53 protein-coding genes (1 of these 53 cut by a window edge) are annotated in these 57671 nt (G+C 39.7%); 26 read left to right on the forward strand and 27 right to left on the reverse strand.

The features are described from left to right. From infB to V6C71_14155, 6 genes are all read right to left on the reverse strand, one after another. On the reverse strand, positions 1-580 hold the 5' portion of the coding sequence (gene infB, locus V6C71_14130; protein ID HEY9769612.1) for a translation initiation factor IF-2. Its footprint begins 2378 nt before the window's first position; 580 of the gene's 2958 nt are visible here — the first part of the coding sequence; the start codon lies at positions 578-580; its stop codon lies beyond the left edge, outside the window. Positions 581-848: 268 nt separating this feature from the next. Further along, complete coding sequence (locus V6C71_14135; protein HEY9769613.1) at positions 849-1097, reverse strand: YlxR family protein; 249 nt, start codon at positions 1095-1097, stop codon at positions 849-851. Positions 1098-1304: 207 nt separating this feature from the next. Further along, a complete protein-coding gene (gene nusA / locus V6C71_14140; protein HEY9769614.1) occupies positions 1305-2639 on the reverse strand; it encodes a transcription termination factor NusA in 1335 nt (444 codons plus the stop codon). A gap of 83 nt (positions 2640-2722) precedes the next feature. After that, positions 2723-3181 (reverse strand): ribosome maturation factor RimP, encoded by a 459-nt coding sequence (gene rimP, locus V6C71_14145; GenBank protein ID HEY9769615.1) that lies wholly within the window; start codon positions 3179-3181, stop codon positions 2723-2725. A gap of 329 nt (positions 3182-3510) precedes the next feature. After that, a complete protein-coding gene (gene petD, locus V6C71_14150) occupies positions 3511-3993 on the reverse strand; it encodes a cytochrome b6-f complex subunit IV (GenBank protein ID HEY9769616.1) in 483 nt (160 codons plus the stop codon). Between the two features lie 265 nt (positions 3994-4258). Next, positions 4259-4927: a cytochrome b6 gene (locus V6C71_14155; GenBank protein HEY9769617.1), complete on the reverse strand. Its 669-nt coding sequence runs from the start codon at positions 4925-4927 to the stop codon at positions 4259-4261. Positions 4928-5394: 467 nt separating this feature from the next. On the opposite strand from V6C71_14155, the gene ctpA reads away from it, so the two are divergent. The 4 genes from ctpA to ureC all read left to right on the forward strand — a co-directional run bounded on the left by ctpA (position 5395) and on the right by ureC (position 9931). Further along, entirely contained in the window at positions 5395-6633 is a 1239-nt protein-coding gene (ctpA, locus tag V6C71_14160) for a carboxyl-terminal processing protease CtpA (GenBank protein HEY9769618.1), read from the forward strand. 106 nt (positions 6634-6739) lie between these two features. Next, complete coding sequence (locus V6C71_14165) at positions 6740-7117, forward strand: DUF1499 domain-containing protein (GenBank protein ID HEY9769619.1); 378 nt, start codon at positions 6740-6742, stop codon at positions 7115-7117. 121 nt (positions 7118-7238) lie between these two features. Next, a complete protein-coding gene (locus V6C71_14170) occupies positions 7239-8069 on the forward strand; it encodes a pentapeptide repeat-containing protein (GenBank protein HEY9769620.1) in 831 nt (276 codons plus the stop codon). A gap of 149 nt (positions 8070-8218) precedes the next feature. Then, complete coding sequence (gene ureC / locus V6C71_14175) at positions 8219-9931, forward strand: urease subunit alpha (protein HEY9769621.1); 1713 nt, start codon at positions 8219-8221, stop codon at positions 9929-9931. A 147-nt stretch (positions 9932-10078) separates the two neighbouring features. On the opposite strand, the gene V6C71_14180 is transcribed toward ureC, so the two are convergent. Next, positions 10079-10282 (reverse strand): hypothetical protein, encoded by a 204-nt coding sequence (locus V6C71_14180; protein HEY9769622.1) that lies wholly within the window; start codon positions 10280-10282, stop codon positions 10079-10081. Positions 10283-10615: 333 nt separating this feature from the next. Between V6C71_14180 and V6C71_14185 the strand changes: the two genes are divergently transcribed. Continuing rightward, a complete protein-coding gene (locus V6C71_14185) occupies positions 10616-10771 on the forward strand; it encodes a hypothetical protein (protein HEY9769623.1) in 156 nt (51 codons plus the stop codon). A gap of 304 nt (positions 10772-11075) precedes the next feature. Here the strand turns inward: V6C71_14185 and V6C71_14190 are convergent, their stop codons facing one another. The 3 genes from V6C71_14190 to V6C71_14200 all read right to left on the reverse strand — a co-directional run bounded on the left by V6C71_14190 (position 11076) and on the right by V6C71_14200 (position 15564). Then, positions 11076-13604 carry a sigma 54-interacting transcriptional regulator gene (locus V6C71_14190; protein HEY9769624.1) on the reverse strand — a complete coding sequence of 843 codons (2529 nt, stop codon included), beginning with the start codon at positions 13602-13604 and terminating at the stop codon, positions 11076-11078. A gap of 145 nt (positions 13605-13749) precedes the next feature. Beyond that, the gene (gene ychF, locus V6C71_14195; protein ID HEY9769625.1) at positions 13750-14841 is read right to left on the reverse strand and encodes a redox-regulated ATPase YchF; all 1092 of its coding nucleotides are present in this window, start codon (positions 14839-14841) and stop codon (positions 13750-13752) included. A 24-nt stretch (positions 14842-14865) separates the two neighbouring features. Continuing rightward, complete coding sequence (locus V6C71_14200; GenBank protein ID HEY9769626.1) at positions 14866-15564, reverse strand: response regulator transcription factor; 699 nt, start codon at positions 15562-15564, stop codon at positions 14866-14868. A 556-nt stretch (positions 15565-16120) separates the two neighbouring features. Here V6C71_14200 and V6C71_14205 point away from each other — a divergent pair. The 3 genes from V6C71_14205 (at position 16121) to V6C71_14215 (ending at position 19318) form a co-directional block, all read left to right on the forward strand. After that, the gene (locus V6C71_14205) at positions 16121-17581 is read left to right on the forward strand and encodes an aminotransferase class I/II-fold pyridoxal phosphate-dependent enzyme (protein ID HEY9769627.1); all 1461 of its coding nucleotides are present in this window, start codon (positions 16121-16123) and stop codon (positions 17579-17581) included. A 139-nt stretch (positions 17582-17720) separates the two neighbouring features. Further along, the gene (gene cbiT / locus V6C71_14210; protein HEY9769628.1) at positions 17721-18311 is read left to right on the forward strand and encodes a precorrin-6Y C5,15-methyltransferase subunit CbiT; all 591 of its coding nucleotides are present in this window, start codon (positions 17721-17723) and stop codon (positions 18309-18311) included. Positions 18312-18442: 131 nt separating this feature from the next. Next, positions 18443-19318 (forward strand): phosphatidate cytidylyltransferase, encoded by an 876-nt coding sequence (locus V6C71_14215; GenBank protein HEY9769629.1) that lies wholly within the window; start codon positions 18443-18445, stop codon positions 19316-19318. Positions 19319-19768: 450 nt separating this feature from the next. Here V6C71_14215 and psaJ read toward each other — a convergent pair whose 3' ends face one another. Beyond that, positions 19769-19897: a photosystem I reaction center subunit IX gene (gene psaJ / locus V6C71_14220; GenBank protein ID HEY9769630.1), complete on the reverse strand. Its 129-nt coding sequence runs from the start codon at positions 19895-19897 to the stop codon at positions 19769-19771. 36 nt (positions 19898-19933) lie between these two features. Beyond that, positions 19934-20434, reverse strand: coding sequence for a Photosystem I reaction center subunit III (locus V6C71_14225; protein HEY9769631.1), 501 nt, complete (start codon positions 20432-20434; stop codon positions 19934-19936). Between the two features lie 200 nt (positions 20435-20634). Between V6C71_14225 and tsaD the strand changes: the two genes are divergently transcribed. Beyond that, positions 20635-21672 (forward strand): tRNA (adenosine(37)-N6)-threonylcarbamoyltransferase complex transferase subunit TsaD, encoded by a 1038-nt coding sequence (tsaD, locus tag V6C71_14230; protein HEY9769632.1) that lies wholly within the window; start codon positions 20635-20637, stop codon positions 21670-21672. Between the two features lie 63 nt (positions 21673-21735). Then, entirely contained in the window at positions 21736-22374 is a 639-nt protein-coding gene (locus tag V6C71_14235) for a Vat family streptogramin A O-acetyltransferase (protein ID HEY9769633.1), read from the forward strand. Positions 22375-22421: 47 nt separating this feature from the next. Here the strand turns inward: V6C71_14235 and V6C71_14240 are convergent, their stop codons facing one another. Next, positions 22422-22718 (reverse strand): Mo-dependent nitrogenase C-terminal domain-containing protein, encoded by a 297-nt coding sequence (locus tag V6C71_14240; GenBank protein ID HEY9769634.1) that lies wholly within the window; start codon positions 22716-22718, stop codon positions 22422-22424. A gap of 292 nt (positions 22719-23010) precedes the next feature. On the opposite strand from V6C71_14240, the gene V6C71_14245 reads away from it, so the two are divergent. Both V6C71_14245 and devC read left to right on the forward strand, forming a co-directional pair. Continuing rightward, positions 23011-24204, forward strand: coding sequence for an HlyD family efflux transporter periplasmic adaptor subunit (locus tag V6C71_14245; protein ID HEY9769635.1), 1194 nt, complete (start codon positions 23011-23013; stop codon positions 24202-24204). A gap of 31 nt (positions 24205-24235) precedes the next feature. Further along, on the forward strand, positions 24236-25465 hold the full coding sequence (gene devC, locus V6C71_14250; protein ID HEY9769636.1) for an ABC transporter permease DevC: 1230 nt from the start codon (positions 24236-24238) through the stop codon (positions 25463-25465). 64 nt (positions 25466-25529) lie between these two features. On the opposite strand, the gene V6C71_14255 is transcribed toward devC, so the two are convergent. From V6C71_14255 to V6C71_14265, 3 genes are all read right to left on the reverse strand, one after another. Beyond that, a complete protein-coding gene (locus V6C71_14255) occupies positions 25530-25790 on the reverse strand; it encodes a hypothetical protein (protein HEY9769637.1) in 261 nt (86 codons plus the stop codon). Between the two features lie 141 nt (positions 25791-25931). After that, positions 25932-26969 (reverse strand): ABC transporter permease, encoded by a 1038-nt coding sequence (locus V6C71_14260; protein HEY9769638.1) that lies wholly within the window; start codon positions 26967-26969, stop codon positions 25932-25934. Between the two features lie 78 nt (positions 26970-27047). Then, a complete protein-coding gene (locus tag V6C71_14265) occupies positions 27048-27293 on the reverse strand; it encodes a hypothetical protein (GenBank protein ID HEY9769639.1) in 246 nt (81 codons plus the stop codon). Positions 27294-27540: 247 nt separating this feature from the next. Here V6C71_14265 and purC point away from each other — a divergent pair, with 247 nt between their 5' ends. From purC to ftsH, 6 genes are all read left to right on the forward strand, one after another. Further along, positions 27541-28272, forward strand: a complete 732-nt coding sequence (gene purC / locus V6C71_14270) for a phosphoribosylaminoimidazolesuccinocarboxamide synthase (protein HEY9769640.1) — start codon at positions 27541-27543, stop codon at positions 28270-28272. Positions 28273-28683: 411 nt separating this feature from the next. Then, positions 28684-30927 carry a BamA/TamA family outer membrane protein gene (locus V6C71_14275; GenBank protein HEY9769641.1) on the forward strand — a complete coding sequence of 748 codons (2244 nt, stop codon included), beginning with the start codon at positions 28684-28686 and terminating at the stop codon, positions 30925-30927. Positions 30928-30960: 33 nt separating this feature from the next. Beyond that, on the forward strand, positions 30961-31791 hold the full coding sequence (lpxC, locus tag V6C71_14280; protein ID HEY9769642.1) for a UDP-3-O-acyl-N-acetylglucosamine deacetylase: 831 nt from the start codon (positions 30961-30963) through the stop codon (positions 31789-31791). A 79-nt stretch (positions 31792-31870) separates the two neighbouring features. Continuing rightward, positions 31871-32356 carry a 3-hydroxyacyl-ACP dehydratase FabZ gene (gene fabZ, locus V6C71_14285; protein HEY9769643.1) on the forward strand — a complete coding sequence of 162 codons (486 nt, stop codon included), beginning with the start codon at positions 31871-31873 and terminating at the stop codon, positions 32354-32356. Positions 32357-32630: 274 nt separating this feature from the next. Further along, the gene (gene lpxA, locus V6C71_14290; protein ID HEY9769644.1) at positions 32631-33422 is read left to right on the forward strand and encodes an acyl-ACP--UDP-N-acetylglucosamine O-acyltransferase; all 792 of its coding nucleotides are present in this window, start codon (positions 32631-32633) and stop codon (positions 33420-33422) included. A gap of 249 nt (positions 33423-33671) precedes the next feature. Next, positions 33672-35621: an ATP-dependent zinc metalloprotease FtsH gene (gene ftsH / locus V6C71_14295; protein ID HEY9769645.1), complete on the forward strand. Its 1950-nt coding sequence runs from the start codon at positions 33672-33674 to the stop codon at positions 35619-35621. A gap of 116 nt (positions 35622-35737) precedes the next feature. Here the strand turns inward: ftsH and V6C71_14300 are convergent, their stop codons facing one another. Beyond that, positions 35738-37045, reverse strand: coding sequence for a DNA cytosine methyltransferase (locus V6C71_14300; GenBank protein HEY9769646.1), 1308 nt, complete (start codon positions 37043-37045; stop codon positions 35738-35740). Positions 37046-37228: 183 nt separating this feature from the next. Between V6C71_14300 and psb28 the strand changes: the two genes are divergently transcribed. From psb28 to V6C71_14320, 4 genes are all read left to right on the forward strand, one after another. Then, positions 37229-37564, forward strand: a complete 336-nt coding sequence (gene psb28, locus V6C71_14305) for a photosystem II reaction center protein Psb28 (GenBank protein ID HEY9769647.1) — start codon at positions 37229-37231, stop codon at positions 37562-37564. Between the two features lie 118 nt (positions 37565-37682). Beyond that, a complete protein-coding gene (locus V6C71_14310) occupies positions 37683-38186 on the forward strand; it encodes a MogA/MoaB family molybdenum cofactor biosynthesis protein (GenBank protein HEY9769648.1) in 504 nt (167 codons plus the stop codon). Positions 38187-38381: 195 nt separating this feature from the next. Then, positions 38382-38684, forward strand: coding sequence for a hypothetical protein (locus V6C71_14315; GenBank protein ID HEY9769649.1), 303 nt, complete (start codon positions 38382-38384; stop codon positions 38682-38684). Further along, on the forward strand, positions 38685-39302 hold the full coding sequence (locus tag V6C71_14320; GenBank protein HEY9769650.1) for a DUF1361 domain-containing protein: 618 nt from the start codon (positions 38685-38687) through the stop codon (positions 39300-39302). 183 nt (positions 39303-39485) lie between these two features. On the opposite strand, the gene V6C71_14325 is transcribed toward V6C71_14320, so the two are convergent. After that, a complete protein-coding gene (locus V6C71_14325) occupies positions 39486-39974 on the reverse strand; it encodes a gluconokinase (GenBank protein ID HEY9769651.1) in 489 nt (162 codons plus the stop codon). A gap of 84 nt (positions 39975-40058) precedes the next feature. Between V6C71_14325 and crtH the strand changes: the two genes are divergently transcribed. Then, positions 40059-41600: a carotenoid isomerase gene (gene crtH, locus V6C71_14330; protein HEY9769652.1), complete on the forward strand. Its 1542-nt coding sequence runs from the start codon at positions 40059-40061 to the stop codon at positions 41598-41600. Between the two features lie 291 nt (positions 41601-41891). After that, a complete protein-coding gene (locus V6C71_14335; GenBank protein HEY9769653.1) occupies positions 41892-43439 on the forward strand; it encodes a HAMP domain-containing sensor histidine kinase in 1548 nt (515 codons plus the stop codon). Between the two features lie 20 nt (positions 43440-43459). Here the strand turns inward: V6C71_14335 and V6C71_14340 are convergent, their stop codons facing one another. The 3 genes from V6C71_14340 to V6C71_14350 all read right to left on the reverse strand — a co-directional run bounded on the left by V6C71_14340 (position 43460) and on the right by V6C71_14350 (position 47053). Further along, positions 43460-44851, reverse strand: coding sequence for an ATP-binding protein (locus V6C71_14340; protein ID HEY9769654.1), 1392 nt, complete (start codon positions 44849-44851; stop codon positions 43460-43462). Between the two features lie 109 nt (positions 44852-44960). Further along, entirely contained in the window at positions 44961-45875 is a 915-nt protein-coding gene (locus V6C71_14345) for a histone deacetylase (protein ID HEY9769655.1), read from the reverse strand. 98 nt (positions 45876-45973) lie between these two features. Continuing rightward, entirely contained in the window at positions 45974-47053 is a 1080-nt protein-coding gene (locus V6C71_14350) for a glycosyltransferase family 1 protein (GenBank protein ID HEY9769656.1), read from the reverse strand. 213 nt (positions 47054-47266) lie between these two features. Here V6C71_14350 and V6C71_14355 point away from each other — a divergent pair, with 213 nt between their 5' ends. After that, positions 47267-49291 (forward strand): FAD-dependent oxidoreductase, encoded by a 2025-nt coding sequence (locus V6C71_14355; protein HEY9769657.1) that lies wholly within the window; start codon positions 47267-47269, stop codon positions 49289-49291. Between the two features lie 55 nt (positions 49292-49346). Here the strand turns inward: V6C71_14355 and V6C71_14360 are convergent, their stop codons facing one another. Beyond that, the gene (locus V6C71_14360) at positions 49347-50732 is read right to left on the reverse strand and encodes a cytochrome P450 (protein HEY9769658.1); all 1386 of its coding nucleotides are present in this window, start codon (positions 50730-50732) and stop codon (positions 49347-49349) included. 321 nt (positions 50733-51053) lie between these two features. Between V6C71_14360 and V6C71_14365 the strand changes: the two genes are divergently transcribed. Beyond that, positions 51054-51725, forward strand: coding sequence for a tetratricopeptide repeat protein (locus tag V6C71_14365; protein HEY9769659.1), 672 nt, complete (start codon positions 51054-51056; stop codon positions 51723-51725). Between the two features lie 64 nt (positions 51726-51789). On the opposite strand, the gene V6C71_14370 is transcribed toward V6C71_14365, so the two are convergent. The 5 genes from V6C71_14370 to V6C71_14390 form a co-directional block, all read right to left on the reverse strand. Then, positions 51790-52134: an amidase family protein gene (locus V6C71_14370; GenBank protein HEY9769660.1), complete on the reverse strand. Its 345-nt coding sequence runs from the start codon at positions 52132-52134 to the stop codon at positions 51790-51792. Between the two features lie 299 nt (positions 52135-52433). After that, positions 52434-52574, reverse strand: coding sequence for a hypothetical protein (locus tag V6C71_14375; GenBank protein ID HEY9769661.1), 141 nt, complete (start codon positions 52572-52574; stop codon positions 52434-52436). 6 nt (positions 52575-52580) lie between these two features. Further along, positions 52581-52808 carry a hypothetical protein gene (locus V6C71_14380; GenBank protein HEY9769662.1) on the reverse strand — a complete coding sequence of 76 codons (228 nt, stop codon included), beginning with the start codon at positions 52806-52808 and terminating at the stop codon, positions 52581-52583. A gap of 80 nt (positions 52809-52888) precedes the next feature. Continuing rightward, entirely contained in the window at positions 52889-56656 is a 3768-nt protein-coding gene (gene bchH / locus V6C71_14385; protein HEY9769663.1) for a magnesium chelatase subunit H, read from the reverse strand. 57 nt (positions 56657-56713) lie between these two features. Continuing rightward, positions 56714-57229 (reverse strand): biopolymer transporter, encoded by a 516-nt coding sequence (locus V6C71_14390; protein HEY9769664.1) that lies wholly within the window; start codon positions 57227-57229, stop codon positions 56714-56716. Between the last annotated feature and the right edge of the window lie 442 nt (positions 57230-57671).

Consider the following 57671-nt stretch of genomic DNA (forward strand, 5'->3'; position numbering starts at 1 on the left):
GAGATTGGATTGAAGAATTTTTAGTCCCTACTTTTTTAGCTTGAGGTCTCGAAGGTGGCCCAGCCAGTCTAGGGGGTTGAGCCAAACTGGGTTTAGCTGAAGATTCTGAAGTCTTATGTGCTGTTGGTTGTGCTACTTCACCATTATTTGAGGAAGGTTGATTAGTTTGAGGCGATTTTGTTGAGGTTAAGGACTCTCCCGCCGATCTTCCCGACGTTGGTGATTTGGGTCTAGAAGGCGGAGAAACCAATCTAGGAGATGTGCCATTGCCATTAGGATTAGCTGCTTGAGAAGTGGAATCTGGATGGTCAGTTCGATGATGAACAGCTAAAATCTGCTGCTTACGCTTAGCTGCTGCTACTTTTGGGGCTTTGGGTTCGTTTCTCTGGCTATTATTTGTTTTCTCTGTGCGAGGGGATTTCATCGCCACGGCTCTAACTCTTTCTGCTTGATCTGCTGTAATTGTACTACTATGACTTTTGACTGCAACATTTAGTTGTTCGCAAATTTCTTTAATGTCTTTGTTGTCCAAATTTAACTCTTTTGATAGTTCGTATATTCTAACTTTGCCGTTGTTCATCCACTATGCCCCTCAGTTGACTGTTTGTGTTTATTTGACCATTTGTTTGTCCATGTAGTCTTTCATGTTTTTTAGTTACTGGTAAAACTGCTATAACTCTATCAGATGTAAGATCTAGATTAAATAATAGAACAAGACGAGCGAGTCTTAAATTGTTACCAACATTAATTTACCCATACCTTTATTTTAAAGAAAAATATCAGATTGTTTGTATAATCTTGAATTCTTAATCCAATAATTTGATTTTTGTCATTGAAGCTTAACACTATCAGCTTAAACGTTCTTGTAAACTTTGATAAATATCATCAGGAACTTTGGTTTTTAAAGAACCTCTTAGACGATTTTTTATTCTAGCTTGAGTTAAACACTTAATATTGGGGCAAAGATATGCAGAACGTCCCATTCCTCGATCTAACTGGATTTTATGGCTTGAGGCTAAACGCACTACGCGCCAGAGTAATTCTTTGGGTGCGACTTGTCGACAGCTTATACAACGACGATAGTTTATTTGGTTCAAACTTTTTATCTTTTTAACGTTTTGCTTAGCTCTAATTAAAGAGACGTAATTGTGGTTGGAATGAGGACTAAATAGATAGAAAAGGCACAGCCACCATGCCAAGAAAAGAAAATGCGTCTTTTTGGCGCAGCCAGGAAAGCTTGATTACGGCGACTGCATCAAAGAGTTTTGGCGCAGCCTTAGTTATGACCGTGCTTAATTTGATTGCTAAGATTCTTGCTCTGGTTCGGCTTCTTCTATAGTTTCAGCTTCAGCAATTGGTTCGGCTTCTTCTATAGTTTCTAACACTTCAGTTTCCTCGGCTTCTTCTGTTTCTACCTCATCAATCGTTTCTTCCGACTCGGTCAGTTCTGTTGCTCTGGCTTGAGCTGCCCATTTTGCCATTTCTGCTGCTTCATCATATTTATTAATATCTTTAAGATCAATTTTCCATCCTGTAAGACGAGCAGCCAAACGAACATTTTGCCCTTCTTTACCAATTGCTAAACTCAACTGATCTTCAGCAACCAAAACCAAAGATTGTTTTTCTTCTGTATTAGCTAAAACTACTTGGTCAACTCTGGCAGGACTAAGAGAATTAGAGATATAGGTTGCAGGATCGGGCGACCATCGAATTACATCGATTTTTTCTCCTCGCAATTCATTTACCACGGCTTGGATTCTTGAACCCCTAGCGCCAATGCAGGCTCCGACGGGATCGACATCTCTTTCTAAAGTATCGACGGCAATTTTAGTGCGCACTCCTACATGGCGAGAAGGAGGATGAGCTTCCCTGGCAACAGCGACGATACGGACAATTTCTTCTTCTATTTCAGGAACTTCGTTACTAAATAATTCTACGACCAATCCTGCTGTGGCTCGAGAAACCATTAGCTGGGGTCCACGATGTGGAGTATCCCTAACTTTTTTCAAATAAACTTTGAAGGTGGTGTTAGAGCGATAGGTGTCGTTGGGTAGTTGTTCACGCTTGGGTAATTCTGCCTCTACTTCTGGCTGTCCCAAACCACTGGTAACTGCCACAATCGCTGATTGCCTTTCAAAACGAACTACTCTCGCCTGTAAAACTGTCCCTTCTAAATCCTGGAACTCTGCTTGTATTAGCTTTCTTTGTTGATCCCTGAGTTTTTGTAACAGCACCTGTTTGGTTTGGATTGCTGCCATTCGTCCAAAATCTTTTTGTTCGGGAGTAACGTCTACTAATACCGAGTCTCCTACCTGAATTTCGGAGTCGTCAACTTGCTCTTGCACTTCGCTCAAAGCAATCTGGTGATCGCGGTCTTCAATTTGGTCTTTACTAATATCCACGATCACTTTGGTAGTAAGAATTTGAAAACCTTCTTCTTCTGTATCCAGTTGAACATTAAAGTTTTCAAAATATTCTTCGCTAAATTCTTCGTTACGGTTTTTAGAACGGCGAAACTTTTCGTAACCTTTGATTAATGCTTCTCTCAAAGCCTCTTCTACAGAGCTACCAGGTAAATTATATCTCTGGCTAATTTCATCGATAGTTGCCTTGAGACCAGGCAAACTGACTAGAGTCATGTCGTACTCCTAATAATGGAATTAATATTTGAATTAGCGATATTGATCAATGTCGATCGCTAAAGTTTTGGCTCTAAGCTTGGTTATCCATCATCAAGCTGTACTTTAGCAATTAATTCGCGCGGGATAGCGATCGCTTTACCCTTATTGTTGATATGAATTGCCGTTTCGTCACGATGTTGCAGTCGCCCTTGCCACTGTTTTTTATTTTTATATGGAGCAAAGGTTTTGATTGTCACGGCAAACCCCTTGAAGGCGATAAATTCTCGATCTGTAGTCAGAGTACGGGAAATACCAGGGCTAGAAATTTCTAAGACATAGGTCCCAGGAATAATTTCTGTTAGATCTAGCTTCTCTTCGAGAACACGACTCATCTGTTCGCAGTTTTCCAGGCTAGTGTCCCCATGAGGATTTCTCACGTCTATCCTCAGAATTGGTGGTGTTTGATTGGTTTGAAACACTGCGTCGACTAACTCTAGCTTGAGATCTTCAGCTAAAGGAGATGCTAGTTTAATAATTTGGGGGACAACCGGATGAGTCATGTTGAGCAAAAAGTTGTGGTGCGCCAACCAAACCAGAAGTAAGTTGGAACTATTATTTAGTTTAATTTAGACAACAAAAAAAGCGGGCTGTTCCCACTTCCATGCTGCTCAATATCGTTGCAGGCATAAAGGCATTTGACTTATTTACCCTGCTTTGTGCGATCTATCATACCAATAATTTCGACATTACCGCAATCTTAGACAGTTACACTGATTTACTAAACTAAAGAGACGTGGCTGAACCATACTTGGCTTCAACTTAAGCTAAAACCAACTACAGAACTACTACGCCTCTTCTGACAGCTAATAAACTGTGCTTTCTCTAGAATTTAGAACAAGCCTAGTGTTAGAGATTCGTCAATGGGGAAAGTTGCCCCAATTCCCAGCCAAATAGTTACCAAAGTACCAAATAAGAATAGTGTGGTGGCTACAGGACGACGGAAAGGATTTTGAAATTTGTTAACATTTTCAATGAAAGGAATCAACATCAGACCCAGAGGTACTGCTGTTTGAGCCGCAATCCCTAACAATTTGCTAGGAACAACCCGGAGAATTTGGAATACAGGATATAAATACCATTCAGGTAAAATCTCTAGAGGAGTAGCAAAAGGGTTAGCAGGTTCGCCTACAATTGCAGGATCGAGTACAGCTAAACTTACAACCAAACCAATAGTTCCTAAGATAACTACGGGGAAAATGTATAGCAAATCATTAGGCCATGCAGGCTCACCATAGTAATTGTGACCCATACCTTGAGCTAACTTAGCGCGTAAAGTGGGATCGCTTAGATCTGGCTTTTTTAAAGTGGACATAATTTTCTCTCCTAAATTTACTGACAATCAGCGGGTTAAATAAGCACAATAATTGCTATTTATGCTGTCTAAGCTTTATTAATATGGCATATGGCACTTTATTTAATAAATAAATTGAGGTATTTTAATCTCTCTCCGTGCCTTCTGGTATCCAAAAAGCAAATTAACTTATATACCTTATATACCTTATATACACTTTAGCTATTATTTTTGGCAAAATCTATCAGGAGCCTTTGTTCAATACCCCTGATAAATTTTTTTCTATTTACAAAGGACCAGAAATACCTTGTTTGCGAATCATCAAAAAGTGCAGCAGCATAAATACTGCAATCAACCAAGGTAGAACAAAAGTGTGCAAGCTATAGAAACGAGTCAAAGTAGCTTGACCAACACTAGCACTACCTCTTAGTAGCTCAACTAGCTGATCGCCAACGACTGGAATTGCTGCTGGAACACCAGATACAATTTTTACCGCCCAATAGCCAATTTGATCCCAAGGTAAAGAGTAACCAGTTACACCAAAGCTTACTGTGATCACTGCCATGATTACTCCAGTAATCCAGGTCAACTCACGGGGGTTTTTAAATCCACCAGTCAGATAAACGCGGAAAGTGTGAAGAATCATCATCAAAACCATCATGCTAGCTGACCAGCGATGGATAGAACGGATTAACCAGCCGAAGCTGACTTCGTTCATGATGTACTCAACGGAAGCAAAAGCTTCAGATACATTGGGCTTATAGTAAAAAGTCATACAAAATCCAGTGGCGAACTGGATTAAGAAGCAAACCAGAGTAATACCGCCTAGGCAATAAAAAATGTTTACGTGGGGTGGTACGTACTTGCTGGTGATGTCATCAGAAATTGATTGAATTTCTAGACGCTCATCAAACCATTGAAAAGTTTTTGAATCAGTTACTTGTTTAGAAAACATGAAGCTTATAAATTAGCGAAAAAAAAATAGTTATGGATGGCTCTACCAAGTCAGTTTTCAGCTTTATAGCAGAGCGAAATTTCAGAGCTTCTCTACTTGAAATAAGCGATGGTGCAGGCAGGACTGCTGTAAAAGTCTTAAGTAGATAAGCGTACCGTATTAAAGTTTATCTGTAATCAAACAGATAACACGCTTGGTGTATATTTGCAGTTTTAAGCCCATAGCGGGTCAAACCATAGAAATTTTAACTTTGCCCTATTAAAAAATGTAACATAGCTTTAAGCTATGATGTCTTTATCTAATGTAGTATTATACGCCATATTTAGCTTGGGATTACCTCATATCACTAAAAAAATTTGTCGCCAGAGCTTTCTAGTTGAACAAAACAATTAATGTTTTTGCGTAACAATTAATTAAGAATCGCTAAATTAAAATAATTGTAAGAATCGCCCTATTTATTATTTCCCATGGTCAAGAAAGTTTGTTCAATTGTTCTGCTGGTATTTTTTTGGTTCGCTTCTTGCTGGTACACACCTAATGCTCAAGCTTTTACTGAAGAACAAAAGCTTTTATTGCAATCGTGGCGCATTGTCAATCAATCTTATTTAGATGAAACTTTCAATCATCAAAATTGGTGGAAGCTAAGAGAGAAGTTTGTCAAAAAACCGCTGCGCGATCGCGAAGAGACTTATACTGCGATCGAAGAAATGCTGGCAAGCCTAGACGATCCTTTTACCAGACTACTTAGACCTGAACAATATCATAGTTTACAGGTAAATACTTCGGGACAACTTTCTGGTGTAGGACTACAAATCAACGTTAATCCCGAAACCAAGCTAATTGAAGTTATTTCGCCCTTGGCTGGCTCTCCTGCCGAAGCAGCAGGAATTGAACCCAAAGACAGTATTTTAGAAATTGATGGAGTTGATACGAAAACTATTACTCTAGACGAAGCAGCAGCCAAAATGCGTGGCAGTATTGGCACAAAAGTTTCTCTGAGGATACAGTCTGGGCAAGACAAAGCCGCCAAACCTCATACCGTCGATCTAGTTCGCGATCGCATTTCACTCAATCCTGTTTATATCGCTTTAGATACTAACACCGATAAGAAAGTGGGTTATGTGCGACTCAGTCAGTTTAGTGCTAACGCAGCCAAAGAAATTGCTCATGGAGTTAGCAAGTTAGAAAAACAGGGAGCAGAAGCTTATATTCTTGATTTACGCAATAATCCTGGGGGTTTATTACAGTCTGGAGTCGAAATTGCGAGAATGTGGGTTGATAACGGCACGATTGTTTATACCGTAAATCGTCAGGGAGCTTTAGGCAGCTTTGATTCCAATAGTGAAATATTAACCGACGATCCCTTAGTCGTTTTGGTCAACCAAGGAACAGCTAGTGCTAGCGAAATTTTGGCAGGAGCATTACAAGACAACGAAAGAGCTTTATTGGTGGGAGAAAAAACCTTTGGCAAAGGGTTGATTCAATCTTTGTTTGAATTACCCGACGGTGCTGGTTTAGCGGTAACGGTGGCTAAATATGAAACTCCCAATCATACAGATATTAATAAGCTGGGAATCGAGCCAGACAATGTTGTGTCCCAAAAGCCGATCACCTATGCTCAAATCGCTACTGAAGCCGACCAACAGTATCAAGAGGCGTTGAAGCTATTGACTGCCAAAGAAAGCGTTTTAGCCGAAGCAGCATAACTTGTCTTACCCCCTACAAAAGACGAGAATTTTTGAGGTAGTTGCTAGCAATGTAAAATAATTTTGTTTAGATTAAAACCAAATTTTAAGAAGAAGTAGCAACAAAATGTTTAATTTAAAAGGAAAAAAACCTAATAATTTAGGTGTCAAAGATGGGAAGTTAACTGCTTGTCCTGATACTCCTAACTGTGTTAGTAGTCAAAGTAATGATGCTCAGTCGCAGATCGAACCGTTGCCAATTGTATCTATGGCTGAGATTAAGAAAGTGCTACAGAACATGGAGAGAGTTACCATCATTGAAGAGACAGATAAGTATCTTTATGCAGAATTTAAAAGCAGGCTAATGGGATATGTGGATGATGTGGAGTTCTATTTAGATTCTGACGTTAATGTGGTTCAGGTTCGCTCTGCTTCTCGCCTTGGCAAATCCGATCTCGGAGTCAACCGTAAGCGAGTTGAAGAAATTAGAAGCAAACTTAAATAAACAAACCAGATATTAGACAATAGATTTAAAGAATTGCCAGGGTTAAGTTAGCTTGACCCTTTTTCTTGTTTGTTAAAGATGGTTATCCATAATTAATTTTTAATTATTCAGCTTTAAAATTATGCCCACCACCGCCTTAAGCAGTAAATCTCCTCTTGCTGCAAATATTATTGCCAAACTCCAGTCAGGACAAAGTTTAGCCCACGCCGACTATAGTAATCAAGATCTATATGCGATCGCACTTAACGAAGCCAATTTAGAGCAGGTTAATTTGGCTCAAAGCATTTTAACTAACGCCGATCTAGTTGGGGTAAATCTCAAAGGAGCAAATCTTTGTCATGCAGATTTAAGAGGAGCAAATTTAACGGGGGCAGATTTAAGAGGAGCAAATTTAACGGGGGCGTATTTGAGTCGTGCTGATTTACGGCGAGCTAACCTCAGTAATGCCAATTTACACAATACTCAGTTTCAGGTAACTATTTACGACAACGAAACTATTTTTCCCGAAGAGTTTAACTGTAAAAGTTCTGGCGCAGTAGGGCCTGGTGCTAATCTTAATGGGGCTTATTTTAATACCGCAAATCTGCGAGGAGTAGATTTGACAGGAGCAAAAATGCTCGGTGCTTACCTAAGTGGGGCGGATCTAACTGGGGCAATTTTAGATAATGTTTCTTTGAGTGGAGCAAATCTGCAAAAAGCCATCATGACAGGGGCGAGCCTGCGCAACGCACGCCTTGCTAACACTGAACTTAAGGGAGTAGATTTTCGAGCTGCTGATTTAACTGGGGCAATTTTAGAAAATCTCCAAAACATTGCAGGAGCAGACTTTAGCCTGGTCAGGGGTTTGAGCGAACAGGCTCGTTCGGCTATCCTGAGCTTTCCTGCACCAGATCTAACCACCTGGAACGCCTATACTCGCTGTAATACAAAAGATAGTCTGGAGAAAAATTAGCTTTTAGCTGATAGCCTCAGACCTTAATTAGCCACGCTCAAATTCTTAATATATTCTGTGTTCTAATCAAGACGGGCTTTAATACCTTTAATCTATAAACTGATTCTAATTATTTAGGCGAAACCACACAGGAATTAGCGGTTAGATATATGAGCTATCACATGGATCGGCGGGCGTATGCGGATACTTATGGTCCCACTGTGGGCGATCGCGTTAGATTAGCGGACACAGAATTGCTAATCGAAGTAGAGCGAGATTTCACTACCTACGGCGATGAGGTTAAATTCGGTGGTGGCAAGGTAATCCGCGATGGCATGGGTCAATCGCCGATCTCCCGCGCAAATGGGGCGGTAGACATGGTAATTACTAACGCTTTAATTCTCGATTGGTGGGGAGTTGTCAAAGCTGATATTGGCATTAAAGATGGCAAGATTCACCAGATAGGTAAGGCAGGCAATCCTCAGATTCAAGATAATGTAGATATCATCATTGGGGCTGCAACCGAAGTTGTGGCTGGTGAAGGACACATAGTTACCGCTGGCGGTATTGATAGCCATATTCACTTTATTTGTCCCCAACAGATTGAAACAGCGATCGCCTCTGGGATTACGACGATGATCGGCGGCGGTACTGGCCCTGCTACGGGTACAAACGCAACCACCTGCACTCCTGGGGCGTGGAATATTTGGCGGATGCTTCAGGCTGCGGATGCTTTTCCGATGAATCTGGGCTTTTTGGGTAAGGGTAATAGTGCTAAACCTGAAGGGCTAGTGGAACAGGTACAGGCAGGTGCAATGGGGCTAAAGCTGCATGAAGATTGGGGAACAACCCCCAAGGCGATCGATACTTGCCTAAGTGTTGCCGATCGCTATGATGTTCAGGTAGCAATCCATACCGATACTCTTAATGAAGCGGGTTTTGTGGAAAATACGCTCGCTGCGTTTAAAGAGCGCGTAATTCATACCTATCATACTGAAGGCGCAGGTGGTGGACATGCTCCTGATATTATTAAAGTCTGCGGTCAGAGTAATGTTTTACCTTCTTCGACTAATCCCACCCGTCCTTTTACCGTCAATACTTTAGAAGAACACCTAGATATGCTGATGGTGTGTCATCACCTTGATAAAAGTATTCCCGAAGATGTAGCCTTTGCTGAATCTCGTATCCGCCAAGAAACCATTGCAGCAGAAGACATTCTGCACGATTTAGGGGCATTTAGCATGATTTCTTCTGATTCTCAAGCAATGGGCAGAGTCGGAGAAACCATAATTCGCACCTGGCAAACCGCCCACAAAATGAAGGTGCAACGGGGTGTCTTAGAATCTTCTAATCAAGAAAAAGCCGATAACTTTCGCGCTAAACGGTATATTGCTAAATACACGATTAACCCTGCCATCACTCACGGTATTGCCAACCAGGTTGGTTCAATTGAGTCAGGGAAACTAGCAGATATCTGTCTCTGGAAACCAGCCATGTTTGGCGTAAAGCCAGAGATTGTCATCAAAGGAGGCGCGATCGCCTATGCTCAAATGGGCGATCCAAATGCGAGTATTCCCACTCCCCAGCCTGTTTATATGCGTCCTATGTTTGGTAGTTATGGCGGTGCGAGGACGGCTACTTCCCTTTCCTTCGTGTCCCAAGCGGCTATACAGGCAGGCATCCCGGAACAGATTGGCTTACAGAAAAAAGCGATCGCTGTAAGCAATACTCGTAATTTAAGCAAGGCAGATATGAAGCTCAACGCTGCTTTACCTAATATCGAAGTCAATCCCGAAACCTATGAAGTGCGAGCCGATGGCGAGTTATTAACCTGCGAACCTGCTAAAGTTTTACCAATGACACAACGATATTTTTTATTTTAGATATTTCTCGATTATTTACCCAGTTGATTGTCAAACTTAAGCTATACAATGAACTGAACTAACCCCCATTGCATCAGACAAATAGCATACCCCTCCATATTTGTTGAGAAGTAATTTTATTTGTTCTACTATCACTTTGACTTTCTCTTAAGGACAATAACAAATTATAAACGCGTTACTTAACTTACTGCTGCCTAAATTGACATCATCAGATACAGTGCCGCGATCGCTTTTACCAACCACATTATTGATGATGCTATAAACAGGAGCTTCCTCTTTTTCCAAGATTTTAACAACTTTGCTTACTTCTTGAGAGGTAATAATTATTTCGATTCTACTAACTTGGTGCATTTTTTACACTGCTAAACTCACTATATCTATATATCGTAAGCGGGAATGATCTTTGTATCTCTAAAAAAAGTCATCTGTCATGTTTTGAATTCAGACTAGTATTATGCTTCGAGAAATATACCCAGAATTTTCTGATTAACTTACTTTATCGGCAGTGCGATCACTCCTGCTTTGTTTCTCAAAATACGACAAACGCTGATATTCCTTAAAAGATTGATTTGCCCAAAAGAGAGATCTCTGTTGGCAATACTCGTAACTTGAGCAAAACCGATATGAAGCTTAACGATGTCTTGCTCAATGAAGAAACATTAATTATATAGTGAGTTATATTCTATGCTTGCAAGAGAAGATATTGCCATGAACAGTAAGTTTCAATTTATGAATGTTCGCTATCAACTAGCTGGGGGAGGAATTACAGGAAAAATTTTAAATTTATATGTGAATGGGCAAAAAGTCACAAATTTTAAAACAATTGACGATATTTTATGACGAAATGGGACAACAGGGATGGGAAATTCGTCCTTTAGGTATGGGACAAGGTGTTTACACTTATTTTGTTGTAATGCAGCGAGAGGTTAGTTGAAATGAACGATAAAAATTTCAAAGCTAAAAATATTGGGAAGACAAGCAAAAGCTCAATTGTGAAGAACTCGTTTGCCTAGTCTCGAATCAGAAACTTTACCCTGATAATTAATTTGTTAGGTGTTGACAATGATTTTCAGCCCCCTAACCCCCAAGCTTGGGGGAATTAGCTCAGGATTTTAGCCTAGACGTGGTACTATCTGCTGTTCGATTAAAAGCCGACAATTACCTGCCACATACCAAAACCTAAAAAAGCGATCGCACCTAGCTGCGGTAGTAAATATTTAAACTGCTGACGAGCAATCTTTTGGGTTAATAAGATAGACAACAACACACCAATGATCAAAGAAGTTCCTTGCAAAAAAGCAATTACTGCGGGATGAGCTACGAGTAGAGGAAGATTTGCGCCGTTTAAACCAAAGGTTGCCATGGTTACGGGAAGTACTCTCCCGCCTTCTGCTAAACCAAGACGGAGATAGTGAGCTAAGTTGCCTGCCAACACTAAAGGTAAATAACCATAAGCTACTTCAATAAACTTGCGGGGTCTGTATTTACGATTTAGTTTACCTATAAGTTTATTTATGGCTTGAGCTATGAGCGGTACGATCGCCGGCATACTTAAAACCAGAATAGATACTAAAGCGTGGTTGCTAAATCGATCTAGGTGCAGATCTAAACCCAGCCGAATTGATATTTCTGGCAAACGATGCAAAAAGACAACGTTTAACAATAAAAATAACAACGCCACTTCATAGCTATGGGGAGTATGGGTTGTCCATAGTTCAATTCCAGGGGGACGTAAATTAAACTCAACTGAGCGATGGGGACAGGCTTTAAGACAGGTCATGCACAAAACACAATCTCGATTGTCGGTTAATTGTGCAGGATGGGAATAAAGAGGACAGCCGTTAGTTTCTTGTCCTTCTCCTTTAGCAGGACCGCCTTTATAACATTGGTAGGTGGTACATTCTGCCGAGCAAGTTCCCTGTTGCGCTCGTAATTCCGTCATGGAAAGTTTGGCAAACAACCCATTCATGCCCCCAATGGGACAAAGATAACGACACCAAAAGCGACGTTCAAAGATAGCTGAAAAGATCATTGCCCCTGCGGTAATCAGCAATAGTAAACAAGCCGACAGATAAGCGGTATTTTCCAGATTCCACAGTTCTTCCCAAAGTAAGATGAGAGCAAATAAACCAAACAAAAACCAGCCACCCCATTTTTCGGCATGATGTCTAGGCCATTTCTTAAGTTGTCTAGGAAACAAGATTAAAGATAGCTTTTGGGTAATTTCGCCGTAGATCATAAAGGGGCATACCGCGCACCACAGTCTGCCAACGAAAGGAAATCCAATTAAGATTAATGGCCACCACCATGCCCAAAATAAGTTAAGCGCAAAGTTCTCCTGACGGTTTTGGGGAGCGATGAAAAGCACTAAAACAATGAAGGCAAAAAAGCTCAAGGTAAAGCCATAATTGATCCTGTCAGGAAACCAATCACTCCGCAGAAAATAGCGCAGCTGAGGATATCTATTGAGCAGATTCAGCCGATACTGTTTCTTTTTACTTTGGGACTGCCAAACAACTTCTTCGGTAATATCATCACAGCCTTGTAGTTGGGTCAAAGCTCGCTCAATAATGCTTTCTAGTTCCCGCAGGTTATTGGGAAAATCATAAGTCTGGAGATTTCTAATTGCTTCGGGGGTAATTTGGGTTTTTCTCAGACATTTATCACGCCCAACAAGATTAAGATAATAGTTAATTTGTTCATCTAAATCTGTTTTACGCACTCTTAATGGCGGGACTTTTATTAGGCTATCCACCACAGAATCGATCGCCGCGATCGCTTGCTCAGAAATGAGAATTATTCGGGCTTGAGATCTTTGAGGTGTGTCAGCTTCTCCTCCTGGACGGATAATTGGCGTATATTGATGAGTCTTAATTAGCTCAGCGATCGCGGGAATTAATTCTTTTGCTAAGAGGTGAATGTTATTGAGAACCAAAGTACCCCCCTGGAGACTGGCAATTAACCCTGGTTTGCCGCCACTGCGACCAAATAATTCGGCACCACTAGTCTGTAGTTTAGAACAGTCAATTTTAATAATCGGTTGGCGACGATTAGCAGAGCCAAAGTGAATTAAAGTTGCCAGGTTATCTTTTTCTAATCCTGGTTCTCCAAAAATCAAGACCGACTCTCTGGTTTGCGCAGCCTGTTTGATTTGCGATCGCAATCTGGTTGCATAGCGACTTTTACCAATAACTCCTCGTCTAGCTTTGCTAACTAAATAAGGTCTTAAAGTTACCTGACGTTCTTGTTCAAATAATAATTGCTCTGATAATTCTTTGACTTCTGTAGCTAACTGTTGGGAAAAAGTTTGAGTTATTTCCGGATGTTGCTGAACAATATTGCTAAACTGGGAACTCTCAATAAACCAAACTTGTGTTTCGGTGATAGTTTCAACCTGATATTGCGTCGGTTGATTTAGTAATAAAGCATATAAATTTAGTACTGTTCCCGATAGCAAACTACTTTGACTTGATTCTAATTGACTATTACTAGCTAATTTTCCTACTTGAATAATATACAAACCATCGGGTTCAGTATTTTCATTAACCAGAGTTTGATTAGCACCAATAGTCTGTGCAGTTAGGTTAGCTGCAATTTCGGTTAAAATTTCGGTTGATAGATTGCCCAGACAAGTTTCTTGTTGAAGGAATGATACTAGATCGGGTAAATTCATACAGTAATCCTCAACTTAATTACTTACACTTTATCAAGCTTAGGTTATCTGTGAAGCTAGCACCTTGAGATTGAAAAAGCGATCGCCTTGAATATTGCGATCGCTCTAGTTTAAATTAATTATTATTAGAGACGGCAGATCGTAATTAACCACCAATGCGAAATTCAATTACATCACCTTCTTGGACAACATAATCTTTACCCTCTAGCCTCAGTAAACCTTTTTCTTTGGCTGCATTCTTAGAGCCTGTTTGGATTAAATCTTGGTAGCTAATAGTTTCAGCCTTGATAAATTTCTTCTCAAAATCGGTATGAATTACGGCTGCCGCTTGGGGTGCTTTAGTTCCTGCAACAATTGTCCAGGCGCGGGTTTCTTGCTCTCCTGTTGTGAGATAGGTACGCAATCCTAATAGCTCATAAGTAGCGCTAATTAAAGATTTTAAACCGCCTTCTTCTACCCCTAAGGCTTCGAGGAAATCTTTAGTCTCCTCCGGAGAAAGTTCAATTAATTCTGACTCTACTTGCGCCGAGACAACGACTACTTTAGCAGCTTCATCATGGGTAAACTGGCGAACTTCTTCTACCCATTTATTGCCACTTGCCAAGTCATCCTCAGAAACATTAGTTGCATAAATAATCGGTTTATTAGTTAATAATCCGAGCTGCTTGATCGTTAGTAGCTCGTCTTCGGATAAATCCATACTGCGGACAGATTTACCATCGTTTAGAACCTCACTAATTCTGGTTAATAATTCTACTTCTGCTTGGGCATTTTGGTCATTTTTTGCCTGTTTCCGTAACCTGGTAATCCGTTTCTCTACCTGAGCCAGATCTGCTAAAATCAACTCCAAATTAATTATTTCAATGTCCCTGACTGGATCTACAGAACCAGCAACATGAATAATATCGTCATCTTCAAAACAACGTACCATGTGGACAATGGCATCAACTTCGCGGATATTAGCGAGAAACTGATTGCCTAACCCTTCCCCTTTACTTGCACCCTTAACTAAACCGGCAATATCGACAAACTCGATTCTGGTAGGGACTAGCTTTTGAGAACTAGAGAGTTTAGAAAGCACCTCCAGGCGAGCATCTGGAACGGATACTACCCCGACGTTAGGTTCAATAGTACAAAAAGGGAAATTAGCTGCATCTGCCTTGGCATTAGCGACCAAGGCATTAAACATGGTAGATTTACCGACGTTGGGTAATCCGACGATTCCTGCTCTTAACATGACTGCTTGTATTGACTTCTAGGTTCAGTCTGCCAATTTTACTGCATTAGAACTAGATAACTCAAACATATAGCCTCTACCCCAAACAGTTTTAATAAATTCTCCATGGACATCACCAACTTTTTTACGAATGCGACCAACGTGAATATCTACCTTGCGATCGTCTCCCTCATAGCCATTATTATTCCAAATTGCCGCGATTAGTTCTGCTCGATCCCAGACTCGATTAGGATTATTAGCTAAAAAATAAAGTAAATCAAATTCTAATGCTGTTAGAGAAATAATACGATTATTTAAAATAACTTCGCGACGATAAAAATCAATTGTCAGATTGTCTAAAAAGATAGATTTTTTACTGATACTAGAAGGGATATTATTACTTCCTCTTCTAAACAAAGCTTCAATTCTTGCCTTAAGAATTTGTAAATCAAATGGTTTGGTAATGTAGTCGTCTGCTCCTTTGGAAAAAGCTTCCAAAATGTAGCTATTATCAGACATAGAGCTTAGCATGATGACCATTACGTTAGTTTGGCGCATTTCTTGACAAAGATTTAATCCTGTATCGTCTGGTAAATTTACATCTAGAATTACTAAATCTGGCTGAAAGCTTCTAAACTTTTGTCTAGCTGTGGTGCAATCAGAAGCAACTTCAGTTTGATAGTTATTATAGGAAAGAAACCGATCAATTAAATGATGTAATGTTTGATCGTCATCGACAATCATAATTTTTTTTTTGTCACTTTCTATAACGCTGGAGTAATTATTTAATAAATACACTATAAGTACTTTTTATATTATTGATTTAGGGCTCTCAAACCATATCAGAATAATTACTGAGAAAGCGATAGCAGTATCTTGTTTTTACTTAATCTTTATCTAAAAAATAGTTTGTATAAAGTTATTATTAATTTACTAGCTTTATACAAAAATTAAATAATTAAATAATTTTAAAAACATATGGATTTGAAAAAAGTTGTAAGCGATTGGCTACGCCAGCGCAGAGCGCATCGCTTCTTAGAGTTACTGAAAAATATCTCAAAAGCGCGTGGGCTATGGTCGGGTTTCCCGACCATGTAGAACCACGAATATACGCTAATAGCTAATAGCTGAAAGCTAAAAATCGATTAGACAAACAACGTAGTGTCTTAACTTGTCAGAGTTGATGATGAAATAATAGAGAAACGCGCAGCACAACAGAATTATGCAGCAGCTGCGATCGTGCTGGGAACTAGATCTTGATTTTCCAAGATCAATAAAATATTTTAGATACTAAATGTAAATGAGCGATAATTGGACAAAAACGCCTTTATTACAAGCTTTAAGAAAATCTGCTCAGAAATCTCAGGCGGCATTTTACGCTCCAGGACATAAGCAAGGAAAAGGAGTCAATCAGGTTATTAAAGATTTGATTGGTAATGCCGTATTTAAAGCCGATCTGCCAGAATTACCAGAATTAGATAATTTGTTTGCTCCAGAAGGGGTAATAGAAGAAGCACAGCAGTTAGCTGCAATGACTTTTGGTGCGGAAAAAACTTGGTTTTTGATTAATGGTTCAACTTGTGGCGTAATGGCAGCGATTTTGGCTACTTGTAGCATGGGGGACAAAATAATTTTACCCAGGAATATTCATCAATCGGCGATCGCTGGTTTAATTTTGTCTGGAGCAATACCGATCTATATCAATCCAGAATACGATGCTCAAGCAGGATTAGCCCATAACGTAACTCCAGAGACGGTAGAACAATCGTTACTTCAACATCCCGACACCAAAGCCGTAATGATGCTGCACCCAACCTATCAGGGAGTATGTAGCGATTTAAAGGCAATCGCCGAAATTACCCACCGATATAATATTCCACTGTTGGTAGACGAAGCTCACGGCGCACACTTTGCTTTTCATGATGATTTACCTCCTTCGGCAATGAGCTTGGGGGCAGATTTGACGGTACAGTCTACTCATAAAACCTTAAGTGCCATGACTCAGGCATCAATGCTACATATTCAAGGAACAAGAGTTTGTCGTCAGCGGATTAATAAAGCTTTGCAGTTAGTTCAATCTACAAGCCCTAGTTATCTTCTTCTCGCTTCCCTAGATGCTGCCAGACAGCAAATGGCAACTCAAGGCAAAGAATTAATGAGTCAAGCAATCGCTTTCTCCACCGAAGCCAAGGATAAAATTGCTGAGATGACCAATTTATCTGTATTGACATCAAAAATACAGCCAGGCTGCCAACACTTTGACATAACTAGACTAACCCTTAACCTATCCAAATTAGGTATAACAGGCTTTGAGGCTGACAAAATATTACACGAACAGCTAGGAGTTACCTGCGAACTTCCTTTACCGCAGCACCTCACCTTTATTATCTCCCTGGGTAATATTGCTGAAGATATTAAAAAACTGATTCAAGCCTGTGAAACTTTATCTCAATCAGTCACTTCTGAAATTATTTCCTTCCCGATTATTCTTCCCGCTCAATCATCTTTAATCTTTCATCCCTTGGAGGTTTCACCCAGAGAAGCTTATTTTGCTAATACTGAAACTATATCAATTAGTGAAGCCAGCGATCGCCTGTGTGGGGAGTTAATTTGTCCTTATCCTCCAGGTATTCCTCTATTAATGCCTGGAGAAATTATTACGAGCGAGGCAATTGACTATTTACAACAAGTTTTGGCAGCGGGGGGAACTATCACAGGGTGTAACGATCCCACTCTCCAAACCTTACAAATTTTTAAATAGCTGAATCAACTAACCAGTAAAACCTAGCTCATTCAAGGTACAAAATTAAAAGTAATATTGTTCTTAGTCATTAGCTTCGGTATTTAAGATCTAGATTCGGCAACGCTATAAATAACCAATAATCAATAACAATTTTATTATGCTCTGGCCCTATAAAACCCCTGGAATTCCTGACAAACTTTTTGAACGTCTGCCTGGAATTCCTCTAAGTAAAAGGGAGGTAAGAATGTTGATTATTTCCTCCTTGCGCATGAAGCCAGATTCAGTTTTGTGGGACATCGGTGCAGGAACAGGGACGATTCCCGTAGAAATTGGCTTACTTTGCCCCCAAGGACAGATAATTGCCATAGAAAGAGACGACGAAGTGGCAAAATTAATTAAACGTAACTGCGATCGCTTTGGAGTAAATAACGTTGACGTGGTTCAAGGAAGCGCACCAGACTGCCTCAAAGATATACAGCATAAGCCAAATTTAGTTTGTATAGAAGGAGGTAAACCGATTGAAGATATTCTTAAACAAACTTGGAAATATCTCCAGCCAGAAGGACGAATTGTAGCCACAGTTAGTAACTTGGAAAATTTGTATATTATTTCTCAGGGTTTATCAGAGCTTCAGGCTCGAAATATAGAAGTAGTGCAATCGGCAGTAAATCGTTTAGAAACTAGGGGGATTCATCAGACTTTTGCCGCAGTAAATCCAATGTTCATACTTAGTGGAGAAAAATTCTAGCTTACTACGATACTTTATTTTTTGCTCGAGAATTACTAGGACATAAACCAGTAATTTGTTAATCTTTCATAAGGTTGACTTAAACTTAATCTTTTAACTTCTTAATTTAGCGTTTGTAGCAGCAACGCATTATGCCCTTGTCTCGTATAATTAGCTCTGTAGTAGCGATCGCCCTTGCCTTGGGAATGATTATTCTCGGAGGGTGGTATTTTACTCTCGGTATTGGTATTTTAATTGTCTTGGCGCAACTAGAATATTTTAGGTTAGTTCGCGCCAAGGGAGTGGAACCCGCTGGCAAAACCACTTTAATTGTCTCTCTAGTGCTTTTGCTTAGTGCCACTATTGCTCCCAACATTACTGATGCGATGTTCTGCTTGGGTGGAACAATCATTTGCTTCTATTTGTTATTTCAGCCCAAAATAGCTACCATCGCTGATATTTCCAGTTCCATCTTAGGATTATTTTATACAGGCTATTTACCGACTTTCTGGGTTCGTCTGAGAGTGAATCTTCCTAATAGTAGTAATGCGAGTAACTTACCTCTAAATGGCTATTGGCCAGATTCTTGGCTCAATCCCAGTCAGTTTCCTACTGCTTTAACCTTAACTTTTTTGGTAATGGCTTGTATTTGGGCGGCAGATATTGGTGCATACACGATGGGCAAAAACTTTGGTCGGACTAGATTATCAGATATTAGTCCTAAAAAAACCGTTGAGGGAGCAGTTTTTGGCGTACTAGGCAGTTTAATAGTTGCTGAATTAGGAGCTTGGTATTTTCATTTTCCTGCTTGGCAGATAAGCGGCGTGATGTTAGGAATACTAATTGGCATTACTAGCCTGCTAGGAGACTTAACCGAATCGATGATGAAGCGCGATGCAGGAGTCAAAGATTCTGGCCAGTTAATTCCAGGTCACGGAGGCATTTTGGATCGCACCGATAGCTACGTTTTTACTGCTCCTCTAGTCTATTATTTTTTCACCTTATTATTGCCTTTGCTGAGAGCTTAATCCAGATGTTGCTTAGTTAGACTCACTGGCTCTGGCTTGGGCTGTATTTGTTGTCAGGTAGTTTATCACTCACGACAGCTAGGATACTCCCAAAGAAGTCATTACAGGCAAGACTGTAGCGAAGACGATAAAAGTAATAACTCCTAAAGCTAAGTTCCGATAAATCCGCTTTTCGGGTCTACATCTTTTATATTTCATTTTGATTAATATTTTTTAAGATAATTTCCTCTTTTATAACAAATTAGGTTTAGGTTTTTCTGTAATTTGAATTCATATTTTCCAGTAATTATAGTTAAAAAATTCGGGAGCTTACAGCTAATAGCTACAAAAAAACTGCGACTAACAACCAAATTAATCGCAGAAAATGAAATGTCTATTTTTAGCGAAGATGCTAAAAATAGACATACTATTAAGTTAAGAAAACCTCAGTTGAAGTTAGTTATATTCTAACTAAGTAAGTGGATGGAATAATAAATCGGGGAAAAAACGGTTAAATTCGATTAAAAGACCGGCTGTAACCGTTAGCAGTGCCATAATTAAAACTGGGGCGGTGGAAAGAAATCTTTGTAAGGCTTCCATGTTTGTCCTCCATGTAAACAATAAATAAAGTACGTCCTAGCGAGGTGAAACAGTAATTTCTGATTCATCCGCTACAAGCTTGCCACTAGTAAATTCACCAAAAGCAAGTAAAGGCCAAGTAGAGGCAGCTAACATTTTGCTAATAGCCAAAGGAACATCGATCACAATTTCGTGCATTTCTGTGTTCTTCTGTCCTCTCACCGCAATTACGTAAGAGCGACCAGCCCAACCAATCCAGCCAGCAATATATAAGAATAAAACACTAGGGATAAAAAAGTCTCCCATGTGCGACCAGCGACCATCTACGATTAAATGGGGTAAACCCTCTGGGCCACAAAGAGCTTCGGCATAACGCTCGGCTCGAATTTGACCAGAATTGGGATCGCTTGTAGTGTTGCGGAAATTTTTAGCTTTTTGGATGTAGGCAGGATTTTCTCCGCAGGGAGTTAAATTAGCTACATCTTCTTTAGCATTCGCCGTAGGTGCAAAACCAAACCAAAGCGTAAATACTAGTATTAAAGCAAACAACCTTCTCATGAATATGTTTCCTTTTGTGACAGATAATAATTGTGTTTGTGTATAGGCGTAAAGATATTTCTTATACGCCAACTAATCTTACTTCCAGTAATAGACTGTAATTTATTAAAGCCTTGCTAATGCTTTTGTAAACTCTTTCTACTTAAGAAAGTTGGGGATTAGGCGAACATATTTGTTCTTGTAAATCAACTTATCAAAGGATGGCAACAATTTTAGCGATCGAAACAAGTTGTGACGAAACTGCGGTAGCAATTGTAAAGAACCGTCAAGTTTTAAGTAGCATTGTTTCTTCTCAAATCGAACTGCACAAAATTTACGGGGGTGTTGTACCAGAATTAGCTTCCCGGCAACATCTAGAAATTATTAACCCCTGTATTAGTCAGGCGATGTCGGAAGCAGATCTAGAGTGGAAAAATATAGATGCGATCGCAGCCACCTGTACTCCTGGCTTAGTAGGAGCTTTGCTAGTAGGAATGGCAGCAGCAAAAACCTTGGCGATGCTTTACAACAAGCCTTTTCTGGGAGTGCATCACCTGGAAGGGCATATCTATGCTTCTTATTTGGCTCAACTAAACTTAGAGCCTCCATTTCTGTGCTTACTGGTTTCTGGGGGACATACCAGTAGTATTCAGGTTAAAGATTATGGAGAATATAAACTTCTTGGCTCAACTAGAGATGATGCAGCAGGAGAAGCGTTTGATAAAGTGGCAAGGTTATTAGATTTAGGCTATCCAGGTGGTCCAATAATCGATCGCCTGGCGCAACAAGGCAACCCCAAAGCTTTTAAATTACCCGAAGGTAAAATCTCATTATCAGAAGGAGGCTATCATCCCTATGACTATAGCTTTAGCGGAATGAAAACAGCGGTTTTAAGATTAGTAGAAAAATTAGCAGTTGCTGGAGAAATTCCCGTGGCTGATGTTGCAGCTAGCTTTCAGGATACTGTAGCCAAGGTATTAACTAAACGTAGCGTCAAATGCGCTCTCGATTATGATTTAGATACTATTACGATTGGCGGTGGTGTAGCAGCAAATAGCGGTTTGAGAACACATTTACAAGATGCGGCGGACAAGCACAATTTAAAAGTATATTTTCCGCCTTTAAAGTTTTGTACTGATAATGCAGCCATGATTGGTTGTGCAGCAGCCCAACATTTTAATCTCGGACATACTTCTAATTTGAATCTTAATGTTCAATCTCGGATGGCGATTGATAAGGTAATGCAGCTATATCAATAGAATTGTTATCATAAGGCTTCAGTACATTTTCGTTATTTAACAGTCAGAGGTAATAAGGTAATTTTGTACGGCGCAAATCCAGAAGAAAAACACCCGATGCCTGGATTTCCGCAGATTTGTTTTATCAAAAACACTGTCACTCATCCCAAAATTATCGTTGGCGACTACACATACTATGACGATCCAGAAGATTCAGAAGACTTTGAACGCAATGTTCTTTATCATTATTCGTTTAGTAAAGACAAATTAATTATCGGTAAGTTTTGCGCTTTAGCTAGAAACCTAAAATTTATTATGAATGGCGCAAATCATCAGATATCGGGTTTTTCTACCTATCCTTTTTACATTTTTGGTAACGGCTGGGAAAAAGTAACGCCAGAGGATAACCAATTGCCTTTTAAAGGTGACACCTTAGTTGGTAATGATGTCTGGATTGGTTGCGAATCGATTATGATGCCAGGAGTAACCATAGGGGATGGGGCAATTATTGCTGCTAAATCAGTTGTGGTTAATGATGTTCCTCCTTACAGCATTGTCGGCGGAAATCCTGCAAAAATTATCAAACAAAGATTTACGGCGGAAACGATTAAAACATTGCTGGAAATTGCCTGGTGGAATTGGGACATTAACAAGATATCAGCCAATCTAGAATACATTACCTCTGCTGATATCGATACTCTTTTGACCATAGCTCGGAATTAGCTTTCTATTTCTTGGGGATTGATTAGCGATCGCTACTACAGCATAATTCACGAGCAATAAGGCGTAATATCTTCACCACATCGATCGGCAAGAAAGCAAAGGGCGCGAAATCTTAATGCTATTAGCTGCTCGTATAGAGGATTAAATTTGCACAAAGCAGGAATCCGAAAAACTACTTTACCAAATACTTTTATATCTCTAGCAAATGGGCATTGAGCAGGAATTAATTTGACAATATGTCTTGCGGTTTGCTCGTGTCTAATCTCTAAATTATTGAGCCATTGCTGGAGAAAAAGTACAAACTTGAAAGTTTTCTGCTGCCGTTTCTCAATTAAAGCTGTCATCGTGTTTAATTTATTGTGCTTAACTGTTATTGCTACAGTAATAAGTTATCACAATGTTTTTATTATTAATATATAATTATTTTTTATAAGTAATTAGCAGAATTTATCTTTTCAGGGTGACCTAAAATTTCAGCATAGCGATCGCTTTTTTTAGGCAGCTTGATCGAGAGAATTGTTAGTATAAGTTTTCAAGTGCTGGAAGCTAAAACAGAGAAACAAGTTCATCTCAGATTTAGAATGCTTGGCTCATAAATTTAATTATCAATTTGAAGATTTTGAAGTCCCTCGAAGCATGAGTTTGTCAAGATTTTCGATTAACCCAAGTATCATTTGTAAGTATGGTGCTGTTCTCAGTCTGTTGATTTTGATTAACGCTTGTAATGCCGATTCTCAGGCTAAATCTCAAGATGTCGATCCTCAAACCCAAGCCCAGGTAAACCGACTCAAACAAGTAGTAGCGTTGGGCAAACTAATACCCAAAGGAGAGGTAATTAAACTCTCGGTAGCAAATGCCGAGGATAGTCGAGTTAACCAAATTTTAGTTAATGAAGGCGATCGCGTCGAGAAAAATCAGGTAATTGCGATTCTTCAGGGGTTAGAAAATCGTCAAAGAGATTTAGAAGAAGCGACAAAACAAGTAGAGTTAGCTCAGGCAAGATTAGAACAAGTCCGCGCTGGAGATACCAAAAAGGCAGATTTAGCAGCACAGAAAGCGAATATTTCTCGTTTGCAATCACAGTTGCGCAACGAAACCGTTGAAAGACAGGCAGCGATCGCCTCGGCCGAAGCCCAATTAAGACAGGCAGAGTTGACCTATGACCGCAATCAAACTCTACTACAGCAGGGAGCAGTTACCCAACAAGCATCTGATGAGGCTAAAGAAGCCTTAGACATGGCTCAGGCTGCTTTGAATGAGAGAAAAGCGCAGCGAAACAATACTCGTCAAACTTTACAGCAAGAAATAAACCAGGAACAAGAAAACTTGGCTAGATTAGAAGAAATCAGACCAGTAGACGTAAAAGTTAGTCAGGTTGAGCTAGAACGTGCCATTATCGCCGTGGAACAGGTTAAGGCAGATTTAGAAGATACCAAGGTTAAAGTACCGATCGCGGGTCAAATTTTGCGGATTAATACCCGTGTTGGCGAACAGGTAAACACCGAGGAGGGAATTGTGGAATTAGGTCGCACTAATGAAATGTATGCGATCGCCGAAGTTTATGAGACCGACATCGGTAAAGTAAAAATTGGACAACCAGTCGCCATTAGCAGCGAGTATGGCGGGTTTGCAGGCAAGCTCAAAGGCACAGTAGACCATTTAGGCTTACAGGTAGGCGCAAAAGAATTATTAGAATCATCAGAAGATCCCACTCAAGATGAAAACTCTCGAATTGTCGAAGTGAAAATCCGCATCGATCCAAAAGATAGCCAAAAAGTTGCAGGAGTGACTAATATGCAGGTCAGAGTAGAAATCGGTAAAAACAACTAACAACTAACAACTAACAGATGACTGAAAACTAGTGAAACCAATTTACCTATTTTGTAAGAAAATAAATTCTTATTTACGTCGAACTCCCGTAGCATGGCTACAGTTATCTCATCAGAAAATTCGTCTGCTAGTAGCAATCTTGGGAGTAGCATTTTCGATCATCCTAATTTTCACTCAGTTGGGTCTAAGGGCGATGCTATTTGATGGGGTAACTATTTTGCCCAAAAGTCTCAATGGCGAACTTTATTTGTTGTCCTCTTATGCAAAAAGTCTTGAACATAGTTCTTTGCCTAGTGTATATCTCTATCAAGCAGATGCAATTGAGGGAGTTGCTGATGCTCGACCTCTTTATGTCAATAGTGGAAACTGGGTAAATCCTCACCTGCTGGAATCTCCCCAGGAAGATGAAGATGATGCTGCTTTACCACAATCTTCTCGCATCCAAATTTTTGCCTTTAATCCCACCAAACCAGTATTCAAGCTACCCGAAATCAATCAGCAATTAAATTTATTATCCGTTCCAGGCGGAATTTTGTACGATCGCCTGGCCAAATCTGAGCTAGGAAACATCCCACAACTAGTTAAGAGTCAAGGTTTTGTTTCCAGTATTTTAGACAATCATCGCGTCACAGTACTGGGTTTATTTAGCCTGAGCAGTACTTTTGACTACAAGGGGGTGGCGGTGATGAGCGACTGGAATTATGGGCAAATGGAGGGGACAGATAGTTTGGCAGACATTACTGTAGGTGTTTTGTCTTTAGAACCTGGAGTAAATCCTCAATCGGTAATTAAGCAGATTCAAAATAATCTTAGTCAAGATATTAAGGTATTAACCCCAGATGAATTAGCCCAAGGAGAACGAGACTTTGTCGCTACCTGGTCTGAAGGTAAAATTTTAAACTTTGGCGCAGCGATCGGGTTTGTTGTCGGTATTATTATTGTCTATCAGGTAATTTATACCGATGTCAGCGAACATCTACCAGAATATGCCACTCTCAAAGCAATGGGTTATAAAGACCGCGATCTATCATTAGTGGTGCTGCAAGAGTCATTAATTCTGGCAATTATGGGTTTTATTCCTGGCTATTTAGCTTCTTATGGAATTTACTATTTAATGGCAAAATTGATTGAGCTGCCTATTAGTATGGATTTGAGCATTGCGCTGAAAGTTTTTATCTTAAATTTACTCATGTGCGCTGTCTCTGGCGCGATCGCAATTAGAAAACTCCGTACCGCGGATCCTGCCGATATTTTTTATTAAAAACCATTAGCTAATAGCATTCAAACGCAGCAATGCAATATTAGTCTGAACAAGTCACTGGCGTTTAACTATAGCTATTAATATCTTCTTGTAACCAATCTTCTACAGGTTTACCATCCTTACGACGCAATTTAATCTCTCGCATCACAATCAAACCCGATCCTGGTGGTGCAGGTTTTTCTTCAAAGGAAATTTCATAATCATCTGGGTTTTCATTACGCTCCCTCAACCAGTCCTGCACCTTAATTGCACAGAAGAAAGACTGTCCCTGCTCGAACATACGGCTAATTTGCATCGACAGACTATGAATATTTAAACGAGCCATAATTTCAGTTTTTATTTTTCAGTTTTCAGTTACCAATATGATAGTTAATTGCTTGCAGACTATGGAAAAAACTGTTTTGCTTCTTGGTTCATATTCAGTAAATTCATACTTACCACTTAACACGTAGCAATACATCAGTACCTAATATCTAATTCTCGGATCGATATAAGCATTAATAATGTCGATCGCAATACTGGCAATCACGACAATAATACCGAAAAACACCATTACTCCCTGGACAGTAGGATAGTCTCGCAGAGATATTGCCTCATACAGCCTGTTACCTAATCCTGGCCAGGAAAAAGTTACCTCGGTCAATACTGCACCACCAAGCAAAGCAGCAAAGGTCAAGCCTAAAACTGTAATCACTGGAATCAAGGCATTTTTTAGGGCGTGGTTCATCACAATTGTTCTTTCAGCAATTCCTCTGGCTCTAGCTGCTTCTACATAATCAGCCTGTAGAGTTTGCTTGAGATTCACCCGCACAATACGTTCAAAAATACCGCTTAAGAGTAAACCCAAAGTTAGGCTAGGTAATGCCAAGTAATGCAGTGTATTCAGCAACATTCCTAGATCTCCAGCAATTAAACTATCAATTATGTATAGTCCTGTGATATTAGGCGGAGTGGCTGCACTAACAGGAAACCGAGTACCTAAAGGAAACCAGCCTAAATTAACTGCAAAGATTAACTGCAATACCATGCCCACCCAAAATAAAGGTAGAGAGTAGGTAATAATGCCAAATAATCGCCCTCCAGCATCAAGGAAATTATTGGCAGAAGAAGCAGAAACTATGCCAACGAAAACACCTACTACTACTGCCACAATCATGCTGCAGAAAGAAAGCTCCACGGTGGCGGGAAAATATTCTTTAATTACCTCCCAAACCGACAAACCACGACTGGTTAGGGAGCTACCTAAATTGAAATTAAGCAGGTCTTTAAGATAGTCTAAGTATTGTTGCCATAAAGGATTAGTTAATCCTAGTTGCGATCGCAATGCTGCTTTAGCTGCTTCTGGAGCGCGAGTACCTAAAATTGCATCAGCTGGGTCGCCAGGGGTCGCCCTCAAAAGCAAGAATACTATGGTAGCAATCGTTAGCAACATCAAAGGGGCAAGAAGCAAGCGAATCAAAATATAAGATTGCAGAGCTTTAGAGCGAGACATCCGTTCAGCCATAATAAATTGTCTTATTAGTTATAGCAGTCGTCGCTCTCATTTGAAAAATTGGCTGCCCTAGCTTGGTTTTTCTAATGGCTATTGGCTATTACGTCCAATTCCCAGCTCTTTCTTACTTTTTTTCAGTTCTTTCCATAAGAATTTAATTTGCTTGTATGCTTCATCTGGAGGCAACTTGCCGCCAGTTTCTAAGTTACAAATATAGCTAATTTTTTGAGAAAACTCCTGCAAATTAGAGTTAAAAACTAAGTTCTCAGGCTTGACATTCCCATGATAGGAATGACGTGGATGAAGAAAATTATACTTTTGTGGGTTATTTTCCATAGTTGTGGGATCTTTTTTAGACTGATTTGCAACAATCCTGTATTTAAGCTGGCACTAGCTTAACAATTTTTTAAACTACTTTTTGGCAAGAGATAAATACAAAAGTTACGTGATAACGCTACTATAAACTGGGTTTTATTTTAAATAATAACAATTCATTTAACCCTTGTTAACCTGTTCTTAATCTAAATTGTCAATTCAGCTTTTTGCTATCCATCAATCGTCAGATTTTTAAGCGACTACAATAATGTTACAGTCAAAAAAACTTTACGAAGGCAAGGCAAAAATTCTTTATACTACAGCAGACTCAGAGATCTTGCTTACCGTATATAAAGATGATGCTACTGCTTTTAACGCTCAGAAGCGGGGAAAAATCCAGGGTAAAGGAGCAATCAATTGCCAGATTACTGCTGCTCTGTTTGAATGGTTGGAATCGAAGAATATTCCCACTCACTGTCTAGATTGTCCTGAACCTAACCAAATGCGAGTTAAAGCGGTTACTATAGTCCCTGTAGAAGTAGTAGTCAGAAATATTGCCGCAGGAAGTCTTTGCCGTCAAACAGGACTGCCAGAAGGTCAAGTATTATCTTCACCTTTAGTGGAGTATTACTATAAAAGCGATGAATTAGGCGATCCCTTACTCACTCGCGATCGCATCTTTTTATTGAATTTAGTTGCCCCGCAAAGACTGACAGAAATTGATAATATGGCACGTAAAATAAATCAAAATCTCCAAACTTTTTTTGATAAATGTAATATTACTCTGGTAGACTTCAAATTAGAATTTGGCATTGATGCTCAAGAAAATTTACTTCTAGCAGATGAAATTAGTCCTGATACCTGTCGCCTTTGGGATAAAAGCGAAAGCGATCCCCAATCTAGAATAATGGATAAAGATCGTTTTCGTAAAGATTTAGGTCAAGTAGAAGCAGCATATCAAAAAGTTCAACAGCGAATTTTGGCACAGTTAAAAAAGTAATAATAAGGCAGTAGCAATAATATTTAATTTAATATTAATTGTTTTTATCAAGTATTTAACTTTAATGCTTCAATCTAAGTAAAAATAATTAATTAATAAAAATAGGGAACATCAAGTAAGATAAATAGTCATATTTTTTCAATAGTTGGCTAGCAAACCATAATTTTGTTTTAGCCAAACCAGTGCCAATGGGGCAGTTGTGAGTTAAGTTAGCCACAGATTATCACATTACGAAGTGCAGCCTCCTTGGCAAGCAGTAGTGTCCTCGCGACGCTGTAGGGCTTTGCCCTCTGCCCCAAGAGTACTTCGCCTAATGACTAGGGAATTTGCTTCGTTTGAGAAAGCAAGCTCGGCGAATCTTATTCAAAAACAGACTGACCCTGCCTCATGTCTCTTTGTCCGCTGCGACCGTTGGTTAATTCGAGACAGAATAATCATCAAAATTATCAACTTGCTAAATTCTCTATCTGGTGTGTCGAAGTGTTAATCAAACCGAAAAAAGTGCGTCTAGCTCCTGCCCTGATTACCATCTTGGCAACATCTCTAACCTTGGCAATATCTCTACCGAGCCGAGCCGAGCAGAACAGTTTTGATAACCAATCAAAAGATGCTGTAATAATTACTAAAGGTGCAGCTTTACTGCAAAACATTAAGCCAACTAAAATAGCTCAAAATCAGAATACTGACCCAGAATTACCCTCGCCTTCCGACTCTGATATACAGGTCGATCCTAATCTAAAGCTGCCTGAAATTACGCCACCAGAATTAGAGCCACCTCAAGGTGAAAATGGAGTCCAGCCGCCTGAAGATTCCGAAAATGCACCTCAATCATCCAACGAACCTCGTGTATTAGTAGCAGAAGTCGTAGTGGAAGGAGCAAACGAAGAATTAGAAGATATAGTTTATGCAACTATTGGCACTGAAGCAGGACGAACCACTACTAGAACCCAATTGCAGGAAGATGTAAACGCCGTATATGCCACTGGTTTTTTCCAAAACGTCGAGGTAACTCCAGGAGATACACCTCTAGGGGTAAGAATTACTTTTGCGGTAGAACCTAACCCAATCTTGAGTGACGTGGATGTACAAACCGTTGCTCAGGGAAATGAGAGTGGAGTTTTACCACCAGAGAAAGTTGACGAATTTTTTGGTAAAAACTATGGTCAGATTCTTAATTTGCGAGAATTGCAGGCAGGTATTATCAGAGTAAATGAATGGTACAGCAAAAACGGTTATGAACTGGCGCAGGTTGTCGGCGCACCTCAGGTAAGTCCAGAAGGAGAAGTTACCTTAGTTGTTGCTGAAGGAGTCATTGAAGATATTCAAGTTAGATATTTTGATGAAGATGATGAACCAATAGAAGGAAAAACCCGCGAATTCATTGTGACGCGGGAAGTAGAGTTGGCTCCAGGAGAGGTGTTCAAGCGCGATACGGCTCAAAGAGATTTACAGCGGGTTTTTGGGCTAGGAATTTTTGAAGATGCACGTTTTTCTTTTAGCCCAGGAACAGATCCTAGTAAGGTCATAGTTAATATTGATGTAGTTGAAGGCAGCAGCGGCTCAATTGCTGCGGGAGCTGGCTATAGTTCAGACAGTGGTTTATTTGGTACAGCGAGTTACAAGCAGCAAAACTTTGGTGGTAATAATCAAACTCTAGGAACAGATGTACAGATTGGTTCAGACAATTTTCTGTTCGACGTTAACTTTACCGACCCCTGGATTGCAGGAAGCGAAAGCCGTACTTCTTATACCGTTAATGCTTTTCGTCGTCGTTCGATCTCTCTCGTGTTTAATGGAGAGAACGATATTGATACTTTTGATGGCAGTGATTCGCCCCGCGTAGTTCGTACTGGAGGCGGAATCAACTTTTCTCGTCCTTTGCCCAGCGATCCTTTTGCCAGAAGAGATTGGACTCTTTCTACAGGTTTTCAATACCAACGCATAGAAGTTAAAAACAGTGATGGAGACGTGTCTCCTTTATCGCAACCTCGAACTTTTACCGATCTTGATACAGGTCAAGAAGTTACGTCAGAGCCATTTAATCTTGCCTTTAGCGATGATGGTACAGACGATTTATTTTCTTTACGTTTTGGCGCAACTCGCGATCGCCGTAACAATCCTCTGCAACCTACCAGTGGTTCAATACTCAGGCTAGGAACAGAGCAAACCATACCAATTGGTTCGGGTAGTATTCTCTTTAATCGACTCAGAGCCAACTATAGCCAATATTTTCCGATTAATATTGTTCCTTTTGGTGGTAATACTGAAGCATTGGCTTTCAACATTCAAGCAGGAACGATTATTGGCGATGTACCTCCTTATGAAGCATTTATCTTAGGGGGAAGCAATTCTGTTCGCGGTTTTAATGATGGTGAAGTAGGTAACGGGAAAAGTTATTTTCAAGCTACGGCAGAATATCGGTTTCCCATATTTAGAATTGTTGGTGGCGCGCTCTTCTTTGATTACGGTACATTTTTGGGTTCTGACGATAATGTTCCTGGAAATCCATCTGTTGTTAGAGAACTTCCTGGTAGCGGATATGGATATGGTTTAGGGGTTAGGGTACAATCTCCGCTAGGACCAATTCGGGTAGACTATGCCATTAATGACGACGGTGACAGTCAGATTCAATTTGGGATTGGCGAAAAATTTTAATCTGTGGGGGTAAACAACTGTTTGCCCAAAATTATGGTCAGTACAGTAGCTAGAGAGTTTAGATTGTCGGGAGTGGGATTGCATTTAGGAGAAAATGCCACTGTTAGAGTAATGCCTGCAAAGGCTGGAGATGGTCGCTATTTTGTGCGGGTGGATTTGCCTGATGCGCCGAAAATTCCAGCTCAAATTGATGTGCTAGGTCAAACTACCCTATCTACCGAATTATTGGTCGGAAAAGCTAAGGTTAGGACAGTAGAACATTTGCTAGCTTCTTTAGTCGCCTGTGGTGTAGATGATGCCCGTATCGAAATTGATGGCGAAGAAATACCTTTACTGGATGGTTCGGCTAAAAACTGGTGTGAAGCGATCGCTCAAGCTGGAATCACTCACCATAAAATAACTCCAGCTACTCAACGTTCTATTACGCCAACAGAACCAATCTGGATTAGAGAAAATGACTCTTTTGTTGCTGCTTTACCTGCACTCCAAACTCGCTTGACCTATGGCATAGATTTTACCTACGAGGCAATTGGTAATCAGTGGCATAGCTGGAGTCCTGCCGAAGCAAATTTTGCTACTGAAATTGCGCCTGCTCGTACTTTTGGTTTTGCCGAACAAATAGAACAGCTACAGCGATCGGGTTTAATTAAAGGGGGAAACCTGGAAAATGCCCTAGTTTGTAGTCATCAGGGATGGGTTAATCCTCCTCTAAGATTTACGAATGAACCAGCCCGTCATAAACTATTAGATTTAGTAGGAGATCTTAGTTTATTAGGTCTATTACCAACGGCTCACCTAATTGCTTATAAAGCCAGTCATAAACTCCATACTCAACTAGCAATTAAATTGGCTGAAATTAGATAAAAACTAGATAACCTAAGCTCGATTCAAGATGCGCTTGCACAAAATCAAGAAAATATAACAAATAACAATTAAATCCCTAATGGTAACTGTCAACGATTCTGTTTTGTCAACTCCCGATCCTGAGTTTAAAACAACGTTCAATATTCAAGAAATTCATCAGCTATTGCCCCACCGCTATCCATTTGCCTTGGTAGATCGCATTATCGACTACGTACCAGGAGAAAAGGCTGTAGGTATTAAAAACGTTACCTATAACGAACCCTTCTTCCCAGGACACATTCCCGATTTTCCCTTAATGCCAGGAGTATTAATGGTAGAGGCTATGGCACAAGTGGGGGGAGTTATTTTGGTGCAGTTACCAGGGATGACTGGTAAGTTTTTTGCTTTTGCCGGAATAGATAAGGTTCGTTTTCGCCGTCCTGTAACCCCTGGCGATCGCTTGACCATGACTGTCGAATTACTATCACTGAAGCAAAATCGCATTGCCAAAATGCAGGGAAGAGGCGAAGTAGATGGAGAATTGGCAGTTAAAGGAGAAATGATGTTTTCTTTAATTGAAAAATAATTGAAAAATTAACTCAGTATTCAGTTGCAGTTCGATTACAGTTTAATCGATATATTTAAGCAATGTTAATCACTAACTAAAAATTATTTTGATTAGGACTGCTCATCTAAATTAGATAAGTTATCATCGTGCATAATTTGGGATTAGCTAGAAGCTCAGCATGGAAATCATCATCGATCATCTGTCTTTAAACTATCAATTTAGTCTTTATCGAACTCGCCTAATGGCTAATCCTTTCACATCTAACCAGCTATAGCCTTTAGGAGAATTGATCTTGACCGCCTTAATTCATCCGACTGCTGTCATTAATAATCAGGCCCAAATACATCCCACTGTGCGAGTTGAACCATACGCAGTAATCGGTGGTCAGGTCAGTATCGGCGCTAATACTGTAGTGGGTAGCCATGCCATTATTGATGGACTAACTATAGTTGGCAAAGATAATCAAATTTTTCCTGGTGCAGCAATTGGTTTAGAACCTCAAGATTTAAAATATCAAGGAGCAAATAGTAAAGTAATCATTGGCGATCGCAATCGCATCCGCGAATATGCCACCATCAATCGCGCTACCAATGAAGGTGAAGCTACCATAATTGGCAATGATAATCTGTTGATGGCATATAGTCATATCGGTCACAACTGCACGATCAAGAATGAAGTCGTCATTGCTAATAGCGTCGCGATCGCTGGTCATGTTCAGATAGAGTCAATGGCAATTATTAGCGGTGTCTTGGGGATTCATCAGTTTGTCCATATTGGTCGTATGGCAATGGTCGGGGGGATGAGCCGTATTAGCCGTGATGTACCTCCCTATATGATGGTAGAGGGAAATCCTGCTAGAGTGCGATCGTTAAACTTGGTTGGTTTAAAAAGACGTGGTGTTAAAAGAGAAGAAATTCAACAACTAAAAAAAGCTTTTCGTCTACTCTATCTTCAGCATCTTCCACTCCAAGATGCGATCGCTCAGCTCGATCTGCTGTCTGACAATTCACACATTCAGCATTTACAGCAATTTATCCAGTATTCTCTTGCCGATCATCGAAGAGGTTTGATCGGCGGTAAGTAGAAATGCGCGATTCGCCCTTACCGAGTAGATCGCATTACACTCTTTGATTATTTAGCAGCCAAATTCAGATCCTGCACCAAGCCTTAATTTACTAAGCAACAAGACCTCAAGAGTGAATATTTGGGCATACCAGTAATTTGATCTGTTAAATTATGGCAATAACTATTTTTTTTTAGTTAGGCTGGAGTTATTCTTGAATTTTATATACATACTTCAGTAGATAGATAGCTATAAATATTACAAACAACTATGGAAAATTGTCAGATTAAGAAGATAGCAGAATTAGAAACTACTCCTGTTAGCAAGCTGAACAACCGTAAGCAGAAAAACAAAATGGCTACTTCTATCGGTCGGTTGGCTGCGGGTTGGATGATTTTGCAAAGCTTGTTCCTGGCAACTCCTACCTTAGCTCAGCAAAAGTCCAAAAATGCTTTAAGCTACAGTCAGTTTATCGAGAAATTAGAAGAAAACCAGGTTACCCAAGTAGAGATCGATGAAACTACCCAAAAAGCCAGTGTAGTCTTAAAAGGGCAATCTCAAGACGATCCTCCGCTCGAAGTATTACTGTTTGAGCGAAATCAAGATCTAATTCCGCAAATTAGAGCCAAAAACGTAGACTTTAGTATTAAATCCTCGGTGGATCGCTCTACAACCATTGGAGTCTTACTTAATCTACTAATTATTTTGGTTCTGTTATCAGGATTAATTATGATTTTACGACGCTCTGCCAATGCTTCTGGTCAAGCGTTGAGCTTTGGTAAATCCAAAGCTAAGTTTCAGATGGAGGCAAAAACAGGAATTCAGTTTGATGATGTAGCGGGTATCGAAGAAGCCAAAGAAGAGCTACAGGAAGTTGTTACCTTTCTTAAAGAGCCTGAAAAATTTACCGCAATCGGCGCAAAGATTCCTCGTGGTGTTTTGTTAGTTGGACCGCCTGGGACTGGTAAAACTCTTTTAGCCAAAGCGATCGCTGGTGAAGCTGGAGTACCTTTCTTTAGTATTTCTGGTTCTGAGTTTGTCGAAATGTTTGTCGGTGTCGGCGCATCCCGTGTCCGCGATTTATTTAAAAAAGCCAAGGAAAACGCTCCCTGTATCGTCTTCATCGATGAGATTGATGCAGTAGGTCGTCAAAGAGGTGCAGGTATCGGTGGTGGCAATGATGAGCGAGAGCAGACTTTAAACCAACTACTGACTGAAATGGATGGCTTTGAAGGAAATAGTGGCATCATCGTGATTGCTGCAACTAACCGTCCCGACGTTTTAGATAAAGCTCTACTGCGTCCTGGTCGTTTCGACCGTCAGGTAATTGTCGACTATCCCGATATGCAGGGAAGATTGGGTATTTTAGAAGTTCATGCCCGCGGTAAAAAAATTGCTCCTGAAGTATCTTTAGATGCGATCGCTCGTCGTACTCCTGGCTTTAGTGGGGCTGACTTGGCTAACCTGTTAAATGAAGCCGCAATTTTAACCGCCAGAAGACATAAAGAAGCGGTAACTATGCTTGAGGTAAACGATGCAGTAGACCGTATTGTGGCAGGAATGGAAGGAGTTCCCTTAGTAGATAGCAAATCTAAAAGGCTAATTGCTTATCACGAAGTTGGACACGCGATCGTCGCTACGATGGTTCCCAGTCACGATCCTGTGGAAAAAGTCACCCTCATTCCCAGAGGTGGTGCAGGCGGTTTAACCTGGTTCACTCCAGAGGAAGAAATGGGACTAGAAACCAAAGCTAAAATCTTGGCTACCATTACCTCTACGTTGGGGGGCAGGGCAGCCGAAGAGATAGTATTTGGTAGGGATGAGGTAACTCAAGGAGCTGGTCAAGATATTCAGGTGCTAACGAATCTAGCGCGAAAAATGGTAACTAAGTTTGGAATGTCCGATTTAGGAGTGCTTGCCTTAGAAGGTCAGGATCAACCCGTATTTTTGGGTGGCGATTCAAGCTCGAGAAATGAGTATTCAGAAGAAGTTGCTTCTCAAATAGATATCAGGATTAGAAACATTGCTTTTGATTGTTTTGCCAGAGCTAAAAGTATTATCAGTGAAAATCGCTTAGCGGTTGACCGCATTGTAGACGTTTTAATTGAGAAAGAAACGATTGATGGCAAAGAATTTCGGGAACTTCTAGCCAAGTTTTCTCCTGTCTATGGTTCTAGTCAGAAAACTGACAAGATGCGTACTCTTCTAAGTAAAAGCTAGTATCACTGTTCATTGCTCAAGCAATCGCCCTCCTGAGATTAAGGTTATGGGCGATTGCTTTTTTTGCTTCAATTACTCAAAACTAGTACAGTTAGCATTAAAAAGAAACAATAAAGCTAAGTAATTGGCTCGATTGCAGTTCGACGAGCGATCGCTCTAGTATTTAAACCATGATATTTTTCTGCCTGAGACATTTTGAACTGTAATAACTCGCTCTGAACTAAATTAAACTGCTGCTGTGGTTTAATTGGCACAACATATAAAGCTTGAAGAATCACTTGCGCGATCGCCTGTGCCAATAGAGGAGGAACAGAATTACCAATTTGCCGAAAGCCATGCCATTTGGTAGCGTGGAACATGAACCAATCGGGATAGGAATGCAATCGTGCAGCCTCTCTAACGGTAATACAGCGAGGGGTAATCGGATGAATAGGACGAGGAGAAGTAAATGCACCTCGATTACTAGCCGTACCCGCTCTAAGGGTAATGCACAGACCATTCAACTCCAAACGATAAAAATGAGAAACGCGATCATTCTTGCCTGGAATTGTAGTCGCAAATCTAGCGATGGTTTGTGCAGTATGTTTGGTGCGGCGGCTACAGGTCAAAAGTGCTGGATTATATATTCTGCCATAGGCGTAATTATCAGCAACTAAACCAGGATCGCGTAATTTGCTAGCATACTGACTTGGTTGACCATAGTTGGCCACGACCCAATCTCGAAGCTCTAATTCTGGATAATAATCGACTTCAGGAATATCGCCAATGGCTTCTGCCACCGTCGGAGTAGGCGGTAAATTGTGGTTAATTGATTGAATAGCTGCCTGACGAGGCTTTGTGAGGGGAGGGTTAGTCTTTGGTTGGGGATAGTTGGGCAAGTCTAAACTTTGACGACAGCCAAGCAAAAATAGCCTGTGGCGATTTTGAGGTACTCCATAATTAGCTGCATTTAATACTTGGGGAGTCTCTGCTACCTGATAGCCCGAAGCTTTAAACTCACTAATAATTGTCTGTAAAATCTTTTTTTGCTTGCCAATGGTAATTCCCCGCACATTTTCCATCACAAAAAACTTGGGCTGTAAGTCCAGGACAAGGCGTAAAAAATTAAATACGAGAGAATTGCGATCGTCACCAAAATCTCTTTTTCCCATTAGCGAGAAACCCTGACAGGGTGGTCCGCCAAAAACTACATCAATATCGCGATCGCCAATTGCTGATAATTCCCTAATTTCCCTGGCACTAGTTTCAGTAACGCTTTTACAAATAGTTGTCCAAAAAGGAAAGTTATATTCATGGACGCTAGCGTGAATCGGATCTAGTTCTACTGCTGCCAAAACATCAAACCCTGCTTGTTCAAAACCTAAGGTCATTCCTCCTGCACCCGCAAATAAATCTACGGCAATTGGTCTTTGATGTTCAGTCACGTTAGTTTACGTCTGGAGACAAATTAAGGTTCATTCCACTCAATGTAAGATTTTAGTCTGATTAGTTCACAATTGCCCACCCAAAAAATCTTGGGCAGAATTGCCTTGAGTTCTTATGCTCGTTCTTAATCTATGAGATGATGAAAAGTTAATAATAGATTGTCTCAACATAGGAGTTGGAGTGTGGCAGAAATTCAATTTGCTAGAGGTGTAAATGAAGAAGTAATTCCTGATATTAAAGTTACTCGTTCTAAAACAGGTAATAGCGGTACGGCTACTTTTTATTTTGCAGATCCCAATATCTTGAGTAAAGAGAGCAGTGACGAAATTACTGGAATGTATCTAGTTGACGATGAAGGCGAAATTGTCAGCCGAGAAGTCAAAGGTAAATTTGTTAACGGTGAAGCCAGAGCTATTGAAGCTGTATTGATTATGAAATCGGTCGAGGAATTTGAACGTTTTGTTCGTTTTATGAATAAATATTCTGAAGAACACGGCTTAGGGTTAGACAAATCTTAATTTACTCAAAATATTAGCCAAAAAGTCCAGATAAATGAGCGAATCAGGGGAATTTTATCATATATGATGAGATTTCCCCCTGTAATTATTAGTATTTGTCCAGATCCAGCAGCCACAAATGATTCCGCATCCAGATCTTCAAAATATTATGGTCAACTGTGCCATAATTACCGTCAGCGATACTCGTACCCCAGAAACAGACAAGAGTGGTCAAATAATTCAGCAGTTGTTGCGAGATGCAGGGCATCAAATAGTAACTTATGCCATTGTCAAGGATGAACCTAAAGACATCCAAAATTTGTTAATTCAATTAGATCTTCAACCCGAGCTATCGGCAATCATTTTTAGCGGTGGCACAGGAATTGCACCAAGAGACACAACCTACGACGTTATTAGCAACTGGCTAACTAAAACTATTCCTGGTTTTGGCGAAATATTCCGCTATCTTAGCTATCAAGAAATCGGTTCAAGAGCGATCGCTTCTCGCGCCGTGGCAGGAGTGAAAAACCAAAAAATATATTTTTCTCTTCCAGGGTCTTCTAATGCTGTAAAGCTGGCTCTAACTCAACTTATCTTGCCAGAAATAAATCATTTAATTAGGCAAATTCAGGGCAAAAAATAATTTATATTAGGTAATCGAATAGCCTGATTATCTCCTCAAGCTCGATAATTTACTAGTTAAAATCACTGAGCAATAATCATGGTTATTAAGCTGTTAATCTTAGACATTCAATAATATTGTGTTTTAATATGTGTAGTGAATTTTTATCTCGAAACAGAGATTAATTTTCGGCTGTAGTTGCTAACAAAGTTAATTATGGTTCAAAAACTATTTGCTTCTTTAACTAGCTCGGTCGCGATCGGCTTTTTATTAACTAATCAGATACAAGTAAATTCTCAAGAATATGTTTTTTCAGCACCTCCAGAAGTAGATCGCCAGTTAGTAGAAATTCCCGCCCAAGAAGAATATCCACTAGATGAATGCTCTGCTGAATCGGCAATTGAACCCAGTACTCCATTAGACTCTCATGACTGTAACTGTGTAGACTGTGAAGACTTGGTTCAAGATTCTGAAACTAGCGGACAATTATCTTTGGATAGTCAACCAAACAGCCAATAGATGAAAGGTGAATTAATTGACTGGCTTCAAATATGTTTAAACTTATTAAATCAAAGTACGGCTCGGATTATTTGGAACTTATTTTTAGCCTTTATACCTCTTACACTTAGTTTTTATTTATTTCGTCCATCAGCTATACGTAATCTATTCTGGTGGACTATTTTACTTATTTTTATTGTTTTCTTACCCAATGCACCATATATTTTAACTGACTCAATTCATATTATTGAACTAAGCCGAGAAAACTATCCTTATTGGGCAATTATACTGATTTTAATTCCTCAATATATCTTATTTATTACCACTGGATTTGAAGCCTATGTAATTACTTTAATTCGCCTCGACAATTATCTAACTAATTCAGCAGCTCAAAAATATTTGCTATTAGTTAATGCGATCGCTCATGGTTTGTGCGTCGTTGGTATTTATCTTGGTAGATTTGAACGATTTAATAGCTGGGATTTGGTTACCAAACCAGGCAAACTAATGCTGATTACTGCACAAGACTTACTTAATAGTTGGAAACTGCTGAGTATGGCGATCGCTTTTTGCTTAATTTGGCTACTTTCAGAGTTTATTAAGTTAGTTAATTATCGGATTAAATTAAATAAACAGTAATGTTCAGTACCTATAGCGGTTCTCATTCACGTAAGGTACAGTCTGACACCCTGGTTTTTGCTAATAGCCAATGGGACGCGATATGCCCGTGCATGATTAGCTCCGCTAATCATGCACGGGCTAATGGTTCATGCCTAATTGAGGTATACCTTATAAATATGAGAATTGCTATATAATAGTTAACTAATAATTAATCCGCTCCAAGATCTGTTCTACAATCATTTCAGGTGAACAAGAAACATCAATAGTTACTACAGCATTCTGGGGTTCTTCTAAGGTATCAAATTGGCTTTGAAGTAAGTCGGGATTCATAAAATGGCCTGTGCGCTTGTACATTCTGGTTTGAATGCAGTCATAATCACCACGCAGATAAATAAAGACAACCTCAGAATGATTGTGGCTGAGAATCTGACGATACTTAGATTTAAGTGCTGAACAAGCCAAGATAGCATGATGCTTGCTGTTTAAAGTATTTATAATTAATTGCTTAAGTTCTGCTAGCCAAGGCAGGCGATCGCTGTCGGTTAGAGGGATACCACGGTTCATTTTGTCGATATTTGCCTGGGGATGAAAATCATCTGCATCATAAAAAGCCCAACCAGTGCGATCGCTCAACAGCTTCCCTATGGTAGATTTTCCAGTCCCTGAGACTCCCATGATGATATAAAACATACAATTTTAAGTCTAGGATTGACGCTAGACTATATATCTAAACATTGATTTAATTCTTTTTCAGATTATTTTTTTAATTCATTTATGAATGCGATGACAACAACTCCTTCTACGGCAACTTATGATGTAATAGTTATTGGTTCTGGTATTGGCGGATTAGTAACAGCTACTCAACTAGCAGCTAAGGGAGCAAAAGTATTAGTTTTAGAACGTTATCTAATTCCAGGTGGTAGTGGTGGATATTTTGAGCGATCAGGATATCGTTTTGATGTTGGTGCATCAATGATTTTTGGCTTGGGCGACAAAGGTACAACTAATTTACTGACTCGCGCCTTAGATGCAGTAGATATGAAGATTGAAACCTTTGCCGATCCGGTGCAGATCCACTACCATTTGCCAGACGGCTTAGAATTAAAAGTTCATCGCGATTACGAAGCATTTTTACAGGAATTAATCGCCATTTTTCCCCACGAAGAACCAGGAATTCGCAAATTTTACGGCAAATGTTGGGAAGTATTCAATTATCTTAACTCGATGGAGCTTCTTTCTTTAGAAGAACCTCGTTATTTAACGCGAGTATTTTTCCAGAAGCCTTTATCTTGTTTGGGCTTGGCTAAATATTTGCCCCTCAATGTCGGAGATATTGCCCGTAAATATATTAACGATCCTAAGCTGCTTCAGTTTATTGATATGGAGTGTTATTTATGGTCAGTTGTTCCTGCTGATAAAACACCAATGATTAATGCGGGAATGGTATTTAGCGATCGCCATTATGGAGGCATCAACTACCCTAAAGGTGGTGTAGGACAAATTGCTCAGAAGTTAGCCGACGGCTTGATTAAGGCTGGCGGAGAGATTAAATATAAATCTAGAGTAACCAAGGTAGCGATCGAGAACGGTAAAGCTGTTGGTGTCAAACTTGCAGATAATACTGAATATCGTGCTAAAAAAATAGTTTCTAACTCTACTCGTTGGGATACCTTTGGTAAACTGATCGAGCCTCAATACACACCCCAAAAAGAAAAAAAATGGCAGCAGCGATATCAAAAGTCGCCTAGCTTTCTCAGTCTGCATTTGGGAGTTGATGCTAGCGTGTTGCCCGCAGGTACAGATTGCCATCATATTTTGCTGGAAAACTGGGACAAAATGCAAGAAACCGAAGGAACAATTTTTGTCTCTATTCCTACTTTGCTAGATCCTAGTCTTGCTCCTTCAGGACACCACATCATTCACACCTTTACCCCTAGCTGGATGGAAGATTGGCAAGGACTATCGAACCAGGAATATGAAAATAAAAAAGAAACCGCAGCAGCAAAGTTAATTAATCGTTTAGAGGCAATTTTCCCTGGACTATCGGCAGGCTTGGACTATCAAGAAGTAGGAACTCCGCGTACTCATCGCCGTTTTTTAGGCAGAGAAGACGGTACTTATGGCCCAGTTCCTCGTCGTAAATTAGCTGGTTTATTAGGAATGCCCTTTAACCGAACCAGTATTCCTGGACTATATTGCGTTGGTGACAGTACTTTTCCTGGTCAGGGTCTAAATGCCGTTGCTTTCTCTGGCATGAGCTGTGGACACCGCGTGGCAGTAGATTTGGGACTGAATAAAAGACGGGGAGACGCTTGAGAGTGGAATAATTTTTTATTTGATACTGCTAGAAAAAACTAGAGTCTAAAGCTAAAAGCTTATTAGCTAATAGCTATTAGCTACAAACATTTTCACTACCAACTTTCAACCTAGAACTAACATCGGTCAAAACTATCGGCGATTGCGACTTCTCTAGTTCGGTTTTACATCTTGGTCAAGGGATAGAAAACAGATAGTATCAATACAAATCAAGGGTATTACTTTTATTGTTTTCATTTGGGTACTACTTAAGAATAAGCAGGGAGAAGTAAGAGGAGGTCGAATATTAAAGTGCAAAACTGGTTGCTGCAAAATTTGAGCGATATACTCAATCGAGAATCAAAACCCCAAAGTATCGATGAAGCAAAAAATGCTGCTGATTATGCTGTTCAGCAGGTAGGAGAGAAAAAAATAGGTCAAAAATACTATAGCCAAAAGCAGCGTTTGGCACAGTTAAATGCTCAAAGAGAATGGCGTAGTGCGATCGCTTCTGTAGAAGAACTTCTTTTATCGGAAATAGAACATAATCAGACAACAGGTGCGTCAGCCAAACTGGGTCTAGTTTTTTCTGCTCCTGTACCTTTGTTGAGTAACTCAGATTTAGTTGCTAGTTTTCAGTCGGCAGCTTTTACAACGGATGCCTTTAAGCTTAATGCTTTAATGCCTTGTCAGTCCGTAGCAGTAGAGCCAGTAGTCGAACAACATATACCACCAGTAATTGAGCTACCTTTAATTCCCCATGATCCGATTGGTCAAGAACAGTTTTGTTTGGTTTTGACTGCTAAGTTCGGTTTAGTCATGGTTTTAGGCGAAGACTCGCAAGGAAATGCCAAATTTCATTTTTCCTTCGATCCTTTAACTTTGAGTGAAGTTTGGGCAACGCTGCGATCGCGCTTAGTCATCGCTAATTATCGCCGTTTAGAGCAGTTAGATAGCCAAGTAGAACAGTTTGCTCCACCAAACCCCCATTACCGTTTAGTAACTAAATTTAGTCGTCAGTTGCTAGAGCATATGTCTGATTTTGATGCTTGGGGATTTAATTCTCGTCAGGTAGAAAATATTCCTGCAACTTCCGCATCAGACAAGCTTCAATCAGCTTTGACCTCAACAAGAGCCACTAGCCACATTGAAATGGAACTGTTACAGGCTCTTACCCACGAAGTAAGAACACCTTTAACTACAATTCGTACTTTAACTAAACTACTGCTCAAGCGTCAGCAAGACTTTAAACCTAAAGTGGTTCAACGGTTACAAACCATTGATCGCGAGTGTACCGAACAAATAGAGCGAATGGAATTAATTTTCCGCGCTGCTGAATTTGAATCTACACCCACTGCCAAAGCCGTAGAATTAGTTCCGTTTTCACTAGAGCAGGTATTTCATCAAAGTATTCCTCGTTGGCAAGAAAAAGCTAAACGACGCAATGTAGACCTAAAATTTACTCTGCCTCAAAGTCTACCAAAAGTTATCAGCGATCCTGGGATGTTGGATACCGTTTTGACTGGTTTAATGGAAAGCTGCACTCGTAGTCTGCCCACTGGTGGACATATAGATGTCAAAGTTTCTACAGCGGGTAATCAGCTTAAGCTACAGGTGCTTTCTCAAGCTAGTAATGTTGATAATCCTTTAAAGTCTTTAGGACAATTGCTAACCTTCCAGCCGGCAACAGGCTGTTTGAGTCTTAATTTAGACGTAACTAAGAATATCTTTCAAGCTTTGGGAGGCAAACTTACCGTCAGACAAAGACAAGAACAAGGTAAAGAACTAACTATTTTCCTTCCCTTAGGTAACTCTCGTAAAAGCTCTAATCCAGAACCAAGTTCTTGTGTAGGTGCTTAACTCAGTGGGTTTGTTTCAGGTTAACTAAGTTCTGCTGGTATTGCGGGCAGCAAAATTTTAAAGGTAGTTCCTTTACCTACTTTGCTGCTTACGGCAATAGAACCGCCGCAGCGTTGAATTAGCTGTTTGACTAGAGTAAGCCCTAATCCTGCACCCGTTGCCTTATCTTCGGTAGTTGGCTTAGTACGATAAAATCCATCAAAAATTTTGTTGATTTCTTTAGTAGCAATACCAACTCCTGTATCCATAATCAAAATTTCGATCTGCTCATTGTCATTTTTGAGTGCTGCTTGAACAAAAACCTTTCCCTTTGGTGGAGTGAATTGCAGACTATTGTTGAGTAGGTTAATGATAATTTGTCTGAACCAAGGGCGAGGACAGGAAATAGGAAGAAGATTTGCGGGAATTGTGTATCCTAGCTGAATGTCTTTTTCTTCGGCTAGTGGTTGGTAAGTGCTAACTATTCCTGGAACAATATCATCTAAGCGCAGATATTCTGCTTTAGTAGGAGTATCTAGCTGCAATAACCCAAGTAAACCACCGATCAGGGAATTTTGGCGATCGCACTGCTCACTTAGCATCTGGAGGTAACGCTGACGTTGCTCACCTTTAATCTGCTTCGATTCTAATAAGCTTAACGCCGTTTTCATGTGAGTAATAGGCGATCGCAATTCTTGAACCAAATTACTGAGAAAATCTGACTGTAATCCTAATACAGTTAAACTTTTTTCGCGAAGATGACTCGTCCTAGATAACGATGAATTAAATGCAGTCTGTACTCTTTCATTCTGACTTACCTGTTGGAGAACTAGTTTGCCGATCAAGTCAGTCCTAACTATCACCTGGGGGTTAATGCTGAAATCTTGGTCTTTGAGGCTAGCGCTAAATACAGTGTTGTGTTTAATCCCCAAAAGGATCGGAGCAATTGCCTGGGGGGCGAAGCTAGAAACCATTTCTAGGTATGGTTGCTGTAATCTTTTACCTGAAGCATCGATCTCAATCTTGCTTTTTTGCCATTGAGCTAATGTTAAACTGCAAAAATCAGTTGCTAAAACGATTAAAAAAGATTCTCTTTGTAGCGTGGAGTTTTGGTTTAATTTAATCGAGACAACTGGTGTTTTGGCAGAAGTATCTTTTAGCAAAGATAAGGCGGAATGATTTCGTTGATTACTACAGACTACAATACTTTTGGTATTGCCCTCTTGACATAGCCTTTGAATCTGATTAAGCCAGCTTTTAGTTTGAGGCAGTTTAACCCAAACTGTTGCTTGAAGTTGCTCTTTAATCAATAGTTCAATCACACTGCTAACATAAGATTGAAGAGTTTCTGCTCCAACAGATAAGGGAACAAGAGGCTCATCTAAGTCCTGAGTTAACTGGTACAAAGATGGTTCAGAGGTAGCAATATTCATACTTATTAATAACTGAACTTTTTTTATCTAGCTCAATTGCAGGAAATAATAATTTACGCTTAGGTTTACGAGAATTTCACTAAAATTATTGATAAATAATTAACAACTATTACAGACAAACCCTTAAAGTGGCAACCACAGATTGAGCTAAAGCTTCTAAATGATAACCGCCTTCTAAACCAAATAGAGGAAATTCGGTAATTTCTAAGACATACTTTGTCAATAAATGGTAATCTTTGGGGTTTAAAGCCATACTGGCTAAAGGATCGTCATCATTAGCATCATAGCCAGCACTAACAATTAAAACGTCAGGTTGCCAATCGTCAAAAAAAGGCATTACTTCTCGTTCAAAAGCTAACTGATATTCGGCAATTGTACTTCCAGCTTGCAGCGGCAGATTTAAAACATTTTGATATTTACCGCTTTTACCCCGATCGCTACCTGTGCCTGGATAACCAGGATACTGATGTAGAGAACAATAAGCAACATTGGGATTGTCTTGAACAATTGCCTCTGTTCCATTACCATGATGAACATCCCAATCTAGAATACCTACCCGCTTCACATTTGGTTTAGTTAAAGCATATTCGGCGGCGATCGCCGCATTAGAAAACAAACAGAATCCCATCGCCGTATTCCTCGTAGCATGATGTCCTGGAGGACGCGCCAGCACAAAAGCAGGCTGATGTTCTAAAACTCGATCAACCCCGTCAAGCCAAGCACTTACTGCTAGTAAAGCAACTGCATAACTGCGGGCAGAAATTGGGGTATCACCGTCTAAATAGCCTCCGCCCTTGCCAGCAACTCGTTGAATGCGTTCTATATGTTCACTAGTATGAACCTGTTGAATATAAGATAATACGTTTCTTGACTCAGCAGGAGTAGGTAGCTGCCACTTGATTCGCGATCGCCATTCCCTAGTCTGTAAAGCATCAACGATCGCCGTTAGTCTTTTGGCTTTTTCAGGATGACCATATCCCGTATTGTGTTCTAAAAATTCTGGAGAATAGATAACCGAAATCATACTTCCCTAGATCTAATATTTAGCGGTTTTCTTTTTAACCTTAGATAACTTTGAGAATAGGCGATCGCGATCATCAAGATTTATTTACATAGATTTATTTACAAATATTGCTCCAAGACTTGCTTAGTTTCTCTACCTGTTTTTGCCCAGCTAAACTTTTGTGCTTGTTGCAGGCTAAGTTTGCTTAGTTGCGATCGCATTTGGCAATCCTCAGCTATAGCTACCATTGCCGAGGTAATTGCTGCGCTATCATAAGGATCGATTAAAATTGCTGCATCTCCCGTTATTTCAGGTAAAGAAGCCAAATTAGAAGTAATTACAGGAGTCCCACAGGCCATTGCTTCTAATACGGGAAGTCCAAAACCTTCCCAAAAAGTCGGAAACACTAAGGCAACTGCATTACTGATAACTACGGGTAATTCTTGGTAAGTAAGGTAATTTAACCATTTAATTCTAGATTCAACTCCTAATTCTTGAGCCTGCTGCTGAAGTTTGGGGGTAAAACGGGGGTCAGTTGAACCTGCGATCGCCAAATGATAATCTTGATTGGTCATAGCTGCAAAAGCGGCGATCGCGCCTGATAAGTTTTTATAGGGATCTTGGCGACCAAGATATAAAAAATAAGGCTGTTTAAAATTAGCAGATTGCTCTCGAGGATAAAAATTAGCTGCGTCGTATCCTAGTAGAATTGGCGTAATTCGCTCGGCAATAATCCCATAATAATTAACTAAATCTTGAGCAGTAGCCTGAGAATTACAGGTAATATGTTCTGCCTGTTGCAATACCTGCGGGACAACATAGCGAAAATAATTAGTCAAAGGTGAAGTGTGACGCGGAAAACGTAGAGGAATGATATCGTGGCACATAACTATATAGCGAGACGTACTATACAGCGGTGCTTCGGGAATTGGCGAGTAGATTAAGTCCGCCTTTAACTCCCGATAAATCTTAGGTAGCTGAAGCTGTGTCCAGAGCAAACGCCTTAGATGTCCTTTGCTACCTTGTGCGGGAGTCATGTTACCCGCGATCGCATATCGCTTAAAGCCCTCAAAACTCTGAGCTGATAATAGCGTTGGGTTCAAACTATCTAGACAATTAATTACATTCTGAGCATAGGTAGCAATACCTGTTGGTTTATCGAACAGGATGGCTAAATTAACTAACAGTGGATTAGACAAAGTTTAATAATTACGCAAAAAAGGCTGAAGTAAATTTTTAACAAAGCTAAGAGCTAAGAGCTTACCGCAAAGCGATTTAATTTGGGAACTATATTTATCGTCTTGCAGATTCAGTATAAAACAACACTTAATTAATTATTTCAGCAGAAAACTATATAAAAATTGTGTAATTGGGAACTATATTGGTTGAGTTGCCACAAAGGAGGGTATGAGGTGTCATCAGGTTGGATAAAATCGCTAGTTTCAATATCTTTGGGTCTGTTTATCTGGGATGCAGGATTATCAGCCCAAGCAGTACAGCCTGCTATAGATCGTACTGAAGAATGTGAATTACTAGTAATCGGCGGCGGATTATCAGGAGTAGCCGCCAGTTATGAAGCTTTGTTGGCAGGAAAAACAGTTTGTCTGACCGAAATTACCGACTGGGTGGGAGGACAAATTTCTGCCCAGGGAACTTCCGCACTAGACGAAAGAACTACTCAGCGATCGCGCCTATTTTTTCCCAGTGGTTATTTAGAATTTAGAGAGGGGATTAAAGAGTATTATGAAGAGCTAAATCCTGGTGATTGTTGGGTAAGCGAGTCTTGTTTTTTACCGAAAGATGCCAACAAAGTGATGTGGTCACAGCTAAAAGATGCTGAAGCTAAAGGAAAAGGTACGTTGAAATGGTTTCCTAGCACAGTAGTCAAAGATTTAACAATTGAGACAGTGGCAGAGGAAGGAACAGGGAAACAAATAACTAGCGCGGTAGCTATTCAGCATAGTTCTAAAAATGAGTATTTACCCCTTAACACTTTGCCTCTATCTAGCACTATTGAAGATGCCTACAGCTACGAAGAGTCAAATAAATTTAGTAAAGAAGTCATTCGCTTTGTACCCGCAACCACCTCAGAGCAGGCTGCCGACTGGTACGTAATTGAAGCGACAGAGACTGGAGAAATTGTTGCCCTAACTGATATTCCCTATCGTTTGGGAATCGATCCGCTTTCTGCTTATGAACCTTCTTCTTCGAGCGTAGCAGGCAATCCTTACTGTACCCAAGGGTTTACCTATACCTTTGCCATGGAGGCGACAAAAGACCCTCAAGAAAATGAAAAGCCCCTTTTCTATGACCAACATAAAGGCTATTACAGTTATGAACTCGAAAGATTAGCTGATTTTGACTTAGTATTTACCTATCGCCGTATCTGGAGTCCTGAGGAAGGGGATACAGAGAAATTCAGCGGGATTGAGTTTAGCGCCCCGACACCTGGGGATATTTCGATGCAAAATTGGACTTGGGGTAACGATTATCGCCCAGGAACATCTGAAGATAACCTCGTCTATACTCGCGAACAGCTAGAAGAATTGGGTCAACTTGAACCAGATGGTTGGATGGGAGGATTGCGTACCAGAACTTTAAGCCGAGGCGAAGATCATGCCTTAGGTTACTTTTATTGGCTGGTAGAAGGAACAACGGATTCCCAGTTAGGAGATGGTGTTAAAAAACCTCAGCCTAATCATCGTTTGGTTAAAGGATTAGATTCGCCTATGGGTACGGCTCATGGCTTATCCAAATATCCCTATATTCGAGAAGGTAGACGGATTATTGGCAGAGTCTATCCTGGCTATTCTCAGGGTTTTGGTGTAACCGAAATTGATATTTCACGGGCAGACTATCGAGACGAACACTATAGCAAAAACCTCAGCGAGCGTACTTATCGCCAGCTTTGGCAAAGAATAGACGGCATTGAAGCTGTCAGTAACAAAAACATAGATATTGACAAGATTGAAAAACGTACTCGCTCTACGATCTATCCCGATTCTGTAGGAGTTGGTCACTATGCGATCGATTTTCATCCCTGTATGAACGAAAGCCCCCCAGAGAAGGCAGGCAATACCGAACGTGAAGGAGAAAGAAAAGGAGGTGGACAGGCTTATCCTTTTCAAATTCCTTTGAGGGCAATGATTCCTCAAGAAATTGATAATTTGATTGTCACAGGTAAAAGTATTGCCACTAGTCATGTTGCGGCTGCTGCTTATCGGGTACATTCTTTTGAATGGTCTTCAGGTGCTGCTGCTGGAATAACCGCAGTATTTGGTTTAGAAACAGAAATTATGCCCTATCAATTAGTAGATGAAGCATTTATCAAAGAAGACGAGCTAAAAATCTTAAAAGATAAGCTTGAAAAAAGTGGCAACCCTACTGCGTTTCCTGACACCTCAATCTTTAATCAGGATTGGTCAGATTGGCAGTAATTTTTGAGGACTGAGGAATGAGGAAGTTTATCGATCATTATGGCAATTTCTTTATTTAGTCAATCCTACTTTTGACCTTCATTTTAAAAGAGGCTGGAGGGGCAATAGTCAAACCGCGACGCACTGGCAACATGGGGCGATGCCTTTGGCTAGCTCCGCGATCGCTCATTAATTCTAATTGAAAGCGCGATAAAATTGTCATGGTTACTAATTTCATTTCTAGTAATGCCAAAGCAGAACCAATGCAACGGCGATTTCCGCCACCAAAAGGAATATATTCGTAACTGGAATAAGCTTTGTGTAAAAATCTTTGCGGGTCAAATTGTTTAGAATTGGGATATAAATCTTCTCGATGGTGAAGCGAATAGATAGAAATCATTAACCAAGTATTAGCTTCAAGATCGTATCCCATGACGGACATTGGTTTAGTAAGTACGCGAGCAAAAGTTCCGGCTGCAATGGGATAAATTCGCAGTGTTTCCAAAACTACTGCATTTAAATAAGCTAAATTATTTATTTCTCGGTAATCTAAACTGTTTCCCCAAGAATTTAATTCAAAGCGCAATTTTTCTGGTACTTCTGGAATATAATGAACCCAATAAAAAAGCCAAGCCAAAGCTGAAGCAGTTGTTTCGTGTCCAGCAAACAACAAAGTTATTAATTCATCGTGTAATTCTTCATCTGTCATTCCTGCCCCATTTTCATCTTTTGCTAATAGCAACAAGCTAAAAATATCTTTAGTTTCTAATTTTCCTGAAGCTAATAATTCTCGTTTTTCTTTTATTTCTGCATAGATTAAAGTTCTAATTTCTTGTTGTAACAGTAGAAATTTACCCCAAGGACTAAATTTACCCCAGTCTTTTTGTAAGAAAGGAAAAAAGATCAAGCTTGAATTTAAAGGATTATTAAATGTCTCTAAAAGTGTAGTTAACAACTCTCGTAGTCGGTCATATCGCTCTCCAGAATCAATACCAAATACCACACTCAAAATTACTCTCATCGTAATTTCTTGCATTAGCGAACGAACTTTAAAAGGCTTTTTAATATCCAGACGATCGCAAACTTTGTTAGTTATATTAACTATCTGCTCGCTACATTTTTGCAGAGATTCGCCATGAAAAGGAGGCATCAATAAACGTCGACGATTTCTATGTTCTTTACCATCTAATAATAATAAAGAATTATCTCCCACCAGAAAGCTCAACATTTTATTGCCCCTACCAACTTCAAACTTATCGGGAGAAGCAGTAAAAATATCCTCGATCGCCTTTGGATTACTAGTCACAATCGTTGGCGGAGAATTTTTAAACGTTACCTGATAAAAGTCTCCATACTTCTGATTACGTTTTTCCAAAAATTCCAAAGGACGTAAAATGGAATCTATCTGGCGAATGGTTCTCAGCCAACCAGATGTACTTTTAACTGTTGTTATTTGCTTCATTAATAGTGCGATCGCCCTTATCGTTTTGATTGCTATTAAATTGATTCTAACGAAAACCAAAAAAGCTATTAGTTACAAGTTTGGATGTTGAAGATTGCTAGCTACTGGGTTAATGATATTGGCGATCGCCAATAACCCCATCTATCTTGTCTCTCGATCGTCGGTTGTCGCCGTAAAACAAGTTTCCCATATTTTTTCATCTTGCAATTCAAAGAAGATGGAAATTAACAAAAGCTTTCTAGCTCAGTGATCTATTTCAAATACATTTATAATTCATAAATAATTATCAATAATAATTTACTGAGGCTGAGAATTATTCTGATGAAATTTTCTTTTTGGCTAAGCACTAGCTTAGTACTAACTACCACGATCGCTAAACCAACATGGAGTCAAATAAGTTCTGAAGACAAAGTTATTTTATTAGGCAGCACCATCGCCAATAAAAGTTATCTAGCAATTATTACGCCAAGCAAGTCAGAACAACATGAAGAAAGATACTTGGCACTTGAGCCTAATGATGCTTACGCTTATTTTAATCGGGGTAATATTTACTTTGACCAAGGAAAACTTGAGTTAGCTATTGCTGACTATAACCAAGCGATCGCAATTAATCCTAACCATGCTGAAGTTTATAGTAATCGCGGTGCTGCCTATTCCAGGCAAGGAAAACTCGAATTAGCTGTGGCTGACTTTAATCAAGCAATTAAGCTTAATTCTAACTATACTAATCGGGGTACTCTTTACAAACAAAAAGGAAAACTGGAATTAGCTGTGGCTGACTTTAATCAAGCAATATTACTCGATTCTAACTTAGCTGAAGCTTACGGCAATCGGGGTCTAATATATATGCAAATGGGAAATAGCAAAGCAGCGCGCTCAAATTTACAAAGGGCTAAAGAATTGTTTGTTTCTCAAGGTAATATCCCTGGTGCGAATAAAACTAATAAGCTATTAAACAATTACCTTAATTATTTGGCAGTACCAACTCCTTAAAACTAAATTGATAATTTGAAATCAAGAAAATTAATTTAATTAATGGTGATCTAATTACTTTTATTTACAAGTTTGGATGTAGAAAATCGCCAGCTATTTCATCGAGCTTTTTGGCGATCGCCAGTAGTTCCATGTCTCGCCATCTTTTCCCTACTATTTGTACTCCGATAGGCAATCCTGACTTACTTTGTCCGATGGGAATAATTACTACAGGACTACCTGTTAAATTTAAAGGCATAGTGTAACCACCACAAGCTAAAAGATAACGATGCTTAATGCCATCTACTTCAATTGAACTGGCAAAATCACAATGGGCAAATGCAGGAGTTATGGATATAAAACAAATCCACGCATCCCAATCATTCATAAAGCGATCCATTTGGGTCATAATGCGATCGCGATGAGTCAAGACAGTATTGTATTTTGCCAGGCTTCGTAAGAGTCAGATTGAAAATGTATCTAAAGGGGACATTTTAGTCCAAAGAGATTTTATTCATTCTCTGTTTGGAATTGCCGTTTAAAAAATCAGTGAGCCAAAAAGTTTTTCTGTTCGTTTGAATTTTTTGCAACATGAACCTCTTTTTCTGTATCAACACCAAAATTTATCATTTCTCTTCTCTTATAAAAGTTTTTTGCTTTGGGTAGTGCGTGCAAACTGACTCTTCCTTCATATCCTAGTTGCCTACTTCTTTTCTGGGCAAAAAATAATCAAGTTGGTCCAACTCCCTTGAAGTCTGGAGGATTTTTGAGAGAAATCCGATTCCAAGGGGCTGTTGATAAAAAATCAACATAGAGTATTTTTTGTTGAGGATTATCTCTAGAGTAGTAGTTACTTACCTCTAGCATCATTAATCCTTAAGTAATTTGCTCGCATTCAATTACATATTTTTCATAATCTGAAGAAAATAAGGTAAATTGATTTTTTTTAATCCAATTCCAATCTCCATCTTCTTCTTCAGAAGCTTGCAATCTTGTTTTCCAGAATGTTTCAAAGTCATCTAGATGTTTAGCTGTTAATGTCAGCAATTTTGCATCAACAGCTAAGTCATCTTTAACTCTCAACAGCTTTACACTTATTTCCATTCAGACATCAGATTGGGTTAGACCTCCAAATTTAATACTGTACCAGTAGTACAATTGTAGGGAAAAAATGTAAATACTATTTAAACCGTAACTCCTTCCAATTCATCCTCTGTAGATTCATATAACTCTCTCAACTTTTCTAACTTCTCTTCATCCGCATTCCATAAACCTCTTCCATGAGCTTCGATCGCCCGTGCGACAATATTACGGAAGGCTTCAGGATTGGCATCTCGTAACTTTTTAGCCATCTCGGCATCTAACATATAAGTATCGGCAGCTTGGTCATATACCCAATCGTCTTTAAAGTTAGCTGTACCACCCCAACCAATTAAGGCTGTCATGCGTTGGGAGATTTCGTAAGCACCACCAGAACCTTGATCCGCCATAGCTTCCGCCCATTTAGGGTTAAGTAGCTTAGTACGGTATTCCATGCGGAGTAAATCTTTTAACTTGCGAGGGTTAGTATCCTTAGAAAAACTTTCTACAAACGAGGCTTCCACTTCCTTGCCACTTTGCTTTTCCGCAGCCAGTTTTAAACCGCCAGTGTTGCCATAATATTCTTGGATGTCGGTTAAACCATATTCCACTGAGTCAATTTCTTGAATAATTTGACTACTGGTTTTTAATAGCTGCGATAATACTTCTGGTCTAGCTTGCCCTTTATCCTTGCGTCCATAACTAAAGACGTTGCGGTTTTTCCAAGTGTCGGCAAGTTCATCCCCAGATTCCCAGTTGCTATCTACTACTTGATCGTTTACTAAAGAACCAAAATCACCAGCAGGGTTAGAAAACATTCTAGCTGAGGCATTTTCCACGCCTTGATCTTTTAAAGCTAAATAATGCTTGCGAATATAATTACCATCTGCCGATTCCTCTGCTTCTGCTGCCCGTTGAAATAAATCGTCTAACAACTCAATAATATTCACAAAAGTATCGCGGAAGATCCCAGACAAGTTTGCCAATACATCAATGCGAGGATGTCCGACTTCAGCGACGGGTTTCAACTCATAACGAACAATTCTACCAGTACCTTCTTTAATAGGTTCAGCACCAACTAATTCCAATAATATGCCTAAAGATTCCCCTTTAGTTTTAATCGCATCCAAACCCCACAACATCACTGCCACAGTTTCAGGATAAGTTCCTTTTTCCTTTAAATTCTGTTGAATAATTTTCTTGGCAATCTCTTTTCCTCTTTCATAAGCAGCAGGGGAAGGCATTCGATAAGGATCTAAAGCGTGTATATTCCTCCCAGTCGGCAACACACCACTACCATCTCGTAACAAATCCCCACCAGGGGCAGGGGGTATATATTCGCCATTCAAACCTCTTAACAGATTAGTCATCTCATCCGTATTCTGCGACAATAAATCCCTAATTTTTGCTGCTTCTTCTAATTTGGGCGAAAGGCTTTCGCCCCTACCATTTGTATTTAAATTGCTTGGTGAAATAATGTTATCAATCGCCTCTTTTGATAGCCCCCCATCAAAATACGCCTCCAAATACGACTTCAAACCTTCTTCACTAGGCTTGTCCCCCAAAACGTGTAATCCAGAAGAAAACAAACGCTGTTCCAATACTTGCAAATATTCATACACCTGCACAAAATATTGGTTAATCACATTCTTACTAAACAGCTTGCCATTTTCAACCGTAAAACTAATCCCCTGTTTCAATCCCTGTGTAAACTTACAGTCTTTTTCCAAACCAGTATCGACAATTTTTTGGCAAATAATATCCCTAAGTGTAGAATTTTTCTCTGTATCTTCTCGATATTCTCCAATTAATTCCCGTAGCGCAATTAATTCCTTATACAAACCAGCCCGACCATAAGGAGGAACATTGTGAGACACTAAAACCCCATAACCCCGACGTTTCGCCAAAATCGATTCTGAAGGATTGTTGGCTGCATAGATATACAGGTTAGGAATATCACCCAATAAAATATCCGACCAAGAATAACCAGTATTACCCAAAGGTGAACCTGGAAGCCATTCTACAGTACCGTGCATTCCAAAGTGAACCACTGCATCGGCTTGATATTCGTTTTGCAACCATTTATAAAAAGCGGTGTATTGGGGATGGGGAGTTAAGTCTTTTTCAAACATCAACCGCATGGGATCTCCTGCAATTCCTAAAGGTGGTTGTACTCCTATCCAAACGTTTCCCAATTGAATTCCACCGATTTGAAATTCATCGCCGTAGGTTTTAATTCCTGTACCTGTAAGGGATTTCCATTGTTTCTCAACTTTGGTTGTTTGCAAATAACCAAGCCATTTTTCGAGGGTGCGAACATTAACTTGACTTCCAGCATGAGATTCTATCTTTGTTAATCCGTGTTTATCTGTGGACTCATCCGCTTCTTTAACTTGCTTGATGATTTCTTCACCATCTTCTGGTAACTCTCCTACGTCATAACCTTGTGCTTTTAAAACCTGAAGAAAGTTTAATAAACTTTTAGGGACGTTTAACAAGGCTGCTGTACCTGTCGCGCCATAACCAGGAGGAAAGCCATAGAGAATAACTGCAATTTTTCTCTCTGCTGTGGGTTTGTGGCGTAAATTGATCCAAGTTTTAACTCTACCTGTGAGGCGATGGAGTCTTTCAGGTACTAAATAAATATCTTCTCCTACTAAACCACCTAATGGAACAGTATCGATCGCGCCATCTAATTCGGGAAGGGAATATAACACCACACTCTGTAAACCGCCAATACCCTGACGAGTCCAAGAATGAATATCTTGAATCAATAGAGGTGCAGCAACTATATAAGGTACATTCTTAGCAGTGAGAATTCTTTTTGCTACTTCTACTTGTCTTCCTGCTTCCATTGAACCTGCTGGGCCTCCAACCAAGGGAAAACCAATAGTAGAAACAATCGCATCGACTTTAACTGCATCCTCAGATAAAGAAAGGATTTCTTTGTTACCCTGTTCTCGTTGTGATTGTTCGTAGTCGGTCGTCAGCCAGTCTCTTACCACTACATGACCTTCTACACCGTTGATAAAGACAGGGAGGGGAATCAATCCTTGTGATTCAAAATGTTTAATTAACTGAGGAATGTATGGTTGTTTGGTAATTACGTGTTTGCGATACAGCAATATTCCAATTACAGGTTTGAATTCTTTTTTGTTTTTGCCATTGCTAGAAAAATCGTTTTCTAACTTCTGACTTCTTTGCCAGTACCATTCCAGATAATCTCGTGGCGATGTAAAATAACCATGATATTCGGGATGTAATAATCCCATGTTGGGTGTTTCAATTGGTTGGGGAATTTCACCTACTTCCAACCCTAAATATTTTTCGGCTAACGTCCAACACATAGAGGAGACATTTTCTGTTCCTCCTGCATTCCAGTAACCATAAATAATTAACCAGTTACGTAAATCCTGTACTTTTTTGGCAGGAATATATTTAAGTAATTTAGGCCCAGTTTTTAAAAAGCTGAGATAACCAGCGAGTTTATCTTCTTCTCGGCTGTTACTAAATTTACTGAGAATAAATTTAACAGGTTTGGGCATTCCTTTGGGCTGATCACCAATGACAAACTTACCCAACTGCGTCAAACTCATTAACTCTAAAGCTGACTCAAATACAAGCCTGATGGGAATAGCTTGCACTCTTTCTCGCAGCCACATCACCTGATCGTAATCAAAAAGCAAGCTACCAAAAAATACATCGGCAGACTGTAGTGCCGTTTCTACCTTAGCAGGATCTGTCGTGATGTCGTGATCGCTAAATACTATAACTTCCAACTCCCCACACTTGGCTGTAGCCATCTGTGCAGCTTGACGATATAGGTTGGCATTAAAAGATTCAAACCCCGCGATCAAGACAATCCGTTTCATATCTTCAGCTTCTTTAAGTTTCTTTATATATCCTTACCTTGATTGTAAATAAATTCTCTAATTGTTATCTATCTGGCGATTAATAATTACAATTTTCCACTGTCCTAACTGACTGGCTTGAAAAGCTACTTGACTGCCATCACCATTAATTGTAGGTTGTTTATTAGAGCCTTTAAGATTAACTGTTAAAAGTTCAGACTTTTGTTGTTGGCGATCATAAACGAAGATGTCCGTCTTTCCTCTTTCGGTTGAAACATAGGCAACATAACGCCCATCTGCGCTCAATGATGGCTGATCTTGAGCTGAATCTCTTCGATTAAGATTGGGTAGAGGCACTAGCTGTTTAGATTCTAAGTCGTAGAGAAAGAGGTCTCTTTGCCCACGACGATCTGAAGCAAAGGCAAGATAACGACCATTTTGACTGTAAGCTGGATATTCTTCTGTCGAGTTGCTGTTGATCCCTCCAGGGAGAATTTCTGGTTGAGTTAATAAGTTGCCTGTGCAACCATAAGTAAAAGCTAAAGCTGTTAACAGCAGACTGAAAACTGTAGTAGACGATATACTATAAAGCATATTGGGTCAAAAAACAATATAAGTATGCAGATGCAAGTTAAATATAAGATAAGAGAATTGAGCAATGAGTACAAAATGCCTGCGTCGTGAAAGTAAAATTGACTCATTAGCACGTTTTCTATTTAATTCCGCCTAACTACTTCTTACCTATAGTTTTGTTGTAATATTTTTTAAACAATGCGTTAATTTGGTGGAAATTGAGAGTAACGCCAGAGAAAAAGATAGGTAATTTATTTGATCTTACCCAAAGAGCGATCGCTTTAGTTAAACGCACTTTAATTAAAACTAGATAAAATAATTCGGCACTCAAATGCTTAAAAGAATTTTCTAGTTGACCACTACTTAAACAAGTTTAAATGTAGTTTAATTTGCTTAATCGCCACTAGTTTACGATCAAAGCTGGCAGTTTTATGGTCAATATCGGTCTTCTTTTAGCAATACT

Source organism: Coleofasciculaceae cyanobacterium (assembly GCA_036703275.1).
In the GTDB taxonomy this organism is placed as follows: domain Bacteria; phylum Cyanobacteriota; class Cyanobacteriia; order Cyanobacteriales; family Xenococcaceae; genus Waterburya.

Coding starts and splice junctions, on each gene's coding strand:
- nusA (HEY9769614.1), bottom strand. CDS start 2,639: ATGACTCTAGTCAGTTTGCCTGGTCTCAAGGCAACTATCGATGAAATT.
- rimP (HEY9769615.1), bottom strand. CDS start 3,181: ATGACTCATCCGGTTGTCCCCCAAATTATTAAACTAGCATCTCCTTTA.
- petD (HEY9769616.1), bottom strand. CDS start 3,993: ATGTCCACTTTAAAAAAGCCAGATCTAAGCGATCCCACTTTACGCGCT.
- V6C71_14155 (HEY9769617.1), bottom strand. CDS start 4,927: ATGTTTTCTAAACAAGTAACTGATTCAAAAACTTTTCAATGGTTTGAT.
- ctpA (HEY9769618.1), top strand. CDS start 5,395: ATGGTCAAGAAAGTTTGTTCAATTGTTCTGCTGGTATTTTTTTGGTTC.
- V6C71_14165 (HEY9769619.1), top strand. CDS start 6,740: ATGTTTAATTTAAAAGGAAAAAAACCTAATAATTTAGGTGTCAAAGAT.
- V6C71_14170 (HEY9769620.1), top strand. CDS start 7,239: ATGCCCACCACCGCCTTAAGCAGTAAATCTCCTCTTGCTGCAAATATT.
- ureC (HEY9769621.1), top strand. CDS start 8,219: ATGAGCTATCACATGGATCGGCGGGCGTATGCGGATACTTATGGTCCC.
- V6C71_14180 (HEY9769622.1), bottom strand. CDS start 10,282: ATGCACCAAGTTAGTAGAATCGAAATAATTATTACCTCTCAAGAAGTA.
- V6C71_14185 (HEY9769623.1), top strand. CDS start 10,616: ATGCTTGCAAGAGAAGATATTGCCATGAACAGTAAGTTTCAATTTATG.
- V6C71_14190 (HEY9769624.1), bottom strand. CDS start 13,604: ATGAATTTACCCGATCTAGTATCATTCCTTCAACAAGAAACTTGTCTG.
- ychF (HEY9769625.1), bottom strand. CDS start 14,841: ATGTTAAGAGCAGGAATCGTCGGATTACCCAACGTCGGTAAATCTACC.
- V6C71_14200 (HEY9769626.1), bottom strand. CDS start 15,564: ATGATTGTCGATGACGATCAAACATTACATCATTTAATTGATCGGTTT.
- V6C71_14205 (HEY9769627.1), top strand. CDS start 16,121: ATGAGCGATAATTGGACAAAAACGCCTTTATTACAAGCTTTAAGAAAA.
- cbiT (HEY9769628.1), top strand. CDS start 17,721: ATGCTCTGGCCCTATAAAACCCCTGGAATTCCTGACAAACTTTTTGAA.
- V6C71_14215 (HEY9769629.1), top strand. CDS start 18,443: ATGCCCTTGTCTCGTATAATTAGCTCTGTAGTAGCGATCGCCCTTGCC.
- psaJ (HEY9769630.1), bottom strand. CDS start 19,897: ATGGAAGCCTTACAAAGATTTCTTTCCACCGCCCCAGTTTTAATTATG.
- V6C71_14225 (HEY9769631.1), bottom strand. CDS start 20,434: ATGAGAAGGTTGTTTGCTTTAATACTAGTATTTACGCTTTGGTTTGGT.
- tsaD (HEY9769632.1), top strand. CDS start 20,635: ATGGCAACAATTTTAGCGATCGAAACAAGTTGTGACGAAACTGCGGTA.
- V6C71_14240 (HEY9769634.1), bottom strand. CDS start 22,718: ATGACAGCTTTAATTGAGAAACGGCAGCAGAAAACTTTCAAGTTTGTA.
- V6C71_14245 (HEY9769635.1), top strand. CDS start 23,011: ATGAGTTTGTCAAGATTTTCGATTAACCCAAGTATCATTTGTAAGTAT.
- V6C71_14255 (HEY9769637.1), bottom strand. CDS start 25,790: ATGGCTCGTTTAAATATTCATAGTCTGTCGATGCAAATTAGCCGTATG.
- V6C71_14260 (HEY9769638.1), bottom strand. CDS start 26,969: ATGGCTGAACGGATGTCTCGCTCTAAAGCTCTGCAATCTTATATTTTG.
- V6C71_14265 (HEY9769639.1), bottom strand. CDS start 27,293: ATGGAAAATAACCCACAAAAGTATAATTTTCTTCATCCACGTCATTCC.
- purC (HEY9769640.1), top strand. CDS start 27,541: ATGTTACAGTCAAAAAAACTTTACGAAGGCAAGGCAAAAATTCTTTAT.
- lpxC (HEY9769642.1), top strand. CDS start 30,961: ATGGTCAGTACAGTAGCTAGAGAGTTTAGATTGTCGGGAGTGGGATTG.
- fabZ (HEY9769643.1), top strand. CDS start 31,871: ATGGTAACTGTCAACGATTCTGTTTTGTCAACTCCCGATCCTGAGTTT.
- ftsH (HEY9769645.1), top strand. CDS start 33,672: ATGGAAAATTGTCAGATTAAGAAGATAGCAGAATTAGAAACTACTCCT.
- V6C71_14310 (HEY9769648.1), top strand. CDS start 37,683: ATGATTCCGCATCCAGATCTTCAAAATATTATGGTCAACTGTGCCATA.
- V6C71_14315 (HEY9769649.1), top strand. CDS start 38,382: ATGGTTCAAAAACTATTTGCTTCTTTAACTAGCTCGGTCGCGATCGGC.
- V6C71_14320 (HEY9769650.1), top strand. CDS start 38,685: ATGAAAGGTGAATTAATTGACTGGCTTCAAATATGTTTAAACTTATTA.
- V6C71_14325 (HEY9769651.1), bottom strand. CDS start 39,974: ATGTTTTATATCATCATGGGAGTCTCAGGGACTGGAAAATCTACCATA.
- crtH (HEY9769652.1), top strand. CDS start 40,059: ATGAATGCGATGACAACAACTCCTTCTACGGCAACTTATGATGTAATA.
- V6C71_14340 (HEY9769654.1), bottom strand. CDS start 44,851: ATGAATATTGCTACCTCTGAACCATCTTTGTACCAGTTAACTCAGGAC.
- V6C71_14345 (HEY9769655.1), bottom strand. CDS start 45,875: ATGATTTCGGTTATCTATTCTCCAGAATTTTTAGAACACAATACGGGA.
- V6C71_14360 (HEY9769658.1), bottom strand. CDS start 50,732: ATGAAGCAAATAACAACAGTTAAAAGTACATCTGGTTGGCTGAGAACC.
- V6C71_14365 (HEY9769659.1), top strand. CDS start 51,054: ATGAAATTTTCTTTTTGGCTAAGCACTAGCTTAGTACTAACTACCACG.
- V6C71_14375 (HEY9769661.1), bottom strand. CDS start 52,574: ATGATGCTAGAGGTAAGTAACTACTACTCTAGAGATAATCCTCAACAA.
- V6C71_14380 (HEY9769662.1), bottom strand. CDS start 52,808: ATGGAAATAAGTGTAAAGCTGTTGAGAGTTAAAGATGACTTAGCTGTT.
- bchH (HEY9769663.1), bottom strand. CDS start 56,656: ATGAAACGGATTGTCTTGATCGCGGGGTTTGAATCTTTTAATGCCAAC.
- V6C71_14390 (HEY9769664.1), bottom strand. CDS start 57,229: ATGCTTTATAGTATATCGTCTACTACAGTTTTCAGTCTGCTGTTAACA.